Raw genomic sequence first — 57671 nt, 5'->3', positions numbered from 1 at the left:
ACATTCGCTTGCAATGTACGTCGCCAAAGAGATTATTAAACAAGGCGGAAAAGTCGTTTGTACTGGACTTGGAGTGAGTTCGCATCATGAGAACTTATCAGAAAAAGCCAAAGCATTTTTAAATAAAAACTTTCAAGACTTCAAGGAGGCTGTCACTGAAGAATTAGGTGATTCATCAGTTGAAATTCTCGATGTTACTCTAGATGATAACATTGATTCTTTTGCACGTAGCCTTTCAGAAAAAAACATCAAATTAAATGGATTCCTTCATGCCATTGCAATGGATAAAACCATTCGTAATAAAGAAGTAAAACCGTTACTAGACGTTACCAAAGCCGAATTTTGTGATACTATGGATGTATCAGCGTATTCACTTATACGTTTAACGCATTACTTACTAAAACATAAGGTACTACAATCTGGTGCTTCTATTTGTTCTCTAAGTTACATTGCTGCCGCTAAGGTTACATTCCATCCGTATCGAAATATTAGCATCGCAAAAGCTGCCTTAGAGAGAATAACGGTTGAGCTAGCAGACGAGCTTGGACGATCTCATGATATTCGAGTGAATGTCTTACGTTTTTCTCCATATATGGGAAGTAAAGCAGGAAATGCCACATTAAACGAAGAAGATGTGCAGACTTCAAATAAAATGAGTCCTTTAGGAAATGCCAAACCTATGGATCTTGCTCATGAAATCATTCACCTCTTTAGACCAGATCTTTCAATTACTGGAGAGATTAGACACGTGGATGGTGGTTATCATATTACTGGATAACAAGAAACTATTTAAACTTTAGTAAAAAGTGCAATTGCGGTTTTGTTAAATATTTGTAATTAAAATAAAAATCGTTGAACGAGCCGATAAAAAATTAACTTTGCACTGTCTTTAAAACTAAAGTATGAATCCATCTACTGCTGGCTGGATAGAAAAATTTTGCTCGCAAATTTCTAAGAAAGGAATTCCATTTGAGAATTACCATAGCTTGTACTCTAGCTTGAAAGACTATGGATTTATTTATGGTGTGAATGTTGGCGTCTCTGAGAATGTTAATGGCACACTAAAATATTCTGAAGATGAACTGGCAAAAGCCAACCTCATCACAGGATTGTATCACATCTACTATTTTAGAAAAGGTTCGGTGAAAACTAACGAATTTATTGAAACCTTACTCAGCTTTTATAAGTCGCTTGAAGTGGCAGATTTATCGCTTTGGGATAAATTGGTGATTGGTAAAAGTGACACCTCTATGTTAGAGCGATTAATTCACGAAAGAGTTCAAATAGATGATAATATCATCACCAGAAATTTCAATAAATCTATCACCAATTCTTTGTTGTTTGTTGATGTATTAACCTTTGATAGCTTTTTAGCAGATGCGATAGAACCAAAATCATACGCAGCGCATTTGGAGAGTATCATTATTGGTACTTTGTACAAATCACTAAATTCTAAGTCTAAGATTACAGATTATGACAAACAGATTATAGATGGCATTGAAGCGTCGACATCGTTACCTAATCTAGATGTTGATATTGAAGATCTCATTTACAATACTGATTATGACATCAATACCAACGAGAAAAAATATCTTATTGACTTGATGAGTTTGTCCATTTGGGATGATGAAATCCTTGAAAAAACCGAATACCAATTCTTAATTCAATTGGCAAAACGATTAGAGGTTGAGACTAGTGAGATTCAGGATTCTATTTTATGTGTTTTCAAATTTCATACAGCTCACAAAAAGGAAGTGCTTTTATTTCAGCATAAAAACCCTATTTCAAGTTTTTACGAAAACTCATCGCATTTAGTGACCAAACTAATTAGACGAAATAGTAAACGCATTATAAAAGAAGTAAGACAGAGTAAGGAGTTAATGTTGCTTATCACAAAATCTACACATTCCGATTTAAGTAAAGAGGAACAAAAAAAGCTACAAGCTCAACTCATTGACGTATTGAAAACCATTCCTAGTTTAGCCATTTTCTTGCTTCCAGGAGGTGCTATTTTATTACCAATATTTGCAAAGCTAATCCCTAACTTATTACCATCGTCATTTGATGACAATCGCATAGATAAGGAAGAAGATCCTACTTAAGGAATCTAAATATCGCTTTACCTTCAGTCGTGCTTACCAAAATAAAATAAACACCATTTGATAATTCCTTTGTTGGCACTTTTAAAGAGGTTCCACTAAAAGACGAAGCATTTGAAATGCGTCTTCCACTCATATCTAAAATACTATAGCTACCTGTTTGAGCTAAACTAAAATCAAGATTAAGTTGATTACCAACTGGATTTGGATATAGCTTAATCATACTTTTAAACAAATCTTCATTGGATAACGTTGCTGAAGATGATGACGTACTAATAATTGTATTGGTTAATGTGCCATCAATAGAATACGCTGTTATTTTAAACCAAACATCATCATTGTTTGAGATACTAGGCGTTTCCCATAAATAAGAAGGTTCTGTAAGTCCAGAAACTATCGGATTAAAATTATTTTGATTATCGATACTGTATTCTAAATCATAAAAAATTGGTCGACCATCATCAGGATTGTTTAATGTCCATGTAACTGGAAGACTTGCATCGTAAACACCTGCAATTGGAGTCGTTATTGTAAGCTCTGGATCTTCATAACCATGTAATAATTCTGAGAATCCAATTCCCGTAACTCCTACTCCATTAACTGTTCCTGTGATTGACGTTGCACCTTCAAAAAATCGAAATGGTAATAACACTTCGGTATTGTCATGTAAGGTTGTAATGGTTAAATCGATATTGTTAACTGTTGACGTTAATCGCCATTGACTCGAATAACACATTTCGCCATCAGGCATACAATTAAATGCTAATCGTTCGATCTCAAAATCGTCAGTTGTATACTGTGTACTTTCGTCTACATAAGCCGATAAAATTTTATACTCTTCGTTATTTGGAATTTGTCTATCTGTTGTAAAAATATTCCATAGGTTTAAATCCATTCCGTTAGATAATTGCATACTAAACCATTCGTATTGTTCTCCAGTAAACGGATTGAAATTTCCGTATTGTCTGTCTATCCAACCTGTACCAATAACCGCTTCAGTAACGCCATTAAAGGTTAGAGAACCTGCAACAGCATTTGAGGTTAGCGAATAGTAATACGTATAACTCGTATCACCTTGATCTAAATAACCATCGTCACCAACAATTAAAGGTCTTTTTAGAGTTTCAAAACTAATATCAAGTCCAGCATTAGCAGTTGAAGCAAAGAGTTCATATTCAAAAGGAATAGGTATATTATTTACATCTTCGGTATTTCTCCAATATTCTGTTCCAGCTAAAAACACAGCGGCTTCGATATCAAATGACGTTGTAGATAAGGTTGTATAATTGACAGGTTTGATATCTTGAATAAATGTTCCTGTATCATCATCTGTAATATTCAAAATTCTGAAACCATCAAATCCAGATTGTGGGAAATGGAAAAACGTATACATAAAACTGTAACTCTTTCCTGAGGTTTGACCTACCACATGACCAGCAGAATACCACCATTCTATAGGTTCTGAAGCGTGTCGTCCTTCATCTAAAGGAAAAGCAACTTGACCAGTTGGTTCGTATGGATACATTTTCCAGTCTTGGGCTTGAGCCACATTAAACGTAAGACCAAAAATCAATACTAGTAGTATTTTAAATTTCATATCAATAATTTTAATAGTTTGAAACTAAACCTTTGGCTAAGTAAGAACAAATAATTAAGCTAAGTGGTGCATTTTCAAGTTTTAAATGTAAAAAGAGTAACTTTATTAGATTATATACGACCTATAGGTAATTACATAAAACGTGTGATATATGATAAGTAAAACTTCGTTTTCAAAGGCCAATTCTATTGCTTTCATCATTCCTATTACACTAATTTTAGCATTAATACTTTTGCTAAATTCTTCGGCATTTACATCAGATCAAAATACATTATCTACATTCATTACGATTGACTTTATAATAACCATTCCTTTGGTGTATTTCTTGTTAGTTAGGAAGACAAATATTTCAAATCTTACTATTGCTCCATTCCTTATTGTTTGTGTGATAATCGCATCTTATGTTATTCCTGCAGCAAATCAAGACACCTTGGCATTAGCCAAAACTTGGTTGATTCCTATCGTAGAAATAAGTGTTATTTCATTAATTATTCTGAAAGTTAGAAAAGCGATAAAACATTATAAAACCATTGCAAACCATAATCAAGATTTCTATAGTATTCTACAAGACACGTGTGCATCGATATTTCCTGTGGTACCAGCAAAATTGGCTGCCAATGAAATTGCACTGTTCTATTATGGCTTCTTCAATTTCAAAAAAGTAGAGCTTCAATCTAATGAGTATACTAATTATAAAGGCTCTGGGATTTTATCTACACTTGGTGCTGTCATTTTTTTAGTGGCTGTTGAAATGGTAACCATTCATATACTGGCTGCCAAATGGAGTTCGACATTGGCTTGGGTTTTAACCGGTTTAAGTATTTACTCGGCGATTCAACTTATTGGCATTATTAGATCGGTTCCAAAACGACCTATTGCCATTAATGATAACGAATTGATATTACGCTTTGGAATGCTCAGTGAAACCAATATACCAATTGAAGCTATTGATACAATTGCCTTGGCAGATTCTTCAGATTTTGATAAAGAGAAAGGCACTAAAACATTGTCACTACTTGGAGAATTAGAAAACAGCAATGTTGTTATTCAGTTAAAAACTCCTCAGCAATTACAGTTTATCTACGGAAAACCTAAAAGCTATACCAAATTACTACTATTTGTTGACGATAATCAATCCTTTAAAACCGAAGTAGAAACGCTACTTTCAAGATAATTCAACTATGGAATTAATAAACTACTACGACATTTTAAAAGTTGAAAAATCTGCTGATTTAGATACCATTAAAAAAGCATTTAGAAACGAAATAGCGTTGTATCATCCTGATAAAAACAAATCTGAAGGTGCAAAAGAGCATTTCATTCTACTTGTGGAAGGCTTTGATATTTTATCAAATCCAGAAAAGCGAAAGGCATATGATGCCATGTTGGGAACCTCAGCAACCAATAAACCAGTTGTTATAGAAGCCAAAAAGCAAGAACAACAATACACCGAATGGAAAAAGGAAGCCAAGAAAAAATCGGATACCTTTAGGTTAACCGATTTATCTGATTTAATCTTACTTGATTTATTTTTTGATGTAGGTCTAAGCAGTTTGTTTTCTGGTAGCGAAAATTTAATTGACGGCTTAGGAGATTCTCTTGGAGATATCTTCGATATATTTTAAGCCAACCAATCTTTAAAATCTTTAACGCGTTCTCTAGCCACAATAATATCTTGCTCTTTATAGGTGTTTAGTTTTATTTGTAACCTGGAGTTGGTATAACTTACCATGTCTTTAATGGCATTTACATTTACAAAAAACTTACGACTGATTCTAAAGAACTTATGAGGTTCTAACTCGTCTTCTAACTGTTCTAAAGTGGTGTCTAATAAATAATTTCTTCCTTCAGAAGTAAACGCATAAGTGCCTTTGTTTTCGCTGTAGAAACATTCGATATCATCAATATTGATGAGTTTTAAATGTTGACCAACTTTTACTGAAAATCGCTTTTTATATTCACGCTCTATAGGATTTACTAGGAGCTTTTTAATATCGTTAAAATCTAAAGTAACCGATTGTTGCTTTGGTGCACGTTCTTTATATTTTGAAACAGCAATTGCTAGATCATCTTCATCTATGGGTTTCAATAAGTAATCAATACTATTGAGTTTAAATGCTTGTAATGCATATTCATCATAAGCTGTAGTGAAAATCACAGCTGAATTAATATCTATAGTTTCAAAAATCTCAAAGGATAACCCATCACTAAGTTGAATATCTAAAAAGATCAAATCTGGATGTTCATTATTCTGAAACCACTCAATGGATTCTTCAACAGAATGCAGCATAACTTCAGCCTCCATATCTAATTCTGTCAACATTCGTTGCAGTCGTCTTGCTGATGGTTTTTCGTCTTCTATGATGATTACACTCATTCCTTTGTATTTATTTTGATTGGTTATTAATTCAATATTGGTAATTATTACTCCTGATTATTATTATTCGTAACGGTCAGTCTTATTAGAATCTTTGTCCATAAACTCCTTGATTTTCTTACTTTCCCAGTTTCTGCCAAAAATTAAATTTGGTAAAAATACAGAAGCACCATGTGCTAACAAACCTATTCCCCAAAAAGAAAATGTGACAAAATTTCGCCAATGAAAATAACTTTCTCCTTCCTCTAATTTTTGAAAATTAATATACACAAAGACGAGATTAACTAAAATAAAAATTAATGCATGTGTGTAAAAGCCTTTGAGTTGTTTTACTCTTTTTGCTGCGATCTGGAATCGCTCTTTTTGATTAAATTCTCTGTTTTCCATTATTCCCAATATGTTGTTTGTTCTTTTTCTTCTTCCTTTATAATTTTATCTATTTTCTTGTCTTCCCAGCTTTTATTAAAAAATAGTTTTCCTTTAAAAACACTCCAAGCATGAACACCAATAAAAAGAGTCCAAAACACTAAAGTAGAAATATTTAACGCTGTGATATTACTTTTGTAAGGTCCTTCTTCAAGAATGTAAAAGTTATATGAAATTAGTGCCACTACAATAATATATAATGCTACATGCAAATAGAAAATTTTAATTTTCTGTACTTTTTTCTTTGCCTTTATAAGTTTCTTTTCGTCTTCTATGTTTAATTTCATAACTCTAAATTTTAAATTAATTACTCCCAACGAGAGTCATCCTTATCCATATACTTTTTAATTTTTCGTTCTTCCCAATTTTTACCAAATAAGAAATCTGGACCAAATACTCCTAAGAAGTGAAAAAATAAACCTATTCCCCAAAAGAATGCTGTAGCAAATGTTCCGAAACTAAAGAATGTTCCGCCATTAGAGACAATCAAAAAGATGATAAATATATTAACTATGACATAAGATGCTAGGTGCCAATAAAAACCAATGAGTGCTTTTACTTTTTTCTGAGCTCGCAAATAGGCTTCTTCTCTTAAAAATTTATTTTCTGAGCTTGATATATTATTAGGGTCTGTAATTTGTTTCATGATATTTTAATTTTAATTCCAACGTTGTTGATCTTCTTCTTCGCGCATAAATTTTTCAATTTTACGTTTTTCCCATCCGCTTCCTAAGACACCATCGTTCACATAAACTTTGTAGGCGTGAAATGCTAATCCCATTCCCCAACCAAACATTGGGAACCAAAACCATTGAATGGAATGCGGTGTATAACGAAACCAGATAAAGATTAAAAATGGTATTACTAAACAGTAAGAAATTAAACTGTAATAAAATTCTTTAATTTCTTCTACACGCTTACGTGCTCTTACATAACTGTCGTCAAAATTTGTTGTTGGTTCTATTTTTCTCATGATTGATATTTGTTTTGTAAGCATTGGTATTGCTACTGCAAAACTGCTTGCTTGTTGATTGATTGATACTTTTTTATTTGATAATAATTCATAGCGTTGTTTGATGTTTTCTAAACCTACTCCACTACTCTTTTTTACTATTTGTTTTGGTTGAAGGTTATTCTCTACTATGAGCATGCCTTCAGATTCATAAATTTTAATATGTAATGGTTTACTAGTGGTAACCATATTGTGCTTTACCGCATTCTCTAAAAGTAATTGTAACGATAAGGGAACAACTTTACTTTCTGGATTTAATGATCTATCTGGAATTTCAAAAATAATGCTGTCCTCAAAGCGCATTTTTAATAGCGACATATATGTTCTAGCAAAGTTTAATTCTTCATCTACAGTAATTAAATCTTTATTCTTTTGCTCTAAAACGTATCGATATACTTTTGATAAAGACGTTGTAAACTTTTGAGCATTCTTCGGATTTTCTTCAATTAAACTCGTTAATACATTTAAGCTATTGAACAAAAAATGCGGATCTAATTGATTTTTTAAAGCGTCAAATTTCGCGCTAGCAGTTCCAGCAATAACCTTTTGCTCTTTTATTTTATTCTTCTGATATCTGTTATAGAAAAATATAACATGAAATATTGAGACAATCGTTAAAGTAATCCACAACCCGAAAGTGTATCCTTGCCATGTTTCATTTTGAATAAATCTTTCAAAAGGAACCTCAAAATATAATACTGATGTCACTAATCTTAAAAAGAATAAACCAATTACAGTAATTACTAAAGAACCAAATATTCCAACTATTATACGTTTAATGGTATCTCCTTTTTTCCATGTTCTACGTTCCATGTAGTAGAAGAAAGTCATATTAGAATATCCTAATACAAAAGAATACAGTTGATAAAATCCAAAATCAACTAAAAACTCATTTACAGATTCAAAATTAAATCCTCCAGAGAGTAGATTGCCAATTACAAAGACAACGGCTCCAATGATTATAGTAAGAATGATATGTTTAACTGATTTTGACATGATAATTTATTCGTTACAAGATTTCACAACCGCTTGAGCACGATTTGCTCCCCAATTTGGATGTAATTCACTTTCTGGTTTAAAGTTAGCAAAAAGTTCTATAGATTTTTCTATCTCAGCACAAAACGGTTTGGTGTCTTGTCCAAAATATTTAGCGCTTCCCATTCCCCATTCAGCTTTACTAAATACAACTCTAGGATTTTCAGGTGCCATTACAGATGCTTTACTATATAGTTCTGTAATTTTACCAGAATATTTCATACCGTAAGTCATTCCATCATAAGCGACCCAATTTGTAAATACATGGGCTTGCAATACCAAAATCTCAGGATTATCTTTACTTAGAGTCATTGCGGAGTTTATATGTTCTTGAGCTTTATCTAATTGTGCTTTTAACTTCGTTTCATCTTTCTGTCCCCAACTTTTATTGCTATTAATTTGAGCAATGTAATAATGAGGTAACCATTGATCTATTTCTGCATTTGAAATACGTTCAAATACGTTTTCGGCTTCATCTACTTTTCCTTCTTGCCAAAGCGAAAATGCTTTTTGCATGCCTTTTTCAAAATTAGTCTGAGCAGTTGCTACTCCAGAAACTAATACGAGTAAAATAATTATTAAATTTTTCATGTGTTTGTTTTTATTGGTTATTATTTGTCACATGCTGTTCGCAATTAATCATTCCCATAGGTGATAATGCTTTCAACATGCTCGTTTCATGATATTAAAGTGTTATAGTTTGTGTTACTGATTCATTTTTTACTTCAAATTTGGCATCTTCCCATTTAGGTGGACCCATAAAACCTCTTGCGTTATTAGAACATCCATAATCTTCTTTAGGAATACTTAAAAAATTAGTATCCATTTTCTTATTCTCATTTTCATCGTGAAAGAATGAAATAGCGTAAACTCCATTAGGAACGTTTTTAAATGTGATTGTACAGCCTTTATTTTCAATACTACTGATTTCTGACTTATAACCTTTATTCAAAAAAGACGCTTCAGTATCAAACAATGATATGTATACATGTCCAATATTATTATCAAGGTTCACTATTTTAACTGTTACTTCTTGTCCATTTACGTCTTGTGCGTTCATTACTGTTTGACTAAGTAATAAGAAAACTAATAATTTTGCTAATGTGCTCATGATGCTTTTGTTTTAATTGATAGGACAAATATCTAACAGAAGTCTCTATTTATAAAAAGGGAATGACCGAATTGTATTTTTTTATGGATGAATTGTAATCCTCTAATTGTTTTCCAAATAATGGGAAAGAAAATTCATACAATGATGACTTTTATTATATATTTAGGATGTTTAGATAAAAACGGCATGTTTTTAATCATTTATTGTATTACTTGTCTGATTATATGCATTTTATGATTACTTTTAATTTCATTTTCAACCAATAACCTTTATATGATGATAAGAACTCTACAATTTTTAATCTTATTCTTTTGCTTGAACCTATGTGCTCAAAATGAATCAACATTAAACTATGCGGAAGCACAAGTGATTGTTAAATTCAAAGCCGATTTGACACAAGGCGTTAATTACATTGATAAATTTAATGACGTAAACCTAGCAGCACTTAATGATCAAATCAATGTTTCTAAATATGAAATCATTGGTAACAAAAAAACCAAAAACACATTCCTTATCAACTATGATTCTACAATTACTGTAGAAGATGTTGTTCAATTATACAAGAATACTAATGCCTTTGAATATGTAGAACCAAATTTTGCATGTTCAGGAAATGGCATTCCTAATGATCCTAATTTTGCTACGAGACAATGGAGCATGGTTAATGATGGAACCTTTCCTCTTTCTCCAGCGACTGTAAATGCTGATATAGACATGGACTTAGCTTGGGATATTGAAACTGGAGATCCTAACCTTATTGTTGCTATTCTTGATTCAGGAATGAAATTAGATCATCCAGAATTTGCAGGAAGAGTTTGGTTTAATTCTTCTGAAGTACTAGATGGCATGGACAATGACAACAACAACTATATTGATGATGTTTATGGTGGATGGGATTTTGCAAATAGCGATAACGATCCAACAGATGATCATGGTCATGGAACCAATGTTGGTGGTATTGCTTTAGCTACAGGAAATAATGGTATTGGTTATGCTGGAGTTAATTGGAACTCTCAAATTATGGCAGTAAAAATATTAGACCAAAATAATTCTGGATTTTACTCTTGGATGGCAGATGGTATTTATTATACTGTAGATAATGGCGCAAAAGTGATGAATATGTCTGTTGGAGGTAATAGTCCTTCAGCTACACTTCTTGACGCTGTAGATTATGCGTATGCCAATAATGTTGCTTTAGTTGTATCTACTGGAAATGGAGACACAGCATTACAATATCCTTCAAGATATGCAAATGCTATTGCCGTAGGATCAACAAATCCTGATGACTCCAGAACAAGTCCTTTCTTTTGGGATCCAAATAGTGGAAGTAATTTTGGGCCAGAAATAGACGTCGTTGCGCCTGGAAATTATATTTATGGCCTTAGCTATAGCTCAAACACAAATTATAACAGTTATTGGGGCGGAACATCTCAAGCTGCACCACATGTTGCTGGAGTTATTTCTTTGATGGTTTCTATTGATCCAAACGTTACTGTAGATCAAATTAATGCCATTTTAATTCAAACTAGTATAGATCAAGTCGGTCCAATTTCTGAAGACATAGCAGGTTTTGATAATTATTTTGGATATGGTAGAATTAATGCTTTTCAAGCCTTGTCTTCAAATGTTTTAAATGTTGATGACTTAAATGGTAATCAAAATGACGTGTCTATCTATCCAAACCCTATTTCGGTTGATGGCAAATTAAATTTTCTGAATCTAAAACCGAGTTTGTATGATATTACTATATATAATATTTCAGGACAAAATGTTACAAGCTTTAGCTTAGAGGTGAATAGTCAAGTTACGAGTACTAAACTTCCACAATTAGATAGTGGTATCTATTTCATGGATATAAATGATGCAACTACCAACACTACAATTACAAAAAAGCTGATTGTAAAGTAATCAGGTGTTGCAACCTATTAAAACAAAAAGCGCAACTCAATGAGTTGCGCTTTTTTATATTATAAGATAAGTCTTAATTAAAACATCTCTCTACCTGAAAAATGAAAAGCAGCTTCTATAGCAGCATTTTCATCACTATCACTTCCGTGAACAGCATTCTCTCCAATTGAAGCAGCATACAGTTTACGAATAGTTCCTTCAGCAGCTTCAGAAGGATTAGTAGCACCAATTAAGGTTCTAAAATCTTCTACAGCATTATCTTTTTCTAAGACAGCAGCTACAATAGGTCCACGTGTCATATATTCTACCAATTCTCCAAAGAATGGTCTTTCGTTATGAACAGCGTAAAACTCCTGAGCATCAGCAGTTGTCATTTGTGTTAATTTCATAGCTACGATTCTGAAACCAGAAGCAGTGATTTTTTCTAAAATTGCACCAATATTCCCTTTTTCAATAGAATCTGGCTTAAGCATTGTAAATGTTCTATTTGTTGCCATTTGTTTGTTTTAAATTCGGTGCAAAAGTAATGTATTTGTTGACAAAAACAATACTTAACAATATTAAAAAATTGTATATTCGTCATCTATGAATAAAGACGATATTAATAGTATTAAAACGCTTTTAAGTTCACCTAAAGCTATTGTAATCATTCCGCACAAAAATCCAGATGGAGATGCCGTTGGTTCTACGCTAGGACTGTATCATTATTTGAAACAATACAATCACAACGTAAATATTGTTGCTCCTAATGATTATCCTGATTTTTTAAAGTGGATGCCTGAAGAAAACTCAATTATTAAATATGATATTCAAAAATCTGAAGGCGATTCTTTAATACAAGACGCTGAACTTATTTTTACTTTAGATTTTAATTCTTTAGGACGTATTGGTCAAATGGAAGAGGTCGTTTCAAATTCTAATGCAACTAAAATAATGATTGATCATCATCAACAACCTGATGATTATGCCAAGTATATGTATTCTGATGTTTCGATGTCATCTACTTGCGAAATGGTATTCAATTTTATTGAGATGCTGGATGACCTTGATAAAATAAACAGTGATATAGCAACCTGTTTATATACAGGTATTATGACAGATACTGGTTCTTTTCGTTTTCCATCAACAACTAGTGCTACTCATACTATTATAGGTCATTTGATTCAGAAAGGCGCTAATAATTCAGAAATTCATAATAATATTTATGATACTAATAGCTATGCCAGATTGCAATTACTTGGAAGAGCTTTAAGCAACCTTAAAGTAATTCCTGAATATCGCACAGCTTACATTACTTTAACTCAAGAAGAACTTAATACATTTGATTTCAAAAAAGGAGATACAGAAGGTTTTGTAAACTATGGTCTTTCTCTTAAAGGCATTATTTTCGCTGCTATTTTTATTGAAAGCCATCAAGATGAAATCATAAAAATATCTTTAAGAAGTAAAGGTGACTTTTCTGTAAATGAATTATCAAGAACCCACTTCCATGGTGGAGGACATACGAATGCAGCTGGAGGAAGAAGTGATTTAAATATGAAAGAAACAATTGAAAAATTTATTAGTATCTTGCCTAATTATAAACAAGACCTAAATCTGTAATGAAACCTATACTCTTCTTACTCTTAATAAGTTTAGTTTTTAGCTGTAAATCACCAGATGCAAGACGACCTGAATCAGTTCAGTCTGGTTCATTTTATGAGGCTTCTGCTGAAAGAAATATTAAACTAAATAAAAAAGAGCAAACCTTAATACAAAAAATCATAGAAAGTAATCCTGAACAGGAATACATCGCTTCAAAAAGCGGATTTTGGTATTATTATAACACTAAAGTAGAACAAGATACAATTACACCTAGGTTTGGTGATATTGTCAGTTTTAATTACAATGTTAAAGATCTAAATGAGAATACTATTTATTCTGATGAAGAAATAAGAACTCAAAATTATGTTATGGATAAAGAGGAATTATTCACTGGACTTCGCGAAGGTTTAAAACTTATGAAACCAGGTGAAGTTGTTACCTTTTTATTCCCTTCTCAAAAAGCCTATGGCTATTATGGAGATACCAATCGTATTGGTACAAATATTCCATTAATGTGCAAAGTAACCGTAAACACAATTATACAAAACCAATAATACACTTATGAAATTGATTAGCAAAACTCTACAACTTTTTGTGCTGTTTTTACTTATTACAGCAACCTCATGCAAAGAAGAATATCCTGAATTAGAAGATGGGATTTATGCTGAATTTATAACGACTAAAGATACCATGATTGCTAAGTTGTTTTACAATAAGGTACCTGTAACAGTTGCAAACTTTGTTGCCTTAGCTGAAGGAAATCACCCAATGGCTGATGAAAAATATAAAGGAAAACCTTTTTATGACAGCTTAACCTTTCATAGAGTTATGAATAATTTCATGATTCAAGGTGGTGATCCAACAGCAACAGGATCTGGAACTCCAGGTTATAAATTTACTGCAGACTTTAGTTCTGATTTGAAACATGATAAGCCAGGAATTTTATCTATGGCTAATAGTGGTGGTACAAATACAAATGGTAGTCAGTTTTTTATAACTGAAGTGCCTTACCCAAGTCTTGATGCTTTTGATGCTGATGGAAACATGAAACCTTGTGATCAACCTAGAGTAAGTTGTCATTCCGTTTTTGGTGAATTAGTAAAAGGAATTAATGTACAAGATTCTATTTCTAATGTAAAAACAGGAGCAGGAAACAAACCTTTAGAAGATGTTATAATTACTAAACTAAACATCATCAGAAAAGGGTCTGCTGCAAAAGCATTTAATGCACCTAAAGTTTTTGAAGAAGAAATGCCTAATGTTGAAGAGGGATTTACTAAACTCAAAGAAGAAGCGAAAATAAAGGCTGATAAAGCTCTTAAGGAACGTGAAGTGAAAATTACTGCTGCTGCTAATGATACTAAGCCATTACTTGATGACTATGCATCTAAAAGTACAACACTAGCCTCTGGATTAAAAAAATATGTAATTACAGAAGGTACTGGAGCAAAACCTAAACCTGGCCAGCAAGCTATGATTGGTTATGAAGGTTATTTTGTTGACGGGAAATTATTTGATAGTAACTCTGAAGCAATTGCTGAAAAATATGGTATGCTAAACGAACAACGTAAAGCTGCTGGAGCGTATGGTCCAAGTAAAATGAAAATTAGTCCTGATGAGCAAATGATTGCTGGATTTAAAGAAGCTCTTTCAACTATGAAAGTTGGTGAAAAAGCATTTTTCTATATTCCTTCACATCTAGCTTATGGCGAACGTGGTAGAGGAAGTATACAGCCAAATACCGATTTAACATTCGTACTAGAAATGACAGAGATAGTACAGTAAACGTATCGAATCAAAATAAAAAAAGCCTTTCAAATTGAAAGGCTTTTTTTATTTAACTTATTTTTTCGGAATGCATTTTAGAATCTCTAAAACAAAGTTCCAATATTTCTGTGCTGATGAAATTTGAGCACGTTCATCAGGAGAATGAGCTCCTTTAATATTAGGTCCAAAACTAATCATATCCATTTCTGGATAATTAGTTCCAAGAATACCACATTCTAATCCTGCATGACATGCCGCAACATGTGGCTCTTCTCCATTGTTTAATTTTTTATATAATGGCACCATTACTTTTAAAATATCAGAATCCATATTAGGCTTCCAACCTGGATAATCTCCTCCAAATTCTACTTCGCATCCTGTAAGCTCAAAAGTTGATCTTAAGCCATTAGCTAAATCCCATTTAGAACTTTCAACAGAACTACGTGTCAAACATCCTACTTTAATGTTACCGTCTTTAACAATTACACGAGCAATATTATTAGATGTCTCAACCAAATCAGGAATGTCAGGACTCATTCTAAACACACCATTTAAGGCTGCATACAATGCTCTAGTTAAACCTTCCTGAACACCAAGATCCATAATTTGTTCTGGTGTTTCTGTTTTTGAAACCTCAATAACTAAATCCGGTTCCATGGTTTTATATTCAACTTTTATTTCATTAGCCAAATCGTTCATTTCAGAAATAAACGCTTCTTCATTAATAGAATCAATTACGACAATAGCATTACTCTCTCTTGGAATCGCATTACGTAGACTTCCACCATCAATTTCAGAAATTCGCAATCCGAAATTTTCAAAACCGTCAAATAACATACGATTCATCATTTTATTTGCATTACCTAAGCCTTCTTGAATTTGCATTCCCGAATGTCCACCTTGCAATCCTTTAACCGTGATTTTATATCCAATTTTAAATTCTGGTGTTTCCTCCTGCTCATAAGTTCTTAAAGCAGTTACATCAACTCCTCCTGCGCAACCAACACCAATTTCATCATCTTCTTCAGTATCTAGATTTAAAAGAATGTCTCCAGAAAGCACTCCTCCTTTTAATCCCATTGCTCCAGTCATTCCAGTTTCCTCATCAATTGTAAACAAGGCTTCAATAGCAGGATGCTCAATATCTGAACTTTCTAAAATTGCCATGATAGTCGCAACTCCAAGACCGTTATCTGCTCCTAAAGTGGTTCCTTTTGCTCTTACCCAATCACCATCAACATACATCTGTATACCTTGTGTATCAAAATCGAAATCAGTATCATTATTTTTTTGGTGAACCATATCTAAATGCGATTGCATAACGATGGTTTTTCTATCTTCCATTCCTGAAGTTGCAGCTTTTTTAATGATGACATTTCCTACTTCATCTTCAAAAGTTTCTAAGCTAAGACTAGCTCCAAAATCTTTCATGAATTGAATGACACGTTCTTCTTTTTTTGAAGGTCGTGGTACAGCATTTAAATCTGCAAATTTATTCCAAAGGGCTTTTGGTTCTAGTGCTCTAATTTCTGCGCTCATGTTATTCGTTTTTAGTTTCGCAAAGGTACATTCTTTTTAGTATTTTTGAGTCATGCTGAAACACAAAAAAAGCCTCATCGCCTTCTCCATTATTCCTCAGGTTTTATTACTGAAGTTATTGGCTAATTATCCAGCATTTGTTGAATCAGTATATAGTAACGGCATTTACATTTATATTTCAAAAGGAATGCGTTATGTATTTGGTTGGTTACCAATTTCAGTTGGCGATATATTTTATACTCTATTAACCTTGTATGTAATTCGATGGTTTATCGTTAACAGAAAACGCATCTTTAAAGACACCAAACATTGGTTTTTAGATGTGCTTTCAGCGATATCTATTGGATATTTTGCGTTTCACCTCTTATGGGCATTTAATTATTATCGTTTACCATTACATGAATCTTTAAACATTGACAAAGACTACACGACTGAAGAACTCGTTGATTTCGCAGAACAATTAATAACAAAGACCAATGCTATTCATTTAAGCATTACAAAAAACGATTCAGTAAAAGTAGACATCCCTTTTTCAAAATCTGAATTACTAAAAATGATACCAGAAGGTTATGATCAACTTTCCAAGACATTTCCATATTTAGATTATAATCCGCGAAGCATTAAAAAATCGATTTACAGTTTACCCTTAACTTATATGGGATTTTCGGGTTATTTAAATCCATTTACAAATGAAGCTCAAGTTGATGGACTGATACCTTCTTATAAATTTCCAACTACAGGAAGTCATGAAGTGGCACATCAATTAGGTTATGCTGCAGAAAACGAAGCAAATTTTATTGGAAGTATGGCAGCTATGCAACATCCAAACCTATATTTTCAATATTCAGGACATGCCTTTGCTTTGCGACATTGTTTAAATGAAATTCACAAAAGGGATTCTGAGATTTATAAAACCCTCTTTCCTAAAATAAACAAAGGGGTTTTAAAAAATTATCAGGAAGTTAGAAATTTTTGGAATTCCTACGAAAATCCTTTAGAACCCATATTCGAAAAAACTTTCGATAGCTTTCTAAAAGCAAGTAATCAATCTGATGGAATGAAAAGCTACAGCTATGTTGTTGCGTTACTAGTAAATTACTATAAATCAAACCCTTTAGATTAAACGTTAAAAAAGCGAATCTATACCTCATTGGTTTCCTTTAATTTTTATATTTAGACAAATTATTAATCAACTATTACATATGTTAAAGATTCCTCTAAGACTCCTGCTCTTTTTATGCAGTTTTTCGCTATTAGCACAAGAGTATTTTCCAAAAAATGATGGCGTAAAAACCATTAACACCAATTACACCGCATTTACAAATGCAAAGATTTACATCACTCCCAGTCAAGTTATAGATAATGGGACACTTCTTATTAAAGATGGTAAAATTGTTGCATCTGGAGCGCAAGTGACGATTCCAAAAAACACAACTATAGTCAATGTTGAAGGCAAAAGCATCTATCCTTCTTTCATTGATATGTATTCAAGTTTTGGTGTAGAAAAACCAAAACGCGAAAGTGGTGGTAGTAGAAGTCCACAGTATAATCCAACACGAACAGGTTATTATTGGAATGACCATGTTATGCCAGAAAGCAATGCAATGTCAAAATTTAAGTTCGATAGCAAAAAAGCTAAAGAACTTTTAAATGCTGGATTTGGTGTTGTAAACACACACATACAGGATGGAATTGCAAGAGGAACAGGAACTTTAGTTGCTCTTAATACTGAAGGTGGTAACGAAGTAAAAATCCTAGAGCAAAAATCAGGACAATACTTTTCGTTTAGTAAAAGTGTAACCTCACGACAATCGTATCCTGGTTCAATTATGGGAAGTATGGCGTTACTTCGTCAGTTATATCTGGATGCAGACTGGTACGCAAAAGGAAATAGTAAAACTAAGGATTTGTCAATAGAGGCATTAAACAAGAATAAAAGTTTAGTTCAAATCTTCTCAGCTGGAAGCAGAGCTAATGCGTTACGAGCAGATAAAGTTGGAGATCAATTTGATGTTCAATATGTAATTCTTGGTGGTGGTGACGAATATGAACGTATTAATGAAGTTAAAGCAACTAATGCAGCATATATTCTTCCGGTAAACTTTCAAGACGCTTATGATGTAGAAAATGTGTACTTAACACAATCATTAGCATTGAGTGATATGAGAGCTTGGAATCAAGAACCTTCAAACCCGAAAGTTCTTGCAGATAACAATATTTCTTTTGCATTTACAACACATGACTTAAAATCTCTAAAGACATTTAAAGCAAAACTTATGAAAGCCATTGAATATGGTTTGTCTAAAGAAAAAGCTTTAGAAGCATTAACAACAACTCCTGCTAGATTACTAGGAAAACAGTCTGAAATTGGTAATCTTAACAAAGGAGCTTATGCAAATTTCTTGATTACTTCAGGAGATATTTTTGAAAAGAAAACTACTATTTATGAAAACTGGGTTCAAGGAACGCAAACAGTAGTAAACGACATGAACACCAAAGACATTAGAGGTGACTATGAATTTAGTATTGCTCGTGAAAATTATAAAATGACTTTGAAAGGTGAGTTGAGCAAGTTAAGTTCTGAGATCACTATTGACGATAAGAAACGTGGATCTAAAGTAAGCTACAGCGATGATTGGCTGTCAATTGCTATGACTTCTAAAGACTCAACAAAACAAGAGTTTATAAGATTAATTGCAAATGTTTCACAAGGAGAGAATTTTAATGGAAAGGCTTTGTATCCTAATGGAAATGAATTGACCTTCTATGCTAGAAAAATAGACTCTAAAACAAAAAATAAAGAAACTAAAAAAACAGATAGTTTAAAAGTAGATAGTTCAAAAACAAAAGACGTGACTCCTGTAACCTATCCAAATATGGCTTATGGTTTTAAGGAATTACCAAAACAAGAAACTTTACTGTTTCAAAACGCAACAGTTTGGACCAATGAAGCCGAAGGGATTCTAGAGCAGTCAGATGTTTTAATCAAAAATGGTAAGATTGTAAAAATCGGTAAAAACCTTTCAGATTCTAGTGCAAAGGTTATTGATGCAACAGGAAAGCATTTAACGTCTGGAGTTATTGATGAGCATTCGCATATTGCGGCATCTTCAATAAATGAAGGTGGACAAAATTCTTCTGCAGAAGTTAGCATTGAAGATGTTATAGATGAAGAAGATATTGATATATACAGAGATCTTGCTGGAGGAGTTACTACCATTCAAATTTTACATGGTTCGGCTAATCCAATTGGTGGACGTTCGGCAATTATTAAATTAAAATGGGGTGAGGATTCTCAAGATTTAATTTATAAAAACAGTCCGAAGTTTATCAAATTTGCTTTAGGTGAAAACGTAAAGCAATCCAACTGGTCAAGTTTTGAGCGTTTTCCTCAAACTCGAATGGGTGTTGAACAATTGTATATTGATTACTTCAGTAGAGCTAAAGCTTATGACGCTTTAAAGAAAAGTGGTAAGTCATATCGAAAAGATGTTGAAATGGAAGTTCTAGCGGAAATCTTAAATAAGGAACGTTTTATTTCTTGTCATTCATATGTGCAAAGCGAAATTAATATGCTTATGAAAGTAGCAGATCAATTCAATTTTAATATCAATACGTTTACGCACATTCTTGAAGGTTACAAAGTAGCTGATAAAATGGTAGAACATGGTGTTGGAGGATCTACCTTTAGTGATTGGTGGGCATACAAATATGAAGTGAACGACGCTATTCCTTATAATGCAGCAATTATGCATAATGCTGGTGTTGTCGTCGCTATTAATAGTGATGATGGTGAAATGTCTCGCCGTTTAAATCAGGAAGCAGCGAAATCTGTTAAGTATGGTGGAATCTCTGAAGAAGACGCTTGGAAATTCGTCACTTTAAATCCAGCAAAACTACTTCACATTGATGATAAAGTTGGAAGTATAAAGGTTGGAAAAGATGCTGATTTAGTTTTATGGTCAGACCATCCATTATCTATTTATGCTAAAGCTGAAAAAACTATTATTGAAGGTGTCACTTATTTTGATATCATACGTGATGAAATAATGCGTTCTCAAATCAAGAAAGAAAAAGCAGAACTCATTAATCAAATGATGTTAGCTAAAAATAAAGGTTTGAAAACACAACCTATTAAGAAGAAAGAGAAAGATCAAATGCATTGTGACTATATCGACCATGAATCACACTAAATACAAAGACATGAAAAAAATAAATTTATATATCGTTTTGTTGCTATTGACATTTGGTTTTGCAAATGCGCAACAAACGCCAGGAAAAAAACAGACTAGAACCATTGCTATTACTGGAGCTACAGCTCATATTGGAAATGGAGAAGTAATTGAAAATAGTTTAATCATTTTCAAAGAAGGAAAACTAACTACTGTTGTTGATGCTACTGTAGTAAAAATGGACCTTACAGGAATGGAAGTTATAAATGCCAGCGGAAAACATGTGTATCCAGGTTTTATAATTCCGAATACAACATTAGGTCTTGTAGAGATTGATGCCGTTCGTGCTACTGATGACGATTCAGAGTTAGGATCATGGAATCCTCATATTAGAAGTTTGATTGCATATAATACAGAATCTAAAGTTGTAGAGTCATTACGCCCAAATGGCGTGCTTTTAGCTCAAGCTACTCCTCGTGGTGGACGCATTTCAGGAACATCGTCTGTTGTACAGTTAGATGCATGGAATTGGGAAGATGCTGTGGTAAAAGAAGATGATGGTATTCATTTGAATTGGCCAAGTAGTTTTAGTCGTGGACGATGGTGGATGGGAGAAGATCCTGCAATGAAAGTGAATAAAAATTACGAAAAACAAGTTAAAGAAATCGTAGACTTTTTTAATGCAACTAAAGCGTATTCAAAAGGAACTAACCAGACTCTTAATTTGCCTTTCCAAGCAACCGAAGGCCTTTTTGATGGTTCTAAAAAACTCTACATTCATGTTGGCAATGAAAAAGGAATCATTGATGCGGTTAACTTTTCAAAAGAAAATGGTGTCAAAGAAATGACCATTGTTGGTGGCAGTGATGCTTATAAGGTTGCTGACTTATTAAAACAGAACAATATTTCTGTATTATTAAAACGTGTACATTCCAGACCAGGACAAACAGATGACGATTATGATTTACCATTTAAAAGAGCAAAATTATTAGTCGACAAAGGTGTTCTTGTTGCTCTTGAAGGTAGTGGTGATATGGAACGCATGAATGCTCGTAACTTACCGTTTTATGCAGGAACTACAGTAGCTCATGGGCTATCTAAAGAACAAGCATTGCAATTAATCACTTTAAATACAGCTAAAATATTAGGAATTGATGCTGCTTATGGTTCTTTAGAAGAAGGTAAGAGCGCAACTCTATTTATAAGCGAAGGTGATGCTTTAGATATGAGAACAAACATCCTTACTCATGCATTTATTGATGGGCGACTAATTAGCTTAGAGTCACACCAAACGAAACTTTGGAAGCGTTATTCTGAAAAACTAAAAACCCAAGACTAACTAATAATATTAAGCATTGAATTCACAAAAACTCTTAATTAAACTATTTTTCATCCTTCTTGGTCATGTTAGTTTTGGTCAAGAATTAAATGATGGTCCATATGTTTTTATAGCGTCAGACGGCCTAATTCAAAAATCTATTGTTGAAGGTGAAGTTGTTTCTGAAGCGCTTAATATTACAGCTTATGATACTATCTATACTCCTGAGAAATCTGTTTTTTTAGATGTAGAAAAAATTGTTGTTTTAAGTGATATTCATGGTCAGTACGATCTTGCAATTGAAATTCTAAAAAATAACAAAATCATAGATCAAGAGTTGAACTGGAATTTTGGCAAAGGTCATTTTGTAATTGTAGGTGATATTTTTGATAGAGGTCCAAAAGTAAACGAAATGCTTTGGCTTATTTATAAACTAGAACAGCAAGCCAAAGAAAAAGGCGGTCGTGTACATTTTCTACTTGGAAATCATGAATATATGGTCTTACATAAAGACCTTAGATATTTGCATGAAAGATATCTAAAAGTAGGAGCACTACTCAACTTAGAATATGATGAATTATATGGTAACAAAACTATCCTTGGGAGATGGTTACGCTCAAAACATACCATTTTAAGAATTAATAACAACGTGTTTGTTCATGGTGGAATTTCACAAGATTTTTTATCTAAAATTAGTTTCGATATTGAAGTTATAAATGAAACTATGAGAACTTCAATTGATATTTCTAAATCTGAATTAAAATCTACAGAATTCTATACGAACTACTATGGAAAAACTGGTCCGATTTGGTACAGAGGCTATTTTAACGACAAATTAGAAGATGCTATTATTGACGATGTTTTATTAAAAACCAAATCCGAACACATTGTAGTTGGACATTGTTCGTTTGATGAAGTTATAAGCGTTTATCATGGTAAAATATTTGGTGTAGATTCCAGTATTAAAGAAGGAAAATATGGAGAAGTTCTTTTTATAGAGAATGACACCTATTATCGAGGTATAAAAGATGGAACTCGAAAAGAGTTTGAATAGAATATCAAAAGCGTCATAACTTTAAAAATTACGATGCTTTTTCTTTTATGGTTTTTACTCTTATTCTATAACCTCAGCACCTTCAGGCATACTAAATACACTTGAATTCATCTTAACTGGAGTAAGCGTTACACTAGAAAATTCTAAATCATTACGCTTAGTAGTTGGCAAATTGTTTTCATAGTTATACCAAGTCAACGTCTTTGGAAGTTGCATATTATTTGAATTTTGCCATTCACTATACTTTATAAAATGAAATTCTTTTCCTTTTTCTTTTGAGAAATACGTCACTGTATAACCTAACCAAGCCATTTTATTTGTTTCAGAATCGTAATATAAAATATACTCATCTTCAGGTGATTCCCCTACTCCACTTTCGTAAGAAATTTTAATTCCAGGATAACTTTTTCCTTCAAAATCTAAAGGCTGTACATCTTCATAAACAATTCCATCATCGGCCAGAACAAAAGGCATGGCATAGAAATAGAACATTAAATTGTAATAAAACTTTGGATTCCCTTTATAACTTGTTGTATCCATTTTGTTTAACCAAATCTCTTGACCGTCATAACCAATAGTATGTTTAGGCATTTCAATTAAAGAACTTCTATTGTATAAATCTGTGGTTGTTATTTCATCTCCAGATTCTTTAGCCATTGTGAATTTGAGCGTTTGCATTTCTTTCCAAGCATCCAATCCTCCATGAGCTTCAAAAACTCTTGAAATAGATTCTGGATGTGTGCTAGTAGTAATATCTAATTGATTTTCAGAATAATCAATAGATTCAACTGTTTCAGATGATTTATCATTTTTACAAGATGAGAAGATAATCAATGCGACAATTACTAAACTTTTAAGTTTCATAGGATGGTGTCTTTTGGTTTTTGTGCTTAGACGAAGATACTGAGAATAGATTGCAAAAAAAGCCTCAGAGTATTCTGAGGCTTTTGATACTTTATTTAATCTTTCTTATTCTATAATTAGTTTTTTAATGGCTTCAAATTGATCTGATTTTAACTTTATAAAATACATGCCATTTTGTAGCTGAGATACATTCATTTCTATAAGATTACTTTCGGTAACATTTTGATCTAAAATCAGTTTGCCTTGAATATCATACACACTTAAAGTTCCGTTTATTGAAGTATTCAGTTTAACTGTAAACTTATCCTTAGCTGGATTTGGAAATACTTCAAAATCATTAAAATCAAATTCCGAAACTGAAAGAAGTTCCTCTACAAATTCTGTCTCAAAAGTATTTGTAATTATTGGTGCATTAAAATCAAAATAAATAGCTGAACTATTTGGTATGATATCACCTATAGCATAACCAGTTTTTGGTTTAATTTTAAAATACACATAACCTATACTTCCATCAGCATCGTCTTGTTCTGCTGGTAAGTTGATATTATCAAAAACCCATTCTAGATTATTATCAGTTCGTGTGACAACATAATCATGACTAGAGCGCAACATCTGAAACGTAGTTTCATCTAATTGCACATCTAAAGCATCTTCAATTCTTACAAAAACAGCTTCGGCAGTTCCTAGATTTTGGAAACGAATGGTGTAATATAAATACTCGTCAGAAGTGACAAAATCAGCATATAAGATCTCTCTACCATGAGATTCCATTTTGTCATTAGGATCATAAGAACCTATAACTAATTCTGTTATTGACGACGAATCATTATCTGGTACTATATCATTTTCGGCAGTAATATAAGTTGCTGTATTAGTTACATAATCTCCAATATTAGTTGTTACTGGTGTCTGCAAAACAATTGTTACAACAATATTTTGACCAGAAAGGAGGTTTAAAAAATCTAAAACAAATCCGTTTGCAGATGAAGTAATTGTGTAATTACCAGCTGTACTAGTTGTATTAATGGTTAATCCTGGATCTAAGATATATTCGATACTACCAGATGTAGTGAATAAGCCTAAGTTATCAATTACTAAATAATTATTATGAAAAAATCCTGGTCTTGGAGCTTGCTGATTAATTAAATACACAGCAATATCTTCACAAGATTGTTCATCTACAATAGGAAAATCAACAGTTACATTTTCTCCAGTTAATACACTTATATTTTCAAAAACAGCAGTAGAGACGTCATAACAATCTTCGTATTCATCATAAAAATAATAGTTAAAATCATAAGTATCTGTCTCTATTTCACTAGCTAAAGTGAAACTTCCTGTAGAAGATGATACTGTATTAATAATAGTATCATCATTAATTTCGTAAGTAAAGTAACCATTACTAAAACTAGTCTCATTGGTGTCAAAAACTCCATTATCATTTGCATCATAAAATGCATTCACATTAATAAGTCCAACATCATCACAATTAACAAACGACACTAAAATATCATCTTGTGCTGTGACATCACAATTTTCATTATAAACATAAACTGAATACACACCAGACTGAGTTGCAGTATAAGAAGACAAGTCAGGTCCTGAAACCATGAAGAAGCCATTAAAATACCATTCATAATTATCTGCAAATGTTGACTCACTTCCAAGAATCACAGAATTATTATCTGATTCACATATATTTAAATCGGGTCCTAAGTCGGCTTCAACTTCTGCAGTTAAACTACCAGATCCAGCTTGGTTTAAGTTTGTTTGCGTAATTGAAACAATTCCTGGTTGATCTGAATAATTAGTAACCAACAAAATATAAATCTCACCAGCTTGAGCATCATCAATATTAAAGTTTTCAATGTTAGATACAGAATAACTACAATCAATTATATTTCCATAAGGATAAAAAGTTGGGTTATTTGTATTATTAGGACAATCGTTAGACGTAGGACAGCCATATTCTAAAATAGCACATCCACTTTGAATATCTGCAAACGGTCCCCAAACCACAAAATCTACATCCAATAAATTACCATTTTCTTCAGTCTGTTCAATTTCAATTTCAATAGTACCAGATTCTCCAATTTGAATAACACTCCACTTTGGGTTTGGTGCTGAGCCTAAACATGCTATATCACTGAGTCCTTGAATTCCAGTCGTGTTATTTGTAATAAGTGTTCCATTACCTGTACAAAACGGAACCGCTTCCTCACATATAACATTAGCAGGTGCATCACTTAAACAAATATCGAAATTTGATGTTTCTGGCTCCAAGCCAAACGAGAATACTCGAACAAAATAAGTGTCACCAATTATAAGCTGTGCTGCAACCGAATCTGGGTTTTCAGTACAATACAATTCAGTAAGATTATCACATGAACCTTCGTATACAGCATGATCCAAATTAAACGTACCAGCTGTAACATTTTGAATGCTTACAATCTGAGACTCAGTCGTAGCCGTAAATTGAAACCACACATCATCATTAGCATTACTTTGACAAACAGGAAACGCTACACCAGAATCTGTTGCTCCAGCTATAGTTCCTGAACTAAACAAATTACATTGATCATTGCCAGTAGTTAAAACAATTGCATCACATGGATCATCATTTACAGGAGGACAATAAAGGAATTCAAGTTCGCTGCTAGTTATGCTACAATTCACATCTTGATTATTTTGTAGTGTGACCATCACTTGTTCTGATATAGAAAAAGGACCTACTTGATACGTTCCAATAGCAGAAATAGTTGATGTATTTGCATTTAAACTATTTGACATATTTAGTGAAGTTGCATCTCCAAGATTTGTAACATCTATATTTACTAGAAATTGGTCACCATTATTACAATCGCTAACCTCTTCAAAAGTAGCTTGTGGATTAGCACATGTTGAGCAAACTACTTGATATTCTGTAGCATCTAAATTTCCTGTAGCACAACTTACTGACCCATCAGAATCAACTAAGAAACTTATTGAATCACCTGAAGACACAAAACTCATTCCAGTGATATCTCCATCTTGTCCGTAAGGAGTTGCTTCATTTAAATCAGTAATACCATCTGAATCTAATATAATGAGTTCATCAAAATTATTTTCTACAGTACCAGAAACAATAACAAGCCTCAAAGACGAACCGTCTGAACTAGTATATGTAACACTATTAACATCGTCGTTTTCATAACAATAGGACACATTTAATGGTCCGCTTAAGCAATCAATAGTTGTTTGTGCATTAAATTCTATAACTCCGAATAAAAATAAGAAAGCGAGTAATTTATATTTCATATCTAGCAAATTATAAAACAAATGTAAGAAAATTATTATTCAATTTATGAAATGAAACACGCCAACTAACTGAGAATCTTTAACATTAAAAAGCCTCAGAATTATTCTGAGGCTTTCAATAATTTATTTAATCTTTCTTATTCAATAATCAACTTTTTAACGATTGATCTAGTTTCAGTATTTAATTTCACGAAGTACATTCCGCTTTGTAAATCTGAAACATTAAGTTCAAAGTTTTGTTCTTCAGAAATAGAATGCTCTAATACTAATTTTCCTTGAATATCATAAATGCTAAGATTAGCTTTTGTGATATTGTTTAGTTTAATATTTAGAACATCTTTTGCTGGATTAGGATACATGTTGAATCCGTTGAAATCAAATTCAGAAACTGAAAGCGCATCATCTACAAATTCTGTTTCAAATCTGTTAGTGATCACTGGCGCATTGAAATCGAAGTAGATTGCAGCTGTATTCGGAATGACATCACCTAAAGCATAGCCTGCTTTTGGTTTGATTCTGAAATACACATAACCGTTACTTCCATCGGCATCATCTTGTTCAGCTGGTAAATTAACATCTTCAAAAAACCATTCTAAATAATTCTCATTTCTTGTCACTACATTATCATGACTAGATCGTAGCATCTGAAATGTAGTTTCGTCTAAACTCGCATCTAGTTCATCCTCAATTCTAATGAAGATTGCTTCAGCGGTTCCTAAGTTTTGGAAACGAACAGTATAATATAACCACTCATCTGAAATCACAAATTGATCATATAAAACTTTAGGGCCATGAGATTCCATTTTATCGTTGGGATCCCAAGAACCTACAACCAATTCAGATAAAGTTGAGTAATTATTGCCAGGTACTAAGTCATTTGTATCTGTAACATATATCGCTGAATTTGTTAGAATATCTCCTATCTCTACTACTACTGGACAAGTTAATGAGATATCAATATACTCAACATCGCCTGGTTGTAGATTTACAAAATCTACAGTAAATCCAGTACCTGTATTTGTAATTGTATAATTTGGATTAACACTTGTTACTCCATTATATACTAATAATGGATCATGAGTAAACTCTACAGTTCCTGAGGAAATAGTTGTAAACCCTAAGTTTTCTAAAACAAGGTAATTCTCATGAGAAAAACCTGGTCTTGGAGGTGTCCAATAGTTTATTAGATATACTGCTAGATCTTCACAACTTTGTTCTTCAACTACTGCAAAATCTACAGCAACAGTACTACCTTCTGGAACACTAATATTATTGAAACTAGCAGTAGTAATATCATAACAACCAGCAGATTCATCATATAAATTAAAGGTAATCTCATAAACATCTGAGTCATTTCCACTAATGATTTGGAAACTACCTGTTGATGAATTCACTGTATTGATGTTTCCATCTCCATTAACCTCATAGGTGAAATATCCATTAGAGAAATTAAATTCATTTGCATCAAATACATTATTTACATTATCATCTACAAAGGCATTAACTTCAATAATCCCTATTGAACCTGTACAATACACATCAAAGTCAAACTGCTCCGTACAACATGCATTTCCATTAGCACAACTAACTGAACCATCAGAATCAAATTGGACTGTAATAGAACTTCCTGTTGATGTATACGTCAAGCCTGCGAAATTACCATCGTTTCCAAATGGTAAATTAGGGTTCAAAATTGAGCCATCAGAATCGATAATTGAAACTTCATCAAAAGTCACCTCAGTTCCACCTGTATTAAAGTAAAGCGTCAATGGTAAACCATCTGAACTTTGAAAATTAAATTCACTCGTATCATTATTGTCATAGCAATATGTAGTATTCACTACACCTTCATTACAAACTACTATTTGATTAGGGTTTGCTCTAGTTGTAAAACTATTTTCAGTGCATTCTTCGGCATCACCATTTGTATTATACGGTGTTATAGTTAAATAATAAGTCACTTCATAATCTAGGATTCCAGCATCGTAAGTCAATACATTGCCAACATCTACATGATCTAATACTTCAGTACCTCCTGAAGTTAAACCAAGTGATAGTTTATAGCCAGTAACAATCCCTGAAGAAGCAGTCCACGTAATTACAGTAGTTTCGTCAACGTCTACAGCTCCATCTAAAGGTTGTGTTAATGTAGCATTACAACCAGGTAACGCATTAGGATCTGCACAACTTACCTCATACACTATAGGTGTATAATTTTGATCTGCACAAGACACACTTCCATCAGAATCCACAAAAACTGTAATACTGTTTCCTGTTGAAATAAAGTTTAAACCTGCAAGGTTTCCATTATCACCATATATAGTTGTTGGGTTTAAATTTGTAAATCCGTCTGAATCGTAAACCACAAGTTCATCATAATTAACCTCTACTTGTCCTTCTATAAAAAAGGCTTGTAATTGTGAACTATCAGCACTTTCATATCTATACATCTCTATTGGACCATTAGTATAACAAAATGTATTAGTTATTGGTTCAGCGCAATCGACAATTACTGGACATGAATTATCACTAGTAACAGTAAAATCAGATATTTCAAAGCAATCATCACTAATGTTTTGTACTCTAACATAAATTGTTTCAGTAGCATTGAATGGCGTATAATTGGCTTCGTTAGTAATTGGATTAGTGTTTGTATACGCAGAATTAGCATCATTAAAGAAACTAACAATGAATATACTAGGGTCTAAACCGTTTAAAATCTCTGGGAGTGTTGTCGTCAAATCAAAAGTTGCATTTGGTTCACAACTAGACAAATCTGCTGCATCACCAAGTGCTGGAGCATTACCTCCTTCAATAACTTCTACACTAGCAGATGATACACAACCTGTATTTAAATCTGTAACAGTTACTGTATAAACACCTCCAACATTTACTACAATTTCAGGATCAGTTTCTCCAGTACTCCATAAATAATCAAAAACTCCAATATCATTGTTAATGAATGGATATAGTACGATTTCATTTCCGCTACAAATTGTATAAGGACCATTAAAATCTATTTGTGGACTTATATTAGGAATAAGATAAATAGTTGCGATAGCACTATTACCAGTAGCAAGCTCTTCAACATAAACGTAAACCAGTTCTGTTGGATTAAAACTAATGTAAGCGTTAGGATTAGGAATAGGATTAACTTGATTATCAGCATCTGCTTGACTTAGATGATAAGTGAAACTAAAGTCTGCTGTATTTTGATTGTTTACAATTAATGTATTTGCTACTGTTAAATCAAATGTAGTTTCAAGATTAGGACCATCTGTACAGCTCTCAAGAGTAACTGATGGGTTTATAAATAAACAATTGATATCAACAACCAATTCTAAAGTTGTAGTTTGAAAACAGTCTCCATTAATATCAGTTACTCTTACAAAAACAATTTGACCAAACACTATCGTGTTTGTATATGGTGATGACAAAGCATTAGTAGAATTATCAGCATCTGCTTGTGTTTCATGATAGCTTACTATAAGTGTTGGATTTTGATTTCCTCCCAAAATTTCAGGAGTTTTATCTTCTAAACTAAAAATTGAAATACCATCATCATCGTCATCACAAACCACTAAAGGTGTTGGTACGTTAATAACTATTTCTTGTGTCACATTTAAATACAAAACAGTATTTCCACTCACATAATAACAACCTGAGTTCGCATCATCAATTCTAACATATATTGTTTGAAAGTAAGGAACAGTATTATAATAAAAATCAGGGTTTGTGATTTGATTAATATTTGAATCAGCATCTTGAAGTGTTTCGTAATAGCTAACTATAAAACTTGGATTACTTCCTGCAAATTCAGCATCAAACTGACTTAGATTAAACGCGGCAAAACCACCACCTTCATCACATGCTAACACATCTTGTGCAAATCCGTTAATAGGTAGTGAATTTACAATTAAATCGAAAGTAAGTATATCTATTAAATTCCCTCCATTATCTATTGCACTGACGTGAATTGTTTGTGGATTTGAAATATTAGAATATGGTGAAATTAAAGGGTTTAATTGATTAAAAGCATCGGCTTCCGTCTCATGATATGTAATTATATAATCGTTTGGGTCTAAGCCACCTAAAATTTGAGACGTTTGAGAGTCAAGGTCAAAATCTGCAATTCCATCATTAGAACTGCCATCACAAACAAACATATCATTTGGTTGATTAAGTACTTGTGAAAATGTAGAAATTGAAAAAAGGAGGGCTAAAAGCGGAAATAGTAATTTTACTTTCATACGAAAAGAGTTTGGTTAGTTGTTTCTTACAATCAAATTAAGTGTTAATACTTAAATGAATTGATGTCAATACTATAACAAGTAAGTGATACGTTTCCCTACCTTCAATATTAAAAATCTGGAAAATTCTAATGTGCAGAAGACCTTGCTATTGCACCATAAAAGTGTAAATTTGCGGATATTCAAATATACTGAATAAAACATCGAATGCAACACAAAGAGATTACGAGCACACAAAATCCATTGGTAAAACAAATACTTGTTTTAAAGGAGAAATCTCGTGAACGTAAAAAAACAGGATTGTTTTTAATTGAAGGTCAGAGAGAATTATCTTTAGCTATCAAAGGGCATTTTGAAATTAAAACCTTGTTATATTATCCAGAATTTATTTCAGTAGAACAATTAGAGCAATTCTCTTCTTTGATTAGTGATACTATTGAAATTTCAAAAGACGTGTTTCAAAAATTAGCTCATCGCAATACCACTGAAGGCATTATTGCCATAGCCAAAAGCAAATCTCATCTGATAGAGAATTTACAACTTGACCATAAAAATTCTTTAATTTTAATTGCTGAAGCTCCAGAAAAGCCAGGAAACATTGGAGCTTTGTTACGAACAGCAGATGCTGCTAAAGTTGATGCTGTAATTATTGCCAATCCAAAAACCGATTTATACAACCCAAATATCATTCGCTCCAGCGTAGGCTGTCTGTTTACAAATCAGATAGCGATGGGTTCTACAACAGAAATTATTGAATTTCTTAATCAGAATAATATAAATACTTATTGCGCTGCTTTACAAGCTTCAACAGATTACCATACTCAAAACTACACCAAACCAACAGCAATTGTTGTAGGTACTGAAGCTGATGGTCTTACTAATGAATGGCTGGAAGCATCTACTCAAAATATAATTATTCCAATGCAAGGTGAAATAGACAGTATGAACGTTTCAGTTGCAGCAGGAATTCTTATTTTTGAAGCGAAAAGACAACGAGATTTCAAATAAACACTCATGACCTCAACTACTTTATTCTATATCATTATAAGCATTATTGTTATCAACTTTATTATTGATAAAGTGCTGGATACACTTAATGCTAAACGTTATGATGATGCCATTCCAGAAGAGCTTAATGATGTCTATGACGAAGCCGAATACAAAAAGTCGCAAGCGTATAAAAAAACAAATTATAAGTTCGGAATTTATAGTTCTGCGTTTTCTATAATTTTAACTCTAGGCTTTTTGCTCTTAGACGGATTTGAATTTGTTGACAATATTGCGAGAACCTACACAGAAAACCCTATAGGTATTGCATTGATTTTCTTCGGGATTATTATGTTTTGTAGCGATATTATTTCATTACCTTTTTCGGTCTACAAAACCTTTGTTATTGAAGAGAAATTCGGATTTAACAAAACCACAATTAAAACCTTTATTCTAGATAAAATAAAAGGGCTAATTATGTCAGCCTTATTAGGTGGCGCAATTTTAGCTCTTATCATTTGGTTTTACCAACAAACACAGGAACAATTTTGGTTATATACTTGGGGAATTATAACTGTATTTACAATATTCATGAACCTGTTTTATGCCAAACTTATCGTGCCTATTTTCAATAAGCAAACACCTTTAGAAGATGGAACCTTGAGGGAACAAATTTCAGAATATGCACAATCTGTTGGTTTCAGTTTAAAAAACATTTTTGTTATTGATGGTTCTAAACGCAGTACAAAAGGCAATGCGTACTTTTCTGGTTTCGGAAGCGAAAAACGTATCACGCTTTACGATACCTTAGTTAAGGATTTAGAGGAAGAAGAAATCGTAGCCGTTTTAGCCCATGAAGTTGGTCATTATAAACGGAAACATATTATTTTTAATCTAGTGACCTCCATATTACTTACAGGATTGATGTTATTCATTTTGTCGAATTTTATAGCAAATCCATTATTGTCAAATGCGTTAGGCGTTGAAATCCCAAGTTTTCATGTTGGCTTAATTGCTTTCGGAATGCTGTACTCGCCTATTTCAGAAATTATAGGATTAGCTATGAATTACATCTCACGAAAATTTGAATACCAAGCTGATGATTATGCAAAAACGACATACAAAGCTGAACCGTTAATCACTTCACTTAAAAAATTATCAAAAAATAGTTTGAGTAACCTAACACCACATCCATCATATGTTTGGATGCATTATTCGCATCCGACACTTTTGGAACGTGTTCGGAATTTGAGGAAATAAATTAGCTTATGATAATTTTAAAAAATTAATAGCGTTTTCTTCTTTATTAAAATAAAGATCCACCTTTTTTTCTTGCTACAGATTCGATATATCTGATGTAATATTCATCAATAAAAATTTCCTTCTAAAAAGTATTGCTCATTACATTTCTTATTGCTACTTTAGTTTTATGGCAGAAGTAGACATCGAAAAAGAGAATGCAGAGATAGCAAAAGCTTACAAAAATCTTCTTAAGGTAAGCTATCAAACGCTTTCAACCACTGACAAGAAATTAATTCGTCATGCGTTTGAAGTGGCTGTTGACGCGCATAAAGATCAACGTCGAAAGTCTGGTGAAGCCTATATCTTTCACCCAATTGCGGTAGCTAAAATTGTAGCGAGTGAAATTGGTTTAGATGCTACCTGTATTGCAGCTGCATTACTTCATGATGTGGTTGAAGATAATCCAGATTATACGCTTTCAGATATTAGCCAGATGTTTGGTGAAACAATTGCACGCATTGTTGACGGACTCACAAAGATCTCATCTTTAAACAAAGACAAAGATGTTTCTACTCAAGCAGAAAACTTTCGTAAGATGTTGCTCACGCTGAATGATGATGTTCGTGTGATAATTATTAAAATCGCAGACAGGCTCCATAACATGCAAACAATGGATTCGATGCGACCTGATAAACAAGAAAAAATTGCCTCTGAAACCTTATACATTTATGCTCCTTTAGCACATAGAATTGGGCTCTACAATATTAAAACAGAACTTGAAGATTTAGGACTTAAGTATACTGAACCTGAGGTTTATAACGATATTTTTGAAAAAATTAAAGAAAGTAAAGAAGAACAGGATAATTACATAAAAGAGTTTTCAAAAGTTATAGAAGATTCTTTAGATAGTGAAGATTTAGAATATAACATTAAAGGGCGACCAAAATCTATTTATTCCATCAGGAGAAAAATGGTAAAACAAGGTGTTGTCTTTGATGAAGTGTACGACAAATTTGCTGTTAGAATTATATACAAGTGCGATTTCGAAAACGAAAAATTTGTCGCTTGGAAAATATATTCCATCGTTACCGACCACTTTACTCCTAACCCAATTCGTTTACGTGATTGGATTTCATCGCCAAAATCTACAGGTTATGAAGCATTACACATTACAGTAATGGGACCTAAAGGACGTTGGGTAGAAGTGCAAATCCGTAGTGAACGAATGAATGAAATTGCCGAAAAAGGCTATGCTGCACATTACAAGTATAAACAAGGTAATGCAGAGGACGCATTAGACACTTGGATTGACAAATTACAAGAAGCACTAGAAAGCAACGAATCGAATGCTGTCGATTTTGTAGAGCAGTTTAAACTCAACCTCTACGCCAAGGAGATTTATGTATTTACTCCTAATGGTGATTTAAAATCATTGCCTAAAGGTGCAACTCCTTTAGATTTTGCATTTAGCGTCCATACTCAAGTTGGTATGAAAACACGTGGTGCAAAAGTGAATGGGAAGTTAGTTCCTTTAAGTCATGAGCTCAATAGTGGTGATCAGGTAGAAATTTTAACTTCTGAAAACATAAAACCAAATAGTAACTGGTTAGACTATGCTACTACAGCACGTGCACGAAGCAAGATAAAATCATCTTTAAAAGATGAGAAAAAAGAGGTTGCTCAAGATGGCAAAGAGATTTTGAGACGTAAGCTAAAACAACTGAAAATTAGTTTGGATGAGAAGTCCATTAATGAAATGGTGAATTATTTCAAACTAAAAACGAGCCTCGATTTATTTTACAGGATTGGTATTGGTACCATAGACAATAAAATGCTTAAGGAGTATGCTGCTTCTCGAAGTAATATGTTTATGAGCTATATCAAAAGTAAGATTCGTAAACCATCAGTCGCGCCAGATATTGACAAGGAAGAAATTACTGCCAAATACGATATGCTTGTTTTTGGTAAAGAAGAAGAAAAACTCGATTATAAACTATCGACGTGTTGTAACCCGATTCCTGGTGATCTTGTATTTGGTTTTTTAACTATTAATGAAGGAATTAAAGTACATAAAAAGAATTGTCCTAATGCATTGAGTTTGCGATCTAATTATGCATATCGCATCATGCTCGCCAAATGGATTGATTCGTCTCAACAGGAGTTTTCTGCACAAATCACCTTATCTGGAATTGATAATTTAGGATTGGTAAACAATATCACCAAAGAAATCTCGTCAAACATGCACGTTAATATGAAAAGTATAAGTTTTGATACTGATGGTGGCATCTTTTCAGGAAAGATAAATGTAGTAGTTACCAACAATACTATGTTGAAAAAACTTATGGCTAACCTTAAAAAAATTAATGGAATAGATAAGGTGACAAGAGTATAATTGTGTAAATTTGCAACACAAATTATGAGTATAAATACAGAACAGAGCAACCAAGAAATTGTAAAGAATGTTTTTACAAAATTTCTAGAAGAAAAAGGTCACAGAAAAACACCTGAGCGCTATGCTATTCTTCAAGAAATTTATGATAGTGAAGAACATTTTGATATTGAATCTCTATATATCAAAATGAAAAATAAAAACTATCGAGTAAGTCGTGCTACGCTTTACAATACAATTGAAATTCTTCTGGAATGTGCCTTGGTTCGCAAACATCAGTTTGGTCAAAATCAAGCGCATTATGAAAAATCATACTTCGATAAACAACACGACCATGTCATCTTAACTGATACTGGTGAAGTCATCGAATTCTGCGATCCTAGAATACAGACTATAAAACAAACGATCGAAGAGGTATTTGATATTTCAATTTCTAATCATTCACTTTACTTTTACGGAACAAAGAATAAACCAACTAACTAGATTATACAATGGCAGTAGATTTACTACTAGGACTACAATGGGGAGACGAAGGCAAAGGAAAAATTGTTGATGTACTCACCTCCAAATACAATATTATTGCTCGTTTTCAAGGTGGACCAAATGCAGGGCACACTTTAGAATTTGATGGTATTAAACATGTATTAAGAACAATTCCTTCAGGCATTTTTCATAGCGAATCTATCAATGTTATTGGTAATGGCGTTGTAATTGATCCTGTTGTTTTTGTCCAAGAATTAGATGGTTTAGATCAATTCAATTTAGATTACAAATCAAACCTAATCATTTCAAGAAAAGCACATGTGATTCTGCCAACACATCGCTTACTAGATGCAGCTTCTGAAACCGCAAAAGGAAAAGCGAAAATTGGTTCAACACTTAAAGGTATTGGTCCAACTTACATGGATAAAACTGGTCGTAATGGAATTAGAATCGGTGATCTTGAATCAGAAAATTGGAAAGAAAAATATAGAGCTTTAGCTAATAAGCATGAAGCTATGATTGGATTCTACAATGTAGATATTCAATACGATTTAAAAGAAATGGAGGAGGAATTCTTTAGCGCTATAGAACGCTTAAAAGGATTACAGTTTATTGATAGTGAAGAGTATTTAAACCAAGCTTTAAAAAACGGGAAACCTATTTTAGCTGAAGGTGCACAAGGGTCGTTATTAGATATAGATTTTGGAACCTACCCATTTGTGACATCTTCAAATACAACAGCTTCTGGTGCCTGTACTGGTTTAGGAGTCGCTCCAAATAAAATTGGTGAAGTATTCGGAATCTTTAAAGCATATACAACACGTGTAGGTTCTGGACCATTTCCTACAGAATTATTTGATAATACTGGTGCTGAAATGGCTCGCATTGGTCGTGAGTTTGGTGCAGTTACTGGTCGACCACGTCGTTGTGGTTGGTTAGATTTGGTAGCACTTAAATATGCTTGTCAAGTTAATGGTGTGACACAATTAAGCATGATGAAAGGTGATGTCCTTTCAGGTTTTAAAACGCTTAAAGTTTGTACGGCATACGAATATAAAGGAGAAACTATTTCACATTTACCTTTTAATATTGAAGCCGAAAACGTAACTCCAATTTATACAGATTTTAAAGGTTGGAAAGAAGATTTAACCAAAATGAGAGAGGTATCTCAGTTTCCAAAAGAACTCAATGAATACATCGAGTTCCTTGAAAAAGAATTAGAGATTCCTATTACTATTGTTTCAGTTGGGCCAGATAGAACGCAGACTATCAATAGATAATCTTTAAAAGCATCTATTAAAAATCTGTTAAGGCATACTATTCCGAAGAGATATTAGTTATTTTTGGAGCAAAACATTACACCTTGAATCTAGTTTTCAGATACATACTTATAATTGCTTGTTGTTTTTCAACACTACACTCCTATTCACAGGATCCAAAAAAAATCAGAATTGAATATTCTGGTTTTACGGTGAAAGATTCTCTCAAAGGAGAAAATATCACAACTTTTGTTAGAAGTGATCAAGCTCAAATTCATGTTGTTCATGATGGCATTGATATGTGGTGTGATAAAGCTATTTATTATCAGGATGAAGATTTCATAGAAGCCTTTAGCGATGTAGTCGTGAAACAAGGAGATACTATTAATATGACTTCTGAATATGTGGAGTATAGTGGTATTACAAAAATGGCTTTTGCTGCTGGTGATGTTGTCCTTAAAGAACCGCAATCTGTTTTAACTACAGATACACTTTATTTTGACAGAACGAAGCAAGAAGCTTATTACAGGACAACTGGAAAAGTGGTAAGAGATTCTTCAGGAACTATTACAAGTCAGGTAGGCAGATATTACATGAATGAAAAAAAATATCGCTTTCTTAAAGATGTCGTTTTAGTTAATCCACAATACACACTTAATACAAAGCAACTCGATTTTTATTCAGATACTGGACATTCATACATGTATGGTCCATCAACTATAGTTGGTGATTCTAGTAAAATTTATTGTGAGCGTGGGTTTTATGATACCAATAATGATACTGGATATTTTCTTAAAAATTCTAAAATAAATTATAACAACAGAGAAGTTGTTGGAGACAGTCTTTATTTTGATAGAAACAGAAGCTTTGCCTCTGCAACCAATAATATTGTAGTTACAGATACTATTAACAACAGTATCATCAAAGGTCATTATGCAGAAGTCTTTCGGGCAAAAGATTCAGTGTTTATTACAAAACGTGCTTTAGCAATTACAGTTCAAGAGACAGATTCTATCTACATACACGCAGATACTTTAATGATTACTGGAAAGCCAGAACATCGCATTACACGAGCATTTTATAATGCCAAAATGTATAAGAGTGATATGAGTGGTAAAGCAGATTCTATTCATGCCGATCACAAGACTGGTTTGACTCAATTCATCAATATAGATCGCTTTTCGTCTACGGAAGCCTATGCTACCAAACGAAGACCGATTCTATGGAATTTAGGAAACCAAATGACTGGAGATTCTATTCATCTCATCTCTAATGTAGAAAAAGAAGAACTAGATTCGTTAAAGGTTTTTAATAATGCATTTCTAATAAGCAAAGACACTATAGGTGGCGGTTTTAACCAAATTAAAGGTCAGCGATTAATAGGTTTGTTTGAAAATAATGAGCTGTACAATCTAGATATAATTAAGAATGCTGAAATCATATTTTACTCCAGAAACGATAAAGATTCTCTTATAGGAATCAATAAATCGAAATCTGCAAAAATCAATATGAAATTTGAAGAAGGCTATAAAATAGTCACGCTTTTTAATCAAGTCGATGGTGAAATATATCCAGAATCTCAATTTCCAGAAAATGCTCGAAAGTTTCGAGGTTTCGATTGGCGAGAAGAAGAACGTCCAAATAGCATTGAAGACCTATTTAGTGATGACGCTCCTCTAGAACTCCCTATTATTAAGGGTCTTGATGACTATACTCCTGAAGAAGAATTCTTTGATGAAGCCATGTTTAAACGTATGGATACTGCAAGAGAAAAGGATAAAGACAAGATCAATAAAGCTGAACGAAATTTACCTAAATCGACCAAAGCAATCAAAGCAAAACGAGACGCAGTAAAAACTCATAACCTACCCAAACCCTTAATTAACAAGGCGAAAAAAGGGAACTAATGCTAGATGATTTCTTTAAATATCAAGCACAAACCACACCTCATCCTTTAGCAATGAGCATTTCTCATGCTGAAGGTTCTTACATTTATGATACTAACAATAAAGCGCATTTAGATTTTGTTGCTGGTGTTTCGGCATGTAGCTTAGGACATAAACACCCAAAAGTTATTCAAGCTATAAAAGACCAATTAGACAAGTATTTACATGTTATGGTTTATGGTGAATATATTCAAGAACCAGCTGTAGAATTAACGAAACTTCTAGCTCAACATTTACCGAAATCCCTAGAAACCACCTATCTTACTAATTCTGGAACAGAAGCCGTTGAAGGTGCTCTAAAGCTTGCAAGACGTTTCACTGGCAGAAGTGAAATCATAGCAGCTCATGATGCTTATCATGGCAATACTATGGGCTCACTAAGTGTTATGGGTTATGAAGAACGTAAAACAGCATTCAGACCTCTTATTCCAGACGTTAGATTTATTACTTTTAATAGTGAGGATGAATTATCTCATATTACTACAAAAACAGCCGCAGTTATTCTAGAAACCATTCAAGGTGGAGCAGGTTTTATTGAACCTCAAAATGACTATCTAAAGAAGGTAAGAGAACGCTGTAATAAAGTTGGCGCAGTTCTAATATTGGATGAAATACAAACGGGATTTGGTAGAACTGGAAAGTTATTTGGTTTTGAACATTTTAATTGCGTACCAGATATTTTAGTTACTGGAAAAGGACTTGGAGGAGGCATGCCAATAGGCGCATTTACAGCTTCAAATAAGATGATGAATTTACTTCAAGAAAATCCAAAATTAGGACACATCACAACCTTTGGTGGTCACCCAGTAATTGCCGCTGCAGCTTTAGCCACAATTAAAGAAATTACCGAATCAAATTTAATATCTCAAGCTCTTGAAAAGGAACAATTAATCCGTAAACATTTAGTTCATCCATTGATCACAGAGATTCGAGGTAGAGGATTAATGTTGGCAGCGATCACTCCATCTGCAGAGATTACAAATGAAGTAATCTTAAATTCTAAAGACAAAGGATTGATCTTATTTTGGCTACTTTTTGAACAAAAAGCAATAAGAATCACACCACCATTGACCATTTCAAATGAAGAAATCATAAAAGGGTGCCTGATAATAACTCAAATTTTGGACGAAATTCAATCAAAAAATAAGACCACATAAGCCAATTCAACTAATTGACTTACAGCAATCAAACTGTCATCACTTAAAACAAAACTATAACTGTTAATTACTTTGTTGAAAAGATTGGCACTAAAAATGATGTATATGCACTGATAAGAGTAATTTTAAATAACGGTTAATCCAAATTTGCTTATGGAGTTTAGTCAACCTGACGACAACAACAATTTTTCACTTACACGCTTTGAATCTATGCTTAAAACTAATCATGTTTTATTCTTTGATTCAAACGAATTTGAAAATATTATCCATCACTATCTCGAAAGCGGCAAAATAGCTTTAGCTAAAAAAGCCATTAAATTAGGCTTAGAACAACATCCAACTTCAGTTAATTTAAAACTATTTTTAACGGAAATATTCATCCTTGAAAACAAGTTTACAGAAGCCGATGATGTTTTAAATGAAATACATATTGTCGAGCCTGCAAACGAAGAAATCTATATTCAAAAAGCTAGTGTATTCTCTAAACAAGATTTGCACCAAAAAGCAATTGATACTTTAAAAATTGCTCTAAATCTTAACAGTGATGACGAAGGTCTTACCGATTTGTTTGCGCTTATTGGAATGGAATACTTGTTCCTAGATAAATTTGAAAATGCTAGAGAGTATTTCTCAAAATGTCTTGCTATAGACTTAGAAGACTATTCTGCTTTATATAATATTATTTATTGTTATGATTTTCTAGATCAAAACAATGAAGCTATCGACTTCCTAAATATTTATTTAGACAAAAACCCATATTGCGAAGTTGCTTGGCACCAATTAGGTCGTCAATATTTCACAGTTAAAGATTACGACAAAGCTTTAGCCGCATTTGATTTCGCTATAATTTCTGACGACAAGTTTGTTGGTGCTTATTTAGAAAAAGGAAAGGTTTTAGAAAAGAAAAAGGAATACATTGAAGCTATAGAAAATTACAAAATCACTTTGGCTTTAGATGAACCTACATCTTTTGCATTACTAAGAATTGGTCATTGCCATGAAAAACTAGGTCAGGATGACTTAGCTGTTCAGTATTTTTACAAAACGGTTCATGAAGATCCTTTATTAGACAAGGGATGGATTGCAATCACTAAGTTTTACAACAAAAAACACAACTATCAAAAAGCGTTATTTTACATCAATAAAGCGATAAATATTGATAGTGAGAATGTAATTTACTGGAAACTATACGCACAAATAAATCTTCGTCTTAATTTCTTAGAAGAGGCTGAACGCGGTTATAAGAAAGCATTAGATTTAGGTAATTACGAACTACAAACGTGGTTATCTAGAACAGATATCCTTATTGATCTAGGTGAATACGAGGCTTCAATTTTAAACTTAATTCAGGCTGCAGAATTCTATCCAGAAACTGCAGAAATTGAATTTCGTTTAGCAGGCTTACACTTTACTTTGCACGAAAGTAGTAAAGGACATTATCACCTAAAAAACGCACTCATATTAGACCCTGAATTTGACATCATTCTTGATGAATTGTTTCCTAATGTCTTACAGAAACCATCTGTACAACAACTCATTTCAGAGACAAAAAAATAATTCAATTCAAGGTTTTTTAGTTTTAAAATAGTCATTCCTATTTCATACCTTTACTTTTCTTATTTGTAAAAATGATTAGACAATTTAAAGATTACTTATTTATCACCTTTAAAGGTATTGCCATGGGAGCTGCCGATGTTGTTCCTGGAGTTTCTGGAGGAACAATCGCCTTTATTTCAGGCATATACGAAGAACTTATTGAAAGCATAGACAACATTAATCTAGGTGTGTTTAAAGTTTGGAAACAACACGGTTTTAAAACGGCTTGGACCTCTATAAACGGAGGTTTTTTATTAGCTCTATTTTCAGGAATTGCCATTAGTATTTTATCATTAGCTAAGTTAATAAAGTGGCTATTACATAATGAACCTATTTTATTATGGGCTTTCTTTTTCGGACTCGTATTAGCAAGTATTCTCTATATAGGAAAACAAATTAAGTCTTGGTCACCAAAGATTATTATTGCCATACTTTTAACCTCTGTCCTATCTTATTTTATAACGCTAGCTGAACCATTTGCTTCGCCAGACAGTCCTTTTTATCTCTTGTTTTGTGGGTTCATTGCTATAATTGCAATGATTTTACCAGGCGTGTCGGGAGCTTTTATATTACTTATTCTTGGTGCTTATGAAACAGCAATCAATACTGTAAACAATCTTATTGAAGGGGTTACAACTGCTAATTGGGATGTGTTAAAAGATGCACTACTAAACTTTTTCATGTTAGGAATAGGAGCTATTATTGGATTGAAAGTCTTTTCAAAAGTGCTCAATTGGATGTTTAAACATCACAAAAATCTAACCTTAGCCATCCTAACCGGCTTTATGATTGGATCATTAAATAAGATTTGGCCTTGGAAAAACGTATTAAAAACACGTATCAATTCTGAAGGATTAGAAGTTACCGTTTTAGATGAAAGCATTTTACCAACGTCATACACTGGTGATTCTCAAATTTTATTTGCACTTATTTTTGTAGTAATTGGATTTGCTACCATCTTAATTCTAGAGAGCTTGGGACGTAAAAAAACAAAGGCCTAATGGAAAATTCAAGAACCTTTAAAGATCGTCTGTTTTTGGTCATTAAAGGACTTGGCATGGGAGCCGCTAATAAAGTACCTGGTGTCTCAGGAGGTGTTGTTGCTTTTGTTGCTGGATTTTACGAAGAGTTTATTTTTTCTTTACAACGCATTAATAAAACTGCTTTTAAACTGTTATTTAACGGACGATTCAAAAGCTTTTATGGCTATGTTAATGGCAGGTTTTTAGTTTTACTATTCTCTGGAATGATAATTAGTTTTTTCAGTGTTTCTAAAATTCTAGACTACTTTCTTAAAAACCATGAACTCTATGTTTGGGGTCTTTTCTTCGGAATGATTATCGGTTCAATTTATTATATCAATAAAGATTTTAATGACTGGAACTATAAAAGTTTCACAGCTTTAGCTATTGGAATTACTCTAGGTGTAAGTATTAGTTTTTTAGATCCAGCTATGGAAAATGACAATTTGCTATTTGTGTTTTTCTGCGGAATAATTAGCGTGTCTGGAATGACGCTTCCAGGATTTTCAGGCTCATTTATCTTGATTCTTCTTGGAAATTATGTGCTATTGCTAGTAGATTCTGTAAATGCACTTTACGATACGTTTTCAGAAATCGTAACTGGCGATTTCAGTTTTTTACAAAATGAGGTGAGAATTCGACTTTTAAAAGTATTAACTTTATTTACTTTAGGATCATTTACAGGTTTAGTTACGTTTTCACATGTATTAAGTTATGTGCTTAAACACTACAAAAGTATCACTACAGCATCTATAATTGGTTTTATCATTGGCTCTTTAGGAGTGGTTTGGCCGTGGAAAAAAACTATTTTTAAAATGCAAGATGATGGCAGTTTTCTGTTAGATTCTAGAAATGAAAAAATCATATCCAATTACGAACGTTTTTTACCAGAATTAAATAGCGAAACGTATTTAGCGTTTGGTTATGTGATTATAGGAATTTTAATCGTACTTGCACTTGAATGGTATGGCCAACGAACAAAACGAGCTCATGTCTAGATTAGGATTATTAGGAAAAGACATAGCGTATTCATTCTCTAGAGGCTATTTCAAAGCTAAATTTGAAGCAGAGCAATTACCATTTACCTATGAGAATTTTGACCTTGAAGACATTTCATTATTTCCAAAGCTTTTACAAGACAATCCTGATATTTGTGGGTGTAATGTAACCATTCCGTATAAAGAACAAGTCATTCTGTTTTTAGATGAATTAGATAAGAAAGCTAAAAAAATTGGTGCTGTAAACACCATAACGATTAATTCAAAAGGACGACTCAAAGGTTACAATACCGATTGCTATGGTTTTAAAAACTCAATAAAACCATTTCTAAAAAAACATCATAAAAAAGCATTGATTCTTGGTACTGGTGGTGCCTCCAAAGCAATTGCATACACATTTAAGAAGTTGAAAATTGAATTTGATTATGTTTCAAGAACAACTAAATCAGACGTAAAATTCACTTATGACAATTTAGCGATTGAGGATATTAAAGATTATAAAATTATCATCAACTGCTCACCTGTTGGAACGTATCCAGATATTAATGACTGTCCGGAAATTCCCTATGATGGCATCACAGACAAACATCTACTTTTCGATTTGATTTATAATCCTGAAGAAACAACGTTTTTAAGATTGGGAAAAAATCAAGGCGCTCAAATCTGCAACGGACAAAAAATGTTAGAACTTCAGGCCGAAAAAGCATGGCGAATTTGGAATTTAAAGTATAAACCTTCTAAATAGAGGTTCTTTTTTGTAAATCAATCACCTATCACTATCTTAGCCTTCTAATATAAAAACATTGAAAAATGTCTGAGAACGATAACCTGCAAGAAGCAGATGGAAAGATTGAACTAAATACTACAGAAACACCTCAAAAAACCGAGGAATTAAAAGCCGCTGAAGGATCAACTTCCGAAGAACCAAAAGAATCTAGTGACACTGTAGAAACGACTACAGAAGCTGTTGAAGATGTAAAAACTGAAGACGTTGCTGAAGAAGTAGTCGAAGTTGTTGAAGAAACTACAGAAGCTGTTGAAGAAACAAAAACTGAAGCCGTTGCTGAAGAAGTAATCGAAGTTGTTGAAGAAACTACAGAAGCTGTTGAAGAAGTAGTGGAAGACACTACAGAAGAAGCTGTTGAAGACGTAAAAACTGAAGCAGTTACTGAAGAAGTAGTCGAAGACACTAAAGAAGTTGTTGAAGAAACTACAGAAGCTGTTGAAGAAGCAAAAACTGAAGTAGTTGCTGAAGAAGTAGTGGACACTACAGAAGAAGCTGTCGAAGACACTAAAGAAGTTGTTGAAGAAGCAACCGAACCCGTTTCTGAAACTCCAGAAAAAGCTGATGCTCATGTTGAAGAGATTGAAGAAGCTAATGCGGAAGATGCAGAAGATGAAACCAATGCTGAGCGCCATGAAGTTGAAAGTAAAGACTATCATGCCATGTCAATGGAGCAATTAGTTATTGAACTAGAAGGGCTTATAGAAGGTCAAAAAATACAAACTATAAAATCTCAAGTAGATGAGATTAAATCTGAATTTCATTCAAAATTCGGAGAACTTCTTGATGTAAAGAAAGAAGAATTTTTAAGTGAAGGCGGAAGCGAAATTGACTTCTACTACACTACTCCAATTAAAAAACGATTTAACGATGCATATAAGTCGTACCGAAATACACTAAATGCATATTATAAAAATTTAGAGTCTAACTTAAAGCAAAACTTAGAGAATAGACTGAAGATTATTGAAGAAATCAAAGGTCTTATTAATGTTGAAGAGAACATCAACACTACATATAAGCACTTTAAAGATTTACAAGAACAATGGCGAAATGCTGGTCCAATTCCTAGAGATCGTTACAATAACGCTTGGAATTCTTACCATCATCATGTAGAGATTTTCTATGACTTCTTACATTTAAATCGCGACTTACGTGATATGGATTTCAAACATAATCTTGATCAAAAAACTAAGATTATTGAGCGTGCTGAAGAGTTAGCTATAGATAACAACATCAACAGATCGTTTAGAGAACTGCAAGTACTTCACAAACTCTGGAAAGAAGAGTTAGGTCCTGTAGCCAAAGAACATAGAGAAGAAATTTGGGGACGTTTTAGTAATGCAACCAAAACTATTCATGATAAGCGTCAAGCTTACTATGCCGATTTAGATAAAGCTCACGAAGGCAATTTGGTTAAAAAAGAAGAGATCATAGCTAAAATTGAAGAGATTGCTTTAGAACAACCTAAAAGTCATCAAGCATGGCAAAATAAGATAAAAGCTATAGAAGAATTACGTCAAGAATTCTTTAATGCAGGAAAAGTACCGATTAAAGTTAATGATGCTACTTGGACAAAATTTAAAACTGCTGTTAGAAATTTTAACAGAAGCAAGAACACCTTTTATAAGTCGCTTAAAAAAGATCAGTATGACAATCTTCATAAAAAGCAAGAGCTTATAAAAGTTGCTGATGAAAACAAAGACAGTGAGGATTTTGATACGACAACGTCTTTAATGAAGAAAATACAGTCTGATTGGAAAAGCATTGGTCACGTCCCAAGAAAGGATAGTGATAAAATATGGAAACAATTCAAAAAGGCTTGTAATCATTATTTTGATAGAATGCATGCTGAAAGAAATGCAGCTAGCAAAGAAGAAACAGCTGCTTTTGAAGAAAAATCGACTTTATTAGAAACAGTAAAGGCTATTGAACTTTCTGGTAAGCCAGAAAAAGATATTGAAACCATAAAAGAGCAAATTAAAGCATGGAAGGCTATTGGTCATATTCCATCTAACAAACGTTTTATTGAAGGTAAATTCAATAAAGTGATTGATGGTCTTTTTGGTAAGTTAGATATGGATAAGGCGAAGTTAGAAATGATTAAGTTTGAAAACAAACTTGAAACATTATCTAAGCCAGACGATACTCGTTTATTAGATAACGAACAAAACTATATCAGAAAGAAAATAACTGAGATTAAAGGAGAAATTATTCAGCTAGAAAATAACATGCAGTTCTTTTCTAATGTTGACGAATCTAATCCACTAGTTAAGGATGTTATAAAGAATTTAAATAATCATAAAGACAACCTTCTATCTTGGGAAAATAAGCTTAGAAAAGTGAAGAGCATGTACTAATTTATTAATTAGTTTAAACCTCAACAAAACAACTATCTTTGCGAGAAATGTAAACACATGTCCTTTAAAGAGCTTAATCTTAATAAAGCTATTGTAAAAGCTATTGACGAAGCAGGTTATACTGAACCTACTTTAATTCAAGAGCAAACTATTCCTTTAGTATTAGATAAAAAAGATGTTATTGCTTCAGCGCAAACTGGAACAGGTAAAACAGCTGCGTTTGCTTTACCAATTCTACAATTGCTTTATAACAAGCAAGATGCTCCTAAAAAAGGCAAAAAAATTAAGGCCTTAATTGTAAGCCCAACGCGAGAGCTTGCTGCTCAAATTGGGAAAAACTTTGATACCTATGCTAAGCACACCAACTTAAGAACTACAGTTGTTTTTGGTGGAACAAGTATTGAGCCACAAATTGATGTTTTAAAAAAAGGTGTTGATATTGTTGTAGCGACACCTGGACGTTTATTGGATCTTCACAAACAAGACATTTTAAATCTAGACTTTATAGAGATCTTGGTATTGGATGAAGCCGATTTAATGTTGGATATGGGATTCATTGATGACGTTAAAAAAATCGAACGTTTATGTCCAGAAACGAAACAGAATCTTTTGTTTTCTGCGACTATGCCATTTAAAGTAGAACAGTTAGCAAATTCCATTTTAAACAGTCCTAAGCGCATTGAAGTAACGCCTACGTCTTCTGCTGCAAAAAATGTTAGTCAGATACTATACTACGTTCCTAAGCGCAATAAGGTTGAACTCTGCTTGCACCTCTTACGCAATACAATTAAAGGAAAACGTATTCTTATTTTTAGACGCACAAAATATGGCGTTGATAAGTTAGAACAAACCATAGCTAATAATGGCTATGACGTAGAACGCCTTCATGGTGATCGAACGCAAAGTGAAAGACAAACAGCGCTAAATAAGTTTAAACATGCAGAAGTCAATATTTTAATTGCGACAGATGTTGCAGCTCGTGGTATTGATATTAATGAATTAGATGCTGTTGTCAATTTTGACATTCCTAATGTTCCTGAAACTTATGTACATCGTATAGGAAGAACTGGACGTGCTGGTAATTTCGGAAAATCGTTTTCTCTCTGTTCTGCAGATGAAAAAAGTTATATCAAAAGCATTCAGCAACTGATAAATGTTCAGATTCCTGTTGAAGAAGACCATCCTTATCCTTTAGATCCAAAAGCAAAACCAATCGTTCACAAAAAGCAAGGCAGTAAATATAGAAAAGGTCGTAAAGGCGAAGGCTCTAAAAAGAAAAAGAAGCGTTGGTATTAAAATACTTGAAATTATTTTATAAAAGTGGTTATCTTTAATCTCAAATCCAACCTCTATGAGTTCTGATTATAATAATCCAGCGTTTAAAAAGTTACTACAACGACTACAAGAAGAAAGTTGGCAATTAGAATTAATTATATCTGGTTTTGCGATTTTTGGTTTATTCACAGCACTTGAACCACTCAGTGATGCAGCTAGTATTGCTCAATCAAAACAACAGTTAGTAAAGGCAATTGTATTATTCATTGCAGTTATTTCATGTGGCATTCTATTATTCAATTTACTCTTACATGTAATATTACGAGGCTTATGGATTGGCACACTCGGATTACGATATGTTTCTGGAGATATTGATTATGACTCTTTAAAATACAGTGAAAAATTCACAAAATACCTTAAAAAAAGAGTTGGTTCATTTGACAAATATGTGGCTACATTAGAGAATTATTGCAGCATTATTTTTGCCATATCATTCCTCTTAATCTTTTATGTTTTAGCATTAACGTTTACATTTCTTTCAATAGCTCTGATTGCTACTCAGATTATTGAAAATGAACATTTACCTGAAACCTTTAGATCTATTTTAGGTGCAAGTCTCATTATATTTATAATTTTTGGAATGATTCTAACTTTTATAGATTTTATTACGCAAGGTTGGCTCAAAAAGAAGAAATGGATTTCTAAATTTTACTTTCCTATTTACTGGGTCTTTAGTTTTATTACTTTATCATTTTTATACAGACCTTTAGTTTATAATTTCTTAGACAATAAATTTGGAAGACGATTAAGTTTTGTACTCTTACCTGTTTACTTTACTATATTGGTTTTAAGTTCATTTCAATATAAACCTTCAAACTATTTTGATGGTGTCAGTCATTCTTCAGAAATATCAGCGAGTCGATTAAGTTACCAAGACATGTTAGGTGATAGTGAACATATAGATGAATTTGCGATTTCTTCCAAAGTTATAACGACACCATACATAAACGTATTTATGGAATTGACTGATAATATAGAAGACAATATATTTAACTTCAAGCCAGATTTAGAGCCTGAAAATGACAAAAGAGGACTGAGGAGTAATATCATCGTAAAAAGTGAAAGCAACTGGTCTTCAAAAAGGGAAGATCAAAACAAATACTTGGAAGTTCTAAACCAGGTCTATTCTGTAAGGATTGATAGTACAGATTATGACGGAGAATTTATATTGTCTGAAAACAAACAAAAAGATATTGGCTTTGAAACCTTTGTTAGCATAAAAGATTTAGAAGAAGGGAAACACCTTTTAAAAGTTTTAAGAAAACGAATTAAAAAAGGAGATACGGTTAGACATTCTGTTTGCAGAATCCCTTTTTGGTATTTTAAAGATTAGAATTATTCAAATCGCTTATCTAATTGATGTTTTAAAATTGGGATTTGAATAGCTAGCATCACTGCAAAAAGTAAAGCTACATAGAGCATTGTTTGTGAAACTTGAAAACCTGAAAATGCATCTGAAATATCAAAATCGATATAACGATTCAGTTCTAAATTTCCAAACCATGTTGTTTCGGTATTAGAAGAACCGAAGAGTACATATCCAATTACAGAAGCTATACCTACACTAAGAAGTAACCAAATGCGTTTTGAAATTAATGGCACATAAGTCGTAGCTCTAGATGTTCCAAGCGCTTTGATTTGAGACATTACCGTTTGTGTAAAATCAAACGACGGACTTTCAACTGCTGATTTGCCTATCACTTTTCGTGATAAGTCGTCTAAATGTTTATCTGCGTTCTCTTTCATAATAATCGATTATTTCTGGTTCTAATTGCGACTTTAAAATAGTTGCCAATTTTTTTCGACTTCTAAATAATTTCACTTTTATAGAGTTTGCTGTAATCCCAACAATCTTTGAAATTTCGTCTAAAGATAAGTCATCAAAATAATATAAGGTCAATAAAAAACTTTCTTCGTTAGGCAAGGTATTAATACATCTCTGCATTGCCTCTTTTCGTTCTTTAGTTTCCATATTATCTAAAGCATTATCTATGGTTACAACTTGATGCTCTGTAAATTCATTTATTTCAACATTATTCAAATGTTTTTTATTCTTTTTAATTCTATCAAGACAGCTATTATAAGTTACTCTATAAATCCATGTTGAAAATTTCGAATCCCCTTTAAACTTCTCAAGGGACTTATAGGTTTTAATAAACGTGTCTTGAGCAACCTCTTCTGCTTCTTCTCTATTCTTAAGCATACGTAGGGCTAAAGTAAACACCAAGTCCTTATAACGATCTACTAATATCGTAAATGAATTAGTGTCGCCTTCAACAATTTGGTTGATGAGTATTTGGTCGTTGGTGGTCATTTTATAGTAAGACGACACTATTGATTATATGGTTACAATAAATTGAAAAAAACTTTTTTTTATAATTGTGTAACCAAAACGAAACATCTGTCGTCATAAGCTCAAAACATATAAATTTAATCAATTAAAAAACAACATTATGGAAGTAATAATCATTGGAATTATTTTTGGATCAATTTTTAGCGTATTCTACCTGTATTTTTCAACAAGAAACAAAGAACGCTTAGCACTTATTGAAAAAGGTGTAGATGCCAGTATTTTTATGAGAGGTAAGCAACAAACCGCTCCAATCTGGAAAGTACTTATACTTAACTTTGCATTATTATTAATGGGAATTGGTATTGGCGTATTTATCGCATCTCTTTTAGACAACCTTACAACACTTGATGAAGAAGCGGTTTATCCTGCAACGATTTTCTTTATGGCTGGACTTGGATTATTTTTAGGATTCAATATGACCAAAAATTTAGATAAGGAATAAGAGGACATCAACCAACAAATTTCAAAAACTGCTATTCAATCAATAGCAGTTTTTTTTTATGCTTTTTATAACTCCAAGATTATGTACCTTTAGCTTTTAAATTTAAAAATCAAATCCTTTAAAATGAAAAAACTAATAACTCTTATTATAATTGTTTTATGCTTTTCAGCATGTAAAAAAGATAAAGAAACTACTGTTACTCAAACAACCGCAGTAACAATACCAACTAATACTGAGTTTGAAAACGTATTAAAAAATTACTATGAAGAAGGCTTAAAACTCAATCCTCTTAATGCTACTTCTGCAGGAGATAATAGATACAATGATCAATTACCAAACTTTTTGTCTGATGACTATGCCAAACAATTAGTAGAATATTACATGAATTACAAAGCTAAAGTTAGTTCATTCGATGATGCTGAGCTTAACAAAAGTCAACAATTAAGTAAACAAGTTTTAATTTGGGAATGTAAGATGAATCTTGAAGGTTTTAAATTCAACGAAGACCTTACTCCTATTAATCAAATGTGGACACTTCATCTATCTTTTGGTCAGTTAGCTAGTGGAGCAGGCTCTCAGCCTTTTAAAACAATCAAAGACTACAAAAATTGGCTCAATCGTGTAGATGGTTATTTGCTTTGGATGAATTCTGCCGAAGAAAAAATGAAAAAAGGTATTGAACGTGACCATGTATTACCCAAATCTTTAATTGTTAAAGTACTTCCACAGTTAGAAGCCTTAGCAACAACTAACATGGAGGGGCATTTATTTTATAACCCAATTAAAAACATTCCTGAGAGTTTTTCTGATGCAGACAAAGCTAATATTACCAAAGTTTACAAATCAAAAATAAGGTATGAAATCGTTCCAGCTTATAAAAAGTTACACAAATTCATGAGTACAACATACCTAGAAGCAGGTCGAGCTACTAGTGGAATTTCAGACATACCAAATGGTAAAGATTACTATAACCATCAAATAAAAAAATACACGACTACTACAATGACAGCTGACGAAATTCATGAGTTAGGCTTAACAGAAGTAGCACGTATATTATCTGAAATGGAAACCGTTAAAAAACAAGTTGGTTTTGAAGGTAATATCATATCGTTCTTCGATTATGTTCGAACTAATAAAGAACTAATGCCTTTTGAAGAGCCAATAGATGTTATTCATAATTTCAATGAAATTCATAACACTATGAAACCTCAAATCTCAAAATTATTCGATTTAAAACCAGAAACAGCTTTTGAGGTACGTCAAACAGAAGCGTTTCGAGAAGCCTCAGCTAGTGCAGAATATAATCAAGGTGCTATAGATGGATCGCGACCAGGTATTTTTTACACACCAATTCCTGATGCTACAAAATACAATGTGTTTTCTGATGAAGCTTTGTTTTTACATGAAGCAATTCCTGGACATCACTTTCAAATTTCATTACAACAAGAAAATAAAGACTTACCAGATTTTAGAAAAACACTTTGGTATAGTTCTTATGGAGAAGGTTGGGCTTTGTATTGTGAGTCTTTAGGAAAAGAATTAGGCTTATATACAGATCCATACCAATACTTCGGAATGTTGAGTATGGAAATGCATCGTGCTATTCGTTTGGTTGTAGATACTGGAATTCATACTAAAGGATGGTCACGTGAAAAAGCCATTAAATATTCGCTTACAAATGAAGCTGAAAGTAAAGCAAGTATCACTTCAGAAATTGAACGTTATATGGCTAATCCAGGACAAGCGTTATCTTATAAGATTGGTCAGCTTAAAATATTAGAATTGCGCGCTAAAGCAGAAAAGGAATTAGGTGATAAATTTGATATTGCTCAATTCCACAATCAAGTGTTAGAATCAGGATGTATTCCTTTAGCCTTATTAGAAACTAAAATCGATAATTGGATTGCATCAGTTAACTAAATATTTCACAGTACTCGTCTTATGTGTTGTTGCTACTGGTTTTGCACAAACCAAAGTGATTAGCATTGAAACGGATTATCCTGTATCGTATGCTACCATTTCATTTGGTGATGGTCAAGGTATTTTTGCCGATAATGAAGGCTCTTTCTATTTTACGAAAAAGTTATATCCAGATGTCGATTCGCTTTATATTTCGGCATTAGGTTTTAAAGAAAAAGTAATAGCAACTGTAAATTTTCCGAAGTCGATTTATTTAGATATAGAAACGAATACTCTAGACGAAGTTGTGATTAGAACTACTGTGAATCGGAAGTTTAAAACGGAAACTGTAAAACCGTATTTAGATGACGATTATTACAAGTGTTGGTTACCAACTATTGAAAGTGAAATTGCTGTATTTTTTCCTAATGACGATGAAAAGCTAAAAAAGATAACTTCAATTTTATTTCCTATTACTTTAGAATCTCGAGATTGGAAAAAACGCAAGCGCAGCAATGCCGACAAAAGATCTTTTTCTACGTTGTTTAAGGTGAAGTTTTACGATAACGACAACGGAATTCCGGGAGAACCACTCACCTACACCAATATTGTTTTTAGAGCCACAGAAAAAAATGGAGATGAGTTTAAGCTCGATGTTTCTGAGCATGATTTAATTATTCCTGAAGATGGTTTTTATGTATCAGTTCAAGTATTGGGTTATACAGATGCTCAAGGCAAACTTTTACCTAACAAGAAATACAAAGAGATTAAAACAAATACAGGCACTGTTAAAATACCAACAAATTTTAGGCCTTTACTTCCTTTTACAGATGAGATAGACGATTATCGCACGTATATTAAACGCGTTTTTATACATGGTAATAGTTGGGTACAATTTAAAAAAGGCAATGGTATAGAATCGAGTTTACTGCAAACAGATCTCAACAACTATGGTATTGGAATGACTTTTAATATTTACAAGGATGAATAGTTCTTGGCTTTTATATGTTATGCCGCTTTTGTATGTTGTTGCAGGTGTGATGCATTTTATAAAGCCTAAGATTTATATGAGAATCATGCCTCGCTATTTACCACATCATAAATTGTTGGTATATGCGAGTGGAATTGCAGAAATTGGATTAGGAATAGCACTTTGTATTCCTTCTTTAAAAGTTATGGCTGTTTATGGTATTATAGCTATGTTGTTTGTGTTTTTGTTGGTACATTTTTATATGTTATCTGGAGAAAAGGCAAGTGCTGGAGTACCGAAATGGATTTTAGTTTTACGGATTCCATTACAATTTGGGCTGATGTATTGGGCTTGGTGGTATCTTTAAAATTGTGTTTTCAAGCCATTATAAATCAATATATTGACATGGATATATTGGAACAAAAGTTCCGGATATCCAGAAAATAGCTCTGGATAATGTGTATATTTATCCGGATATAACCAGTTGCCACACATTTGAGAAATATAATTTACATATTAGCATTTATCTTCATTTTAAGTTCATGTAGGAACGAAAAAAAATTAAATGGAACGTGGATTTCCGCTTATATGTATGATACAAAAGAAGATAAAGAAGTATCTGGATTAGGTGGATTCCCATTCAACAAAGTAACAACTTACGATAATGGCGTTTTTCTAACCAAAGAGTTTAGGTTCGATACTTACGAAAATGAGCGAACAGGGAAATTTAAACTGAAAGGGAATAAATTTATTTTAGCTGACAATGAAGATTATTTATTGGAAGAAATTGAAGTTGGAAATGACAGTCTCATAATATCCAATTTGAATTTCTATAGTCGTGTTTACAGAAAACTAAACGATTCTCTGAAAAGCAAGTCGACTGATTTTAAATTTACGGGCAAAAAATTTATTCGAAATTATAGAAAATGGACAGATACTATCCATTTTATTAATGACTCTGTTTACGTCAGTAGTGCTTGGAAAAATGGTGATTTAGACTTGATGTGGGAAAGAATAAATCATAATGGATTTGATATTTTATTTACTGATATTTATGTTCCATTCGTGATAAAGAGTAAAGTTAGGAATGAAATTTATGTGTCAACATTTGGTAGTATAAAAGAAGACTACACTTTAAAAGAAATTGATTAAAAAACGTGAGGCAACAACGTGTATAATCAATTGCTGTGGTCATTGCGTACTCGGAAAATTCCTGTGGAATTTTCTACTGGTTCGTTTTCTTTTACTAACTTAGTTCTAGCCAACGCAACTAACCATACACGAACACGTTAGTAACAATAGCTCCAAAATTGTTACTCCTTAAAAACCGAATTATTAAAAACTTAATTTATCGGATTTTTTGCTCACTCAAACTCTGAATAAATAAAACGGAATTTCGGTTCACTCTTGCGGAATTTAGAAGCGGAATTAACTCTTACTCAAACTCGGAATAATCACTCAATCGGATTTTAGCTTGTTTGCGGATTTGATTACTCAAACGGCAAATCTTTGATGCGAAAAAAAGTCAGGTTTTCTTTTCGCGATTTTTTTGAGTTTTAAAAAGTCAAATTCGACAATCTCAATTTTTAAAATTTAAACGGAATTTTTGCAGAACGTATTCACTCTAGTCTGTCGCTAAAGTTACTAACATCGTGTATAATTCATTGCTAGTTTTTTGTTTACTCGGAAAATCCTATCGGATTTCCCTCTGGTTCGTTCCTTTTTGCTAATTTAGTTGCTGAAACACGCAACGAAATCATACACAAACACGTTGCCATTCATTGAGGAATCACTCTGAATCGAAAAATTTGAATTTAAAAAAAATAGATTCCTATCAAGTAAACATTGAATTAATTGCATTCATTTTTCACTAAAATGTTGAATAAAAACAACAATGGAGTTTCAGCTTGTTTACGGAATAAAAACCTGAAACCTATACAGAATTTAGCAAATTATGGAATAACCGTTAATTTACTTCTTGAATTTAAACTAGAAAAAAATGTCATTAACAAAAATTGAAAAAAATGAAATGGAAAAATTTCATAAAACAAGTGACCTTAAATCTTGTGATATTTATAAAGATTCAGAAACTCTAAAAATATGGCACTCATTAAAAGATAAAGGTAAAATTAGATTTAGAGGAAATCAAGGAAATCTTCAATATTTTCAATTAAAGGAATAACTATGTATAAGTTCTAAATCAACGAAATGGCAACAACGTGTATAACCCATTGTTTGCTTTGTGTCTACTCGGAAAATCCTGCGGATTTCCCTCTGGTATGTTTCTTTTTGCTAATTTAGTCCTAAACCAAAACAACGTGCCATACACGAACACGTTGGCAACAATGTCCAAGAACCATATGAACAAAATATTTATCATTTTTCTAATAATCGGATTTTACTCTTGCGGAGAAAAACAGGAATCTGAAAAGAATTCGGAAAATGCAATCATTAAAAAAACTGTTCCTGAGTTAAATAGTTTCGGATTAGTTAAAGACTTTGAAAAACACAAAGCGGAATTTAAAATAGATACGATTAGATTAACCAATGATCCTGCAAATGGAAGTGGACTAACTATTTACCATTCTAAGAAATTCGATTATTTAGTATTCGATTTTATGGTTTATGTGGAAAAAGGAATACAAAATAACACATATTGGACTGATAAAAAACTGAACTTTAAGTTCGTTGAACAATCATTAATTGCTTACAAGAAAGAAGATTTTTCATTTCGCTACTTAGCTTATAATGATACTCAAGTTAAGTTATTTGATAACAAAAAAAATGAGGTTACTGATATTGAGCTAACTGAAAAAACTAAATCAGAAGTAGAATCATTCTTTAAAAATAAATCAGAAGGAATAAAACTTATAAAGTAAAACACGGTAGCCAACAACGTGTATAACCAATTGCTAGTTTGTGTGTACTCGGAAAATCCTGCGGATTTCCCTAATGGTTAGTTTCTTTTTTGCTAATTTAGTTCTCGCCAACGCAACAAGCCATACACGAACACGTTGTAGTGCATTTTGACCCGTCCTGAAA

General features: G+C 32.7%; 48 protein-coding genes (1 of these 48 running past the window's edge). 33 read left to right on the top strand and 15 right to left on the bottom strand.

Going from position 1 to position 57671, the window contains the following annotated elements; genetic code table 11:
* Both RH81_RS14025 and RH81_RS14020 read left to right on the top strand, forming a co-directional pair.
* A protein-coding gene (locus tag RH81_RS14025) for an SDR family oxidoreductase (protein WP_033961435.1) crosses the window boundary here: on the top strand, positions 1 to 778 show its 3' portion. 44 nt of this gene lie to the left of the window's left edge; 778 of the gene's 822 nt are visible here — the last part of the coding sequence; the start codon falls outside the window, past its left edge; the stop codon is at positions 776 to 778.
* 124 nt (positions 779 to 902) lie between these two features.
* Positions 903 to 2102, top strand: a complete 1200-nt coding sequence (locus RH81_RS14020) for an LETM1-related biofilm-associated protein (RefSeq protein ID WP_033961432.1) — start codon at positions 903 to 905, stop codon at positions 2100 to 2102.
* Here the strand turns inward: RH81_RS14020 and RH81_RS14015 are convergent.
* Complete coding sequence (locus RH81_RS14015) at positions 2095 to 3696, bottom strand: lipocalin-like domain-containing protein (protein ID WP_033961429.1); 1602 nt, start codon at positions 3694 to 3696, stop codon at positions 2095 to 2097. The two genes, RH81_RS14020 and RH81_RS14015, sit on opposite strands and share 8 nt — an antisense overlap.
* Before the next feature lie 151 nt (positions 3697 to 3847).
* Here RH81_RS14015 and RH81_RS14010 point away from each other — a divergent pair, with 151 nt between their 5' ends.
* Positions 3848 to 4870, top strand: coding sequence for a hypothetical protein (locus RH81_RS14010; RefSeq protein ID WP_052172570.1), 1023 nt, complete (start codon positions 3848 to 3850; stop codon positions 4868 to 4870).
* Positions 4871 to 4877: 7 nt separating this feature from the next.
* The gene (locus RH81_RS16620) at positions 4878 to 5321 is read left to right on the top strand and encodes a J domain-containing protein (protein ID WP_052172569.1); all 444 of its coding nucleotides are present in this window, start codon (positions 4878 to 4880) and stop codon (positions 5319 to 5321) included.
* On the opposite strand, the gene RH81_RS14000 is transcribed toward RH81_RS16620, so the two are convergent.
* The 7 genes from RH81_RS14000 to RH81_RS13970 form a co-directional block, all read right to left on the bottom strand.
* A complete protein-coding gene (locus RH81_RS14000) occupies positions 5318 to 6073 on the bottom strand; it encodes a LytR/AlgR family response regulator transcription factor (RefSeq protein ID WP_033961426.1) in 756 nt (251 codons plus the stop codon). The two genes, RH81_RS16620 and RH81_RS14000, sit on opposite strands and share 4 nt — an antisense overlap.
* A gap of 63 nt (positions 6074 to 6136) precedes the next feature.
* Positions 6137 to 6460, bottom strand: a complete 324-nt coding sequence (locus tag RH81_RS13995; protein ID WP_033961425.1) for a 2TM domain-containing protein — start codon at positions 6458 to 6460, stop codon at positions 6137 to 6139.
* On the bottom strand, positions 6460 to 6786 hold the full coding sequence (locus RH81_RS13990; RefSeq protein WP_033961424.1) for a 2TM domain-containing protein: 327 nt from the start codon (positions 6784 to 6786) through the stop codon (positions 6460 to 6462). The genes RH81_RS13995 and RH81_RS13990 overlap by 1 nt, the downstream gene beginning before the upstream one ends.
* 20 nt (positions 6787 to 6806) lie before the next feature.
* Positions 6807 to 7145: a 2TM domain-containing protein gene (locus RH81_RS13985; protein WP_052172568.1), complete on the bottom strand. Its 339-nt coding sequence runs from the start codon at positions 7143 to 7145 to the stop codon at positions 6807 to 6809.
* Positions 7146 to 7157: 12 nt separating this feature from the next.
* Positions 7158 to 8507 (bottom strand): histidine kinase, encoded by a 1350-nt coding sequence (locus RH81_RS13980; protein ID WP_033961423.1) that lies wholly within the window; start codon positions 8505 to 8507, stop codon positions 7158 to 7160.
* A gap of 6 nt (positions 8508 to 8513) precedes the next feature.
* Positions 8514 to 9137 (bottom strand): tetratricopeptide repeat protein, encoded by a 624-nt coding sequence (locus tag RH81_RS13975; protein ID WP_033961422.1) that lies wholly within the window; start codon positions 9135 to 9137, stop codon positions 8514 to 8516.
* 94 nt (positions 9138 to 9231) lie between these two features.
* Positions 9232 to 9657: a DUF2141 domain-containing protein gene (locus tag RH81_RS13970; RefSeq protein ID WP_081988335.1), complete on the bottom strand. Its 426-nt coding sequence runs from the start codon at positions 9655 to 9657 to the stop codon at positions 9232 to 9234.
* A 276-nt stretch (positions 9658 to 9933) separates the two neighbouring features.
* On the opposite strand from RH81_RS13970, the gene RH81_RS16615 reads away from it, so the two are divergent.
* Positions 9934 to 11565: a S8 family peptidase gene (locus tag RH81_RS16615; RefSeq protein WP_052172567.1), complete on the top strand. Its 1632-nt coding sequence runs from the start codon at positions 9934 to 9936 to the stop codon at positions 11563 to 11565.
* A gap of 77 nt (positions 11566 to 11642) precedes the next feature.
* Here RH81_RS16615 and RH81_RS13960 read toward each other — a convergent pair whose 3' ends face one another.
* Positions 11643 to 12062 carry a nucleoside-diphosphate kinase gene (locus RH81_RS13960; RefSeq protein WP_033961421.1) on the bottom strand — a complete coding sequence of 140 codons (420 nt, stop codon included), beginning with the start codon at positions 12060 to 12062 and terminating at the stop codon, positions 11643 to 11645.
* Positions 12063 to 12150: 88 nt separating this feature from the next.
* Between RH81_RS13960 and RH81_RS13955 the strand changes: the two genes are divergently transcribed.
* From RH81_RS13955 to RH81_RS13945, 3 genes are read left to right on the top strand one after another with little or no spacing between them, the layout of a single operon-like run.
* Positions 12151 to 13167: a DHH family phosphoesterase gene (locus RH81_RS13955; RefSeq protein WP_033961420.1), complete on the top strand. Its 1017-nt coding sequence runs from the start codon at positions 12151 to 12153 to the stop codon at positions 13165 to 13167.
* The gene (gldI, locus tag RH81_RS13950; protein WP_033961419.1) at positions 13167 to 13703 is read left to right on the top strand and encodes a gliding motility-associated peptidyl-prolyl isomerase GldI; all 537 of its coding nucleotides are present in this window, start codon (positions 13167 to 13169) and stop codon (positions 13701 to 13703) included. The genes RH81_RS13955 and gldI overlap by 1 nt, the downstream gene beginning before the upstream one ends.
* Positions 13704 to 13710: 7 nt before the next feature.
* Positions 13711 to 14934: a peptidylprolyl isomerase gene (locus RH81_RS13945; protein WP_033961418.1), complete on the top strand. Its 1224-nt coding sequence runs from the start codon at positions 13711 to 13713 to the stop codon at positions 14932 to 14934.
* Positions 14935 to 14991: 57 nt separating this feature from the next.
* Here RH81_RS13945 and RH81_RS13940 read toward each other — a convergent pair whose 3' ends face one another.
* On the bottom strand, positions 14992 to 16455 hold the full coding sequence (locus tag RH81_RS13940) for an aminoacyl-histidine dipeptidase (RefSeq protein WP_033961417.1): 1464 nt from the start codon (positions 16453 to 16455) through the stop codon (positions 14992 to 14994).
* A gap of 52 nt (positions 16456 to 16507) precedes the next feature.
* Between RH81_RS13940 and RH81_RS13935 the strand changes: the two genes are divergently transcribed.
* The 4 genes from RH81_RS13935 (at position 16508) to RH81_RS13920 (ending at position 22999) form a co-directional block, all read left to right on the top strand.
* Positions 16508 to 17578 carry a DUF3810 domain-containing protein gene (locus RH81_RS13935; RefSeq protein ID WP_033961416.1) on the top strand — a complete coding sequence of 357 codons (1071 nt, stop codon included), beginning with the start codon at positions 16508 to 16510 and terminating at the stop codon, positions 17576 to 17578.
* 79 nt (positions 17579 to 17657) lie between these two features.
* A complete protein-coding gene (locus RH81_RS13930) occupies positions 17658 to 20648 on the top strand; it encodes an amidohydrolase family protein (RefSeq protein WP_033961414.1) in 2991 nt (996 codons plus the stop codon).
* Positions 20649 to 20658: 10 nt separating this feature from the next.
* On the top strand, positions 20659 to 21966 hold the full coding sequence (locus tag RH81_RS13925) for an amidohydrolase family protein (protein WP_033962140.1): 1308 nt from the start codon (positions 20659 to 20661) through the stop codon (positions 21964 to 21966).
* Positions 21967 to 21982: 16 nt separating this feature from the next.
* Positions 21983 to 22999 (top strand): metallophosphoesterase, encoded by a 1017-nt coding sequence (locus RH81_RS13920; RefSeq protein WP_052172566.1) that lies wholly within the window; start codon positions 21983 to 21985, stop codon positions 22997 to 22999.
* 60 nt (positions 23000 to 23059) lie between these two features.
* Here the strand turns inward: RH81_RS13920 and RH81_RS13915 are convergent, their stop codons facing one another.
* The 3 genes from RH81_RS13915 to RH81_RS13905 all read right to left on the bottom strand — a co-directional run bounded on the left by RH81_RS13915 (position 23060) and on the right by RH81_RS13905 (position 31410).
* Complete coding sequence (locus tag RH81_RS13915) at positions 23060 to 23863, bottom strand: DUF6503 family protein (protein ID WP_033961405.1); 804 nt, start codon at positions 23861 to 23863, stop codon at positions 23060 to 23062.
* A 105-nt stretch (positions 23864 to 23968) separates the two neighbouring features.
* A complete protein-coding gene (locus RH81_RS13910; protein WP_033961402.1) occupies positions 23969 to 27160 on the bottom strand; it encodes a T9SS type A sorting domain-containing protein in 3192 nt (1063 codons plus the stop codon).
* A gap of 137 nt (positions 27161 to 27297) precedes the next feature.
* Entirely contained in the window at positions 27298 to 31410 is a 4113-nt protein-coding gene (locus RH81_RS13905) for a T9SS type A sorting domain-containing protein (protein WP_033961397.1), read from the bottom strand.
* A gap of 207 nt (positions 31411 to 31617) precedes the next feature.
* Here RH81_RS13905 and RH81_RS13900 point away from each other — a divergent pair, with 207 nt between their 5' ends.
* The 14 genes from RH81_RS13900 to RH81_RS13835 all read left to right on the top strand — a co-directional run bounded on the left by RH81_RS13900 (position 31618) and on the right by RH81_RS13835 (position 50298).
* A complete protein-coding gene (locus tag RH81_RS13900) occupies positions 31618 to 32418 on the top strand; it encodes a TrmH family RNA methyltransferase (RefSeq protein ID WP_033961392.1) in 801 nt (266 codons plus the stop codon).
* Positions 32419 to 32424: 6 nt separating this feature from the next.
* Positions 32425 to 33657 carry a M48 family metallopeptidase gene (locus RH81_RS13895; protein ID WP_033961390.1) on the top strand — a complete coding sequence of 411 codons (1233 nt, stop codon included), beginning with the start codon at positions 32425 to 32427 and terminating at the stop codon, positions 33655 to 33657.
* Between the two features lie 169 nt (positions 33658 to 33826).
* Positions 33827 to 36031, top strand: a complete 2205-nt coding sequence (locus RH81_RS13890; protein ID WP_033961388.1) for a RelA/SpoT family protein — start codon at positions 33827 to 33829, stop codon at positions 36029 to 36031.
* A 24-nt stretch (positions 36032 to 36055) separates the two neighbouring features.
* A complete protein-coding gene (locus RH81_RS13885) occupies positions 36056 to 36511 on the top strand; it encodes a Fur family transcriptional regulator (RefSeq protein WP_033961385.1) in 456 nt (151 codons plus the stop codon).
* Positions 36512 to 36519: 8 nt separating this feature from the next.
* Positions 36520 to 37791, top strand: coding sequence for an adenylosuccinate synthase (locus RH81_RS13880; RefSeq protein WP_033961383.1), 1272 nt, complete (start codon positions 36520 to 36522; stop codon positions 37789 to 37791).
* 83 nt (positions 37792 to 37874) lie between these two features.
* Positions 37875 to 39677, top strand: coding sequence for an OstA-like protein (locus RH81_RS13875; RefSeq protein WP_033961380.1), 1803 nt, complete (start codon positions 37875 to 37877; stop codon positions 39675 to 39677).
* Positions 39677 to 40873 carry an aspartate aminotransferase family protein gene (locus tag RH81_RS13870; protein ID WP_033961377.1) on the top strand — a complete coding sequence of 399 codons (1197 nt, stop codon included), beginning with the start codon at positions 39677 to 39679 and terminating at the stop codon, positions 40871 to 40873. The genes RH81_RS13875 and RH81_RS13870 overlap by 1 nt, the downstream gene beginning before the upstream one ends.
* Positions 40874 to 41026: 153 nt before the next feature.
* Positions 41027 to 42430: a tetratricopeptide repeat protein gene (locus tag RH81_RS13865; protein WP_033961375.1), complete on the top strand. Its 1404-nt coding sequence runs from the start codon at positions 41027 to 41029 to the stop codon at positions 42428 to 42430.
* A 71-nt stretch (positions 42431 to 42501) separates the two neighbouring features.
* A complete protein-coding gene (locus RH81_RS13860) occupies positions 42502 to 43470 on the top strand; it encodes a DUF368 domain-containing protein (RefSeq protein ID WP_033961374.1) in 969 nt (322 codons plus the stop codon).
* Positions 43470 to 44489 (top strand): DUF368 domain-containing protein, encoded by a 1020-nt coding sequence (locus RH81_RS13855; RefSeq protein WP_033961371.1) that lies wholly within the window; start codon positions 43470 to 43472, stop codon positions 44487 to 44489. The genes RH81_RS13860 and RH81_RS13855 overlap by 1 nt, the downstream gene beginning before the upstream one ends.
* Positions 44482 to 45234 carry a shikimate dehydrogenase family protein gene (locus RH81_RS13850; protein WP_081988330.1) on the top strand — a complete coding sequence of 251 codons (753 nt, stop codon included), beginning with the start codon at positions 44482 to 44484 and terminating at the stop codon, positions 45232 to 45234. Before RH81_RS13855 ends, RH81_RS13850 begins: the two co-directional genes overlap by 8 nt.
* Positions 45235 to 45299: 65 nt before the next feature.
* Complete coding sequence (locus RH81_RS13845; RefSeq protein WP_081988328.1) at positions 45300 to 47630, top strand: DUF349 domain-containing protein; 2331 nt, start codon at positions 45300 to 45302, stop codon at positions 47628 to 47630.
* Positions 47631 to 47687: 57 nt separating this feature from the next.
* Positions 47688 to 48926 (top strand): DEAD/DEAH box helicase, encoded by a 1239-nt coding sequence (locus RH81_RS13840; RefSeq protein WP_033961365.1) that lies wholly within the window; start codon positions 47688 to 47690, stop codon positions 48924 to 48926.
* Between the two features lie 55 nt (positions 48927 to 48981).
* The gene (locus RH81_RS13835) at positions 48982 to 50298 is read left to right on the top strand and encodes a hypothetical protein (RefSeq protein ID WP_033961363.1); all 1317 of its coding nucleotides are present in this window, start codon (positions 48982 to 48984) and stop codon (positions 50296 to 50298) included.
* 2 nt (positions 50299 to 50300) lie between these two features.
* Here the strand turns inward: RH81_RS13835 and RH81_RS13830 are convergent, their stop codons facing one another.
* Both RH81_RS13830 and RH81_RS13825 read right to left on the bottom strand, forming a co-directional pair.
* The gene (locus RH81_RS13830; protein WP_033961362.1) at positions 50301 to 50711 is read right to left on the bottom strand and encodes a hypothetical protein; all 411 of its coding nucleotides are present in this window, start codon (positions 50709 to 50711) and stop codon (positions 50301 to 50303) included.
* Complete coding sequence (locus RH81_RS13825; protein WP_033961361.1) at positions 50692 to 51279, bottom strand: RNA polymerase sigma factor; 588 nt, start codon at positions 51277 to 51279, stop codon at positions 50692 to 50694. Before RH81_RS13825 ends, RH81_RS13830 begins: the two co-directional genes overlap by 20 nt.
* A gap of 139 nt (positions 51280 to 51418) precedes the next feature.
* On the opposite strand from RH81_RS13825, the gene RH81_RS13820 reads away from it, so the two are divergent.
* The 7 genes from RH81_RS13820 to RH81_RS13790 all read left to right on the top strand — a co-directional run bounded on the left by RH81_RS13820 (position 51419) and on the right by RH81_RS13790 (position 57508).
* Complete coding sequence (locus tag RH81_RS13820; RefSeq protein WP_033961359.1) at positions 51419 to 51760, top strand: DUF6249 domain-containing protein; 342 nt, start codon at positions 51419 to 51421, stop codon at positions 51758 to 51760.
* 123 nt (positions 51761 to 51883) lie between these two features.
* Entirely contained in the window at positions 51884 to 53680 is a 1797-nt protein-coding gene (locus RH81_RS13815) for a DUF885 domain-containing protein (RefSeq protein ID WP_033961357.1), read from the top strand.
* Positions 53664 to 54650, top strand: a complete 987-nt coding sequence (locus RH81_RS13810) for a hypothetical protein (RefSeq protein WP_052172564.1) — start codon at positions 53664 to 53666, stop codon at positions 54648 to 54650. Before RH81_RS13815 ends, RH81_RS13810 begins: the two co-directional genes overlap by 17 nt.
* Positions 54643 to 54996, top strand: coding sequence for a DoxX family protein (locus RH81_RS13805; protein WP_033961355.1), 354 nt, complete (start codon positions 54643 to 54645; stop codon positions 54994 to 54996). Before RH81_RS13810 ends, RH81_RS13805 begins: the two co-directional genes overlap by 8 nt.
* A gap of 128 nt (positions 54997 to 55124) precedes the next feature.
* Positions 55125 to 55781, top strand: a complete 657-nt coding sequence (locus RH81_RS13800; RefSeq protein WP_152604841.1) for a hypothetical protein — start codon at positions 55125 to 55127, stop codon at positions 55779 to 55781.
* An 847-nt stretch (positions 55782 to 56628) separates the two neighbouring features.
* A complete protein-coding gene (locus tag RH81_RS13795; RefSeq protein ID WP_033961351.1) occupies positions 56629 to 56811 on the top strand; it encodes a hypothetical protein in 183 nt (60 codons plus the stop codon).
* Between the two features lie 178 nt (positions 56812 to 56989).
* Complete coding sequence (locus tag RH81_RS13790; protein WP_152604840.1) at positions 56990 to 57508, top strand: hypothetical protein; 519 nt, start codon at positions 56990 to 56992, stop codon at positions 57506 to 57508.
* Positions 57509 to 57671: the final 163 nt, after the last annotated feature.

Source organism: Psychroserpens jangbogonensis (genome assembly GCF_000797465.1).
GTDB lineage: Bacteria > Bacteroidota > Bacteroidia > Flavobacteriales > Flavobacteriaceae > Psychroserpens > Psychroserpens jangbogonensis.
This window is presented reverse-complemented; position numbering and strand designations above follow the sequence as displayed.

Excerpts from the sequence above, each read along its gene's own strand:
- RH81_RS13845 (WP_081988328.1), top strand. The coding sequence starts at position 45,300 with ATGTCTGAGAACGATAACCTGCAAGAAGCAGATGGAAAGATTGAACTA.
- RH81_RS13790 (WP_152604840.1), top strand. The coding sequence starts at position 56,990 with ATGAACAAAATATTTATCATTTTTCTAATAATCGGATTTTACTCTTGC.
- RH81_RS13870 (WP_033961377.1), top strand. The coding sequence starts at position 39,677 with ATGCTAGATGATTTCTTTAAATATCAAGCACAAACCACACCTCATCCT.
- RH81_RS13885 (WP_033961385.1), top strand. The coding sequence starts at position 36,056 with ATGAGTATAAATACAGAACAGAGCAACCAAGAAATTGTAAAGAATGTT.
- RH81_RS16620 (WP_052172569.1), top strand. The coding sequence starts at position 4,878 with ATGGAATTAATAAACTACTACGACATTTTAAAAGTTGAAAAATCTGCT.
- RH81_RS13840 (WP_033961365.1), top strand. The coding sequence starts at position 47,688 with ATGTCCTTTAAAGAGCTTAATCTTAATAAAGCTATTGTAAAAGCTATT.
- RH81_RS13995 (WP_033961425.1), bottom strand. The coding sequence starts at position 6,460 with ATGGAAAACAGAGAATTTAATCAAAAAGAGCGATTCCAGATCGCAGCA.
- RH81_RS14020 (WP_033961432.1), top strand. The coding sequence starts at position 903 with ATGAATCCATCTACTGCTGGCTGGATAGAAAAATTTTGCTCGCAAATT.
- RH81_RS14010 (WP_052172570.1), top strand. The coding sequence starts at position 3,848 with ATGATAAGTAAAACTTCGTTTTCAAAGGCCAATTCTATTGCTTTCATC.
- RH81_RS13860 (WP_033961374.1), top strand. The coding sequence starts at position 42,502 with ATGATTAGACAATTTAAAGATTACTTATTTATCACCTTTAAAGGTATT.
- RH81_RS13865 (WP_033961375.1), top strand. The coding sequence starts at position 41,027 with ATGGAGTTTAGTCAACCTGACGACAACAACAATTTTTCACTTACACGC.
- RH81_RS13925 (WP_033962140.1), top strand. The coding sequence starts at position 20,659 with ATGAAAAAAATAAATTTATATATCGTTTTGTTGCTATTGACATTTGGT.
- RH81_RS13910 (WP_033961402.1), bottom strand. The coding sequence starts at position 27,160 with ATGAAATATAAATTACTCGCTTTCTTATTTTTATTCGGAGTTATAGAA.
- RH81_RS13855 (WP_033961371.1), top strand. The coding sequence starts at position 43,470 with ATGGAAAATTCAAGAACCTTTAAAGATCGTCTGTTTTTGGTCATTAAA.
- RH81_RS13985 (WP_052172568.1), bottom strand. The coding sequence starts at position 7,145 with ATGAAACAAATTACAGACCCTAATAATATATCAAGCTCAGAAAATAAA.
- RH81_RS13930 (WP_033961414.1), top strand. The coding sequence starts at position 17,658 with ATGTTAAAGATTCCTCTAAGACTCCTGCTCTTTTTATGCAGTTTTTCG.
- RH81_RS13830 (WP_033961362.1), bottom strand. The coding sequence starts at position 50,711 with ATGAAAGAGAACGCAGATAAACATTTAGACGACTTATCACGAAAAGTG.
- RH81_RS13945 (WP_033961418.1), top strand. The coding sequence starts at position 13,711 with ATGAAATTGATTAGCAAAACTCTACAACTTTTTGTGCTGTTTTTACTT.
- RH81_RS13980 (WP_033961423.1), bottom strand. The coding sequence starts at position 8,507 with ATGTCAAAATCAGTTAAACATATCATTCTTACTATAATCATTGGAGCC.
- RH81_RS13835 (WP_033961363.1), top strand. The coding sequence starts at position 48,982 with ATGAGTTCTGATTATAATAATCCAGCGTTTAAAAAGTTACTACAACGA.
- RH81_RS13990 (WP_033961424.1), bottom strand. The coding sequence starts at position 6,786 with ATGAAATTAAACATAGAAGACGAAAAGAAACTTATAAAGGCAAAGAAA.
- RH81_RS14000 (WP_033961426.1), bottom strand. The coding sequence starts at position 6,073 with ATGAGTGTAATCATCATAGAAGACGAAAAACCATCAGCAAGACGACTG.
- RH81_RS13825 (WP_033961361.1), bottom strand. The coding sequence starts at position 51,279 with ATGACCACCAACGACCAAATACTCATCAACCAAATTGTTGAAGGCGAC.
- RH81_RS13895 (WP_033961390.1), top strand. The coding sequence starts at position 32,425 with ATGACCTCAACTACTTTATTCTATATCATTATAAGCATTATTGTTATC.
- RH81_RS13960 (WP_033961421.1), bottom strand. The coding sequence starts at position 12,062 with ATGGCAACAAATAGAACATTTACAATGCTTAAGCCAGATTCTATTGAA.
- RH81_RS13905 (WP_033961397.1), bottom strand. The coding sequence starts at position 31,410 with ATGAAAGTAAAATTACTATTTCCGCTTTTAGCCCTCCTTTTTTCAATT.
- gldI (WP_033961419.1), top strand. The coding sequence starts at position 13,167 with ATGAAACCTATACTCTTCTTACTCTTAATAAGTTTAGTTTTTAGCTGT.
- RH81_RS13795 (WP_033961351.1), top strand. The coding sequence starts at position 56,629 with ATGTCATTAACAAAAATTGAAAAAAATGAAATGGAAAAATTTCATAAA.
- RH81_RS13900 (WP_033961392.1), top strand. The coding sequence starts at position 31,618 with ATGCAACACAAAGAGATTACGAGCACACAAAATCCATTGGTAAAACAA.
- RH81_RS14015 (WP_033961429.1), bottom strand. The coding sequence starts at position 3,696 with ATGAAATTTAAAATACTACTAGTATTGATTTTTGGTCTTACGTTTAAT.
- RH81_RS13880 (WP_033961383.1), top strand. The coding sequence starts at position 36,520 with ATGGCAGTAGATTTACTACTAGGACTACAATGGGGAGACGAAGGCAAA.
- RH81_RS13970 (WP_081988335.1), bottom strand. The coding sequence starts at position 9,657 with ATGAGCACATTAGCAAAATTATTAGTTTTCTTATTACTTAGTCAAACA.
- RH81_RS13940 (WP_033961417.1), bottom strand. The coding sequence starts at position 16,455 with ATGAGCGCAGAAATTAGAGCACTAGAACCAAAAGCCCTTTGGAATAAA.
- RH81_RS13815 (WP_033961357.1), top strand. The coding sequence starts at position 51,884 with ATGAAAAAACTAATAACTCTTATTATAATTGTTTTATGCTTTTCAGCA.
- RH81_RS13975 (WP_033961422.1), bottom strand. The coding sequence starts at position 9,137 with ATGAAAAATTTAATAATTATTTTACTCGTATTAGTTTCTGGAGTAGCA.
- RH81_RS16615 (WP_052172567.1), top strand. The coding sequence starts at position 9,934 with ATGATAAGAACTCTACAATTTTTAATCTTATTCTTTTGCTTGAACCTA.
- RH81_RS13915 (WP_033961405.1), bottom strand. The coding sequence starts at position 23,863 with ATGAAACTTAAAAGTTTAGTAATTGTCGCATTGATTATCTTCTCATCT.
- RH81_RS13890 (WP_033961388.1), top strand. The coding sequence starts at position 33,827 with ATGGCAGAAGTAGACATCGAAAAAGAGAATGCAGAGATAGCAAAAGCT.
- RH81_RS13955 (WP_033961420.1), top strand. The coding sequence starts at position 12,151 with ATGAATAAAGACGATATTAATAGTATTAAAACGCTTTTAAGTTCACCT.
- RH81_RS13850 (WP_081988330.1), top strand. The coding sequence starts at position 44,482 with ATGTCTAGATTAGGATTATTAGGAAAAGACATAGCGTATTCATTCTCT.
- RH81_RS13805 (WP_033961355.1), top strand. The coding sequence starts at position 54,643 with ATGAATAGTTCTTGGCTTTTATATGTTATGCCGCTTTTGTATGTTGTT.
- RH81_RS13935 (WP_033961416.1), top strand. The coding sequence starts at position 16,508 with ATGCTGAAACACAAAAAAAGCCTCATCGCCTTCTCCATTATTCCTCAG.
- RH81_RS13820 (WP_033961359.1), top strand. The coding sequence starts at position 51,419 with ATGGAAGTAATAATCATTGGAATTATTTTTGGATCAATTTTTAGCGTA.